Below are 57004 nucleotides of genomic sequence, written 5' to 3'. Positions count from 1 at the left end.
TGCAACGCCACCGGCATCGGGGTGGCCCGGGTCGCCCAGGACGTCTGGGGCCTGGTCTCGCTGCCCACCCCGGCCGACCCGTTCTTCCTCGGGCTCTACCCGGCCTGCGCCGCCGGGATCGCCCTGCTGATCCGCCGCCGCGACGAGTGGCGCAACTGGACCGCGGTGATCGACGCGGCCACCATCACCACCGGGGTCGGCCTGCTCGCCTGGGTCTACGTGATCGAGCCGGTGCACATCGGGTCGCAGATGGACCGGCTGGCGCACGCCACCCAGGCCGCCTACCCGCTCGGTGACCTGCTGCTGATCGCCCTGATGGCGCGGCTGCTGCGCGGCGGGGGCGGCCGCGGCACGGCGCTCTGGACGATGGCCGCCGCGCTGGGCGTGCTGCTGATCGGCGACAGCTCGTGGGTGGTGCTGGACAACCTGGGTGGCGCCGAACCCATCCTGGCCGAACTGCCCTGGCTCGGCCGGGTCCTCGAATCGGTGTTCCTGACGTCGTTCGTGCTGTTCGCGGTCGCCGCGCTCGACCCGGACGCGGCCCGCCTGGGCCGGACCGCGCAGGACCAGCCGGGCGCCCGGCTCGGCCCCGGGCTGCTGGTCCTGCTCACCGGCGCCGCCCTGATCGCGCCGGCCCTGCTCGCGAGCCAGGTCCAGGCCGGTCACGTGGTCAACGGCTGGAGCATCGTGCTCTGCTCCACCTCGGTGTTCCTGCTGGTGGTGGCGCGGATGTCCGGGCTGGTCCGGGAGGTGGAGCGGCAGGCCAGCCAGGTCCGGGCGCTGGCCCGCTCGGACGAGCTGACCGGGCTGCCGAACCGCCGGGCCTGGAACGACGAGCTGCCCCGCGCCCTGGAACGCGCCCGCCGCGACCAGCAGGTGATCGCCGTCGGGATCGTCGACCTGGACCGCTTCAAGCTGTTCAACGACACGTACGGTCACCCGGCCGGGGACCGGCTGCTCAAGGCGGCCAGCGCGGCCTGGCACGGCACGCTGCGCGACGTGGACCTGATCGCCCGGTTCGGCGGCGAGGAGTTCGTGGTGCTGCTGCCCGGCGCGGACGGCGCGGAGGGCCACGCGGTGCTGGGCCGGATGCTGGCGGTGACCCCGCAGGAGCAGACGTTCTCGGCCGGGCTGGCGGTGTGGGACGGCGAGGAGACCTCGGAGGAGCTGCTGCAACGGGCCGACGACGCGCTCTACCGCGCGAAGGCCGGCGGCCGCAACCGGATCGAGTCCGCCGAGGAGCATCACACGGCCGCGTGACGGGCGGCTTGGCCTAGATCAGATCGCGGACCCGGCGGCGCTGCGGGACCCCTAGATCAGGTCGCGGACCCGGCGGCGCTGCGGGACCGAGACGTCCGGGTCCAGGCACAGCCGGTCCCGGCCGTCGTGCTTGGCCTGGTAGAGGGCCGCGTCGGCGCGGGCCAGCAGGGCCACCTGGGTGATCTCGGTGACCGTCGCCGAGACACCCACGCTGACCGTCACCGGCAGCTCCCCGGTGACCGGCCGCCACGGGTGCCCGCCGACCGCCTGCCGCAGCTCGTCCAGCCGGAACGCCGCCTCGGCCACCCCCACCCCGGTCACCACCAGCAGGAACTCCTCGCCACCGAGGCGCGCCGCGAAGCCGGCCGCGTCCCGTACCCCGGGATGGAAGCCCGCCAGCAGACCGGCCACCGCGACCAGCACGCGGTCCCCGGCCTCGTGCGACAGCGTGTCGTTGATCCGTTTGAAGTGGTCCAGGTCGAGCATCGCCACGGTCACCGGGGAGCCCTCCGCGGCGGCCCGGCGCAGCAGCGGCGGCAGGTGCTCGTCCACGTAACGGCGGTTGCGCAGCCCGGTCAGCGGATCCCGGTACGCCTGCTCGCGGAACCACTCGGCCTGCCGCCGGGCCTCGGCCACCTCGAACAGCGCCTGCCGGTTGCGGGCCTGCGCGTCCCGCTGCGCCGACCGCAGCCGCTCCTGCGCGTCCTGGAAGTCGCGCAGCGCGTGGTAGGCCCGCTCGAAGTCCCCGCCGTCGGCGTGCAGCTCGGCCTGCTCGAGCCGCGCCTGCACCCCGACCAGGACCAGGCTCCGCTCCGCGCACAGCTCCCGGACCTTGTCCAGCGATCCCTGCGCGGCCGTCCGGTCACCGGCCCGGCGCTGCACGAACGCCAGCGTGAGCAGCAGGTCGGCCAGGGCGTCCGCCTCGTCCGCGCTGCCGGTGTCGTACGCCCGCAGCGCCTCCCGGGCCGCCGTCTCGGCCGCGCGGTGCTCGCCCAGCAGCGACTCCACCCGGGCCACCGTGTCCAGGGTGGAGAAGTCCAGTGTGCCGCCGGCGCTGCGCAGCCTGGCCAGCACGGCCCGGGACAGTTCCGGCTCGCCGCAGTCGTACTCGGCGTACGCGTAGTTGTTCAGCGCCATCAGCAGCCGGCGGGTCGAGCCGTTCGCCTGCGCCAGCGCGACCGCCTGCTCGTAGCGTTCCCGGGCGGCCGGCATCGAGCCGGTCTCGGCGTACGCGTCGGCCAGCTTGATCACGCAGGCGATCCGGCCGGACACCGGCGTGGTGTCGTCGAGCGCGGTCACGCACTGCAGCATGTGGTCGAGGTTCGCGGCCAGGTCACCCATCGCGCGGTAGAGCCGGGCCAGGATCCGGTGGGTGCGCGCCACCACCCGGCGGCACTCGTGCAGGGTCGCCCAGTCCAGGATCTCGGAGAGCGTCCGGGCGGCCGCGGCCAGCTCCCCGCGCCGTTCGATCACGTCGGCCCGCAGCAGCCGGGCGCGCCAGCCCAGCTCGGTCGCCCCGGCCGCGTCCTCGATCGCGGCGGCCTGCCGTGCGGCCGCGTCGACGTCGAAGGTGAGCGCGTCCTCGTACTCGTCGAGGACGAGGGCCATCGCGTCGAGATCCGCCATACCGGTCCTATCGGCGCCGGCCCGGAATGTCTGTGCGGTTCCGCCCCGGGAGCTACCGGTCGAGCAGGGCCGCGGCGTGCCGGCCGGCGGCCGCGGCGGCCAGGAAGTAGCCGTGGTCCTCGTCCAGCTTGCGGCCCATCGTGGAGAGCGGCACCGGGCTGGCCCGCAGCGCCGCGTCCAGGCCGTCCACCGGGACGCGGACCAGGCGGTGGCGCGCCGCGAGCGGCACCAGCGCCGCGTCGACCTCGGCGGCCAGGGCCGGTTCGAGACCCTCCGGCACCGGCAGGTCCGCCCGGATCAGGGCGACTTTCCCGTACGCGGTGAGGCTGTGGTGCGACACGCCACGGTGCCGCGCCCGCCCGTCGCCGTCGGAGATCCGCAGCGAGCCGACCGGGCGCCCGCCGAGCACCCCGATCGCGTTGACCGCCTCGCCCAGCGCCACCCCGGAGAACCCCCAGGTGGTGCCGGTGCCCAGATTGCCCGGCCCCTGCGCCACGATGGTGACGTCCGCGCCGAGCACGTGCCGCGCGGCGAGCAGCCCGACGTGCACCGTGCTCGCCTCCAGGTCCCCGCCGAACGCCTGCCCGGTGGTGACCGTCCCGGCCAGCCGCCCGGCCAGCCCGTCCAGCGTGCGGGAGAACCAGGCCGGCAGCGCCCCGCCGTCGGTCATCACGTACGCCACCCGGGCCGACGGCCGGTCGGCGTGCACACCGGCCAGGATCGCCGGCAGCGCCGAGTGCAGGTCCGCGGTGATCACCGGCATCCCGTCCAGGGACTCGGCGGTTTCCATGACTTTTCTGAAAACCGAGGCTTCCTCGTCCACACCGAGCAGGATCGGCTGCAGCGGGGTGTACCGGGCCTTGACCAGGTGACCGGAGTCGCGGGTGGCGCCGTCGTCGGCCGGGTCCGGGGGCAGCCGGTCCGGCAGGGCGACCACCAGGGCGTACCCGCCGGTGCCCAGGCCCATCACCAGCGCGCCGACGTTGAGCAGCACCCGGTCGCCGGGCGCCGGGTCACCGACCAGCGCCGGGTAGGCGAGCGCGCGCAGCAGCCCGTCACCGGTCTCGACGTCGAGTTCGATGGCTCCGCGCCAGCTGCGCCGTACCGACAGAACCGTCCCCGACCGCCACCGCACCATGCAGGCGACCCTATCGGTCCAGGCCACCGTCGACGTGGTCGCGTCCCGGCACGCCGCGGGTCGGGTCGAGGAAGACGTACCGGATCTCCGGGAACCGCTCCCGCAGCCGGCGCTCGGCCTCGTCCGACGCGGCCTCGATCTCGCGGCCCTGCGCGTTGTCGTCGAAGTCGACCTTGGCGGCGACCAGGATGTCGCCCGGCCCGATCTGCATGGTCAGCAGCGTCGGCACCGCGGTGACCACCGGGATCGACCGCAGGTCGGCGGCGATCTGGTTGTGGATCTTGCGGGGCACCGCGCGGCCGACCAGCAGCGACACGTTGCTGCGGGCCAGCACGAACGCGACCGCCAGCAGCAGCAGGCCGATCACGATCGAGGCCAGCCCGTCCCAGACCTCCGAGCCGGTCAGCTGGGCCAGGCCCAGCCCGGCGGCCGCGACGAGCAGGCCGATCAGGGCGGCCGCGTCCTCGAAGTACACCGCCTTGACCGTGGTGTCCGGGGTGAGGCGCAGGAAGCGGGCCGAGCTGACCTTCCACCGGCGGGACTCGTCGCGGACCTGGCGGCGGGCCTTCAGGAACGAGGTGCCCTCGGCCAGGAACGAGACCGCCAGCACGGCGTAGGCGACCAGGTAGTGGCCGCTGTGCTCGCCGCTGAGAATGGTGGCCACGCCGTGGTAGACGGAGAAGCCGGCGCCGCCGACGAAGGTGAACAGGGCGGCGATGAACGCCCAGACGTAGCTCTCCTTGCCGTACCCGAACGGGTGTTCCTCGTCTGCCGGTTTTCCTCCCCGGCGCAACGCCACGTAGAGGAACACCTCGGTGACCGTGTCGGCGAACGAGTGGGCGGCCTCGGAGAGCATCGCCGCGGACCCGGAGAGCATGCCCGCCACCAGCTTGGCGACCGCGATCACCAGGTTCGCCGCACCGGCCAGGACCACGGTGCCGACACTCTCGGTCTCGGCGGGCGGCCCGGTGTCGGGCAGGCCGGTGGGTGCGGTCTCGGGTTCGGGTGCGATCGTCACGACGGCATCGTTCCCCGCACCGGTCACGAATAACAGTCGGCGGGTGCGGGCTGCTAGGTTTCCTGTCGTGTCGCGCACTCGTACCGAGCGCCTGGTGAACCTGGTGATCTGCCTCCTGTCCACGCGGCGGTTCCTGACCGCCGCGCAGATCGCCGCGACCGTGCCCGGTTACGAGCACGACCCGTCGGACCCCCGGGACCACGAAGCCTTCCAACGCAAGTTCGAACGGGACAAGGCCGAGCTGCGTGAGCTCGGCGTGCCCCTGGAGACCGGCACCGCGAGCATCTTCGACCAGGAGCCGGGTTACCGGATCGCGCAGCGTGAGTACGCGCTGCCCGACATCCTGCTCGAACCGGACGAGGCCGCCGCGGTCGGCATCGCCGCGCGGCTCTGGCAGCACGCCGGTCTGGCCGCCGCCGCGTCGTCCGGGCTGGCCAAGCTGCGCGCCGCCGGTGTCGAGGTGGATCCGCAGGCCACCCTCGGGGTGGAGCCGGTGGTCACCGTCGACCCGTCGTTCGGCCCGCTCACCACTGCCGCCCGGGACCGCCGCGCGGTCAGCTTCAAGTACCGCGTCCCCGAGGTCGACGAGCCCAGCGCCCGCCGGCTGGAGCCGTGGGGCGTGGTCTGCTGGCGCGGCCGGTGGTATGTGGTCGGCCACGACAAGGACCGCAACGCGGCGCGCTGCTTCCGGCTGTCCCGGATCGTCGGCGACGTCCGCGCGGTCGGCCGCCCGGAGGCGTTCACCCCGCCCGCCGACCTCGACCTGATCAAGCACGTGGCCCGCAGCTCCGGGCCGATCGCCCGCAACGGCCGCGCCACGGTCACCGTCCGGCCGGGCCGGGCCGCCGGCCTGCGCCGGCTGGCCAGCGCCGTGGTCACCGCTCCGGAGGGCGACATCTTGACCATTTCGTACGGCGATCCGGAGTGGCTCGCCGCTCGCATCGCCGGGTACGGCCCGGACGCCCGCGCGGACAGCCCGCCGGAGCTGCGCGACGCCGTGATCCAGCAGCTCAAGGAGCTGGCGTCCCGGCACGACCGCAGCGTCGCGGAGGTGACGCGATGAGCACCCTGCGCACGCCGTCGGCGGACCGGCTCGGCCGGCTGCTCAACCTGGTGCCCTACCTGCTGGCCCGGCCCGGTATCCGGGTCGCCGAGGCGGCCGCCGACCTGGCCGTCACCGAGCGCCAGCTCCGCGAGGACCTGGAGCTGCTCTGGGTGTGCGGGCTGCCCGGGTACGGCCCCGGCGACCTGATCGACATGGCGTTCGACGGCGACACCGTGACGATCAGCCACGACGCCGGCATCGACAAGCCGCTGCGCCTCAACCCGGACGAGGCGCTCGCCCTGGTGGTGGCGCTGCGGATGCTCGCCGAGACCCCCGGGATCGGCTCCCGGGACGCCATCGAGCGGGCCCTCGCCAAGATCGAGAGCGCCGCCGGTGACCTGGCCGGCGCCCCGGTGGCGGTCAAGCTGCCGGCCAACCAGGAGCGGCTGACCGCGGTCCGGGCGGCGGTCGACTCCGGCAACGCGCTGCGGCTGACGTATTACACGGCCGCCCGGGACGAGACCACCGAGCGGGTCGTCGACCCGATGCGGATGCTGACCGTGGGCACGTTCGCGTACCTGGAGGCGTGGTGCCGGCGGGCCGAGGCGACCCGGATGTTCCGGATCGACCGGATCGACGCGTTCACCGTGCTCGACGAGCCGTCCCGGCCGCCGGTCGGTGCGGTGCCGCACGACATGAGCGACGGCGTCTTCCGGCCCGGCCCAGAGCTTCCGCTGGTCACCCTGCGGGTCAGTCGCGGCGGCCGGTGGATCACCGAGTACTACCCGGTCGAGGACGTGGTCGAGGAGCCCGGCGAGTGGCTGGTCACCATGCGGGTCACCGACCTGGGCTGGGCGCAGCGGTTCCTGGTCGGCCTGGGCCGCGACGTGACCGTCACCGGCCCGCCCGAGCTGGTCGAACAGATCCGCGCGGCGGCACACGCGGCCCTCGACCAGTACGCCGCGCCGCATGCCCTCGAAGCGGACCCGGCCACCGGCCGATAGGGTGACGCGGTGCTGATGTGGGTCTGGATCGCCGTCGTGGTCATCGCTGTGCTCGTGCTCGTCCTCGCCGGTCTGCGGCTGCTGGGCCGGTTGTCCGGGCTGAACCGGGCGGCTCGCCGGTTGCAGCTGCGTCAGGAGGAGGCGCTGCGCGTGCAGTCCGGCGCGGAGAAACTGCAGCAGACCGTGCTCGGCCTGCAGCAGCGCGCTGAGCAGGCACAGGACCACCTCGAACAGATCAAGGCCAACCGCGGCAAGTGAAGTGCGTCGTTAGCGCCCCGTTGTCCGGGCCGCAAAGCGGATCCGTAAGAATCTCGCAGGTTCCGGCATGCCGGATCGCCGGAATTGACACGTACGATGGACCCCGCAACCTGATCCGACCGACTTGGAGTCAATCCCATGGGCGCCCTCAAGCCATGGCACATCATCATTCTCGTCGTCGTGCTTGTGCTGCTGTTCGGCGCGAAGCGGCTGCCGGATGCGGCGCGTTCCCTCGGGCGCTCGCTGCGGATCATCAAGGCGGAGACCAAGGGTCTCGTTGATGACGGCAGCACCGACAACCTGGCGGAGAAGGCCGACGCGCAGTATTCGCGCCAGCCGATCCAGGGTGATGTGCAGCAGCCCGGTTACCAGCCGGGGTACCAGCAGCCGGGTTACCAGCAGCAGCCCCCGCCGGCGCCGCAGGGTTACCAGCCGCCGCAGCCGGGCTACCAGCCGCCGCAGCCGCCGCCGGCGCAGCCCTACGTCGACCCGGTGCAGCGCACCAACGACCGCTGACCCCGGGCGATGGCTTCTCTGAGCCTGCGCCGTAACAAGGGGCCGAGCAAGTTCGAGCAGGCTTCCGACGGCTCGATGACGCTCATCGAGCACGTCCGGGAGCTGCGCAACCGGCTCTTCATCGCCTCGATCGCGGTCGTCCTCGGCCTGATCGTCGGCTTCATCATCTCCCAGTGGGTCTTCGGCATCCTGAAGGCTCCGTACTGCGCGCTGCCCAGCTCGATCAACGACACCACCGGCAGCTGCGAGTTCATCACGCTGGCGGTCACCGACCAGCTGATGCTGCGGTTGAAGATCTCGCTGTGGGTCGGCCTGCTGGTCGGCGCGCCGGTCTGGCTCTTCCAGCTCTGGGCGTTCGTGGCACCCGGTCTGCACCGGCACGAGCGCAAGTGGGCCTACGTCTTCGTCGCGATCGCCGTGCCGTTGTTCAGCGCCGGCGTGGTGCTGGCCTACTTCGTGATCGGCCACAGCCTGGCCTTCATCATGGACGCCGGTGTGCTGGGCGCCCCGACCAAGCTCGAGGTCACGTCCTACGTCGGCTTCGTGATGAACATGCTGATGCTGTTCGGCATCGCGTTCGAGTTCCCGCTGTTGCTGCTGATGCTCAACTTCACCGGCGTGGTCTCGGCCAAGCGGCTGCTCAGCTGGTGGCGCGCGGTGGTCTTCCTGTCGTTCGCGTTCGCCGCGATCGCCACTCCCGACCCGGGCCCGTTCGGCATGAGCCTGCTGGCGGCCTGCATCGTCGCGCTCTACTTCGTGGCCGTCGGGATCTCGTTCCTCAACGACCGCCGCAAGGGTGTCGGCAAGGAGATCTACGCGGGCCTCGACGACGACGCGATCTCCACCCTCGAGGAGGAGCGTGTCCCGGTCGGCGCCTCCGACCCGATCGAGACGCCCACGCCGGTCGACGGACCCACCCCGGTGGAACGGCCTGCCTCGCTGGAGCGCCGCTTCGACGACATGACATAGCTGAACGGTGGCGAACGGTTTCATCGCGGTGCTGGCCAACCCCCGGGCGGGGCGCGGACGGCACCGCGGTGTGCTTCCCGGGGTGGTGCAGGCGCTCGGGGCTGCCGGGCATCCGGTGCGGCTCCTCGAGGCGGACAGCGGGACCGCTGCCGAGCAGGCCTGCCACCGGGCCGTGGACGGCGGGGCGGTGGCGCTGGTCGCGGTCGGCGGGGACGGCACCGTGCACCGGGTGCTGCAGGCCGTCGCGGGACGGGCGGTCGGGTTCGGGGTGGTGCCGGGCGGGACCGGGAACGACTTCGCGAGCGCTGTGGGCGTACCACATGATCCGCTGCAATCTGCGGAGGGGATCGCCGCGGCCCTGGTCGCGGACCGGGACCACCGGATCGACGCGGTCCGGACCGCCGACGCCGCCGGACGCGAACGCTGGTTCTGCGCGGTCCTGGCGGCCGGCTTCGACGCCCTGGTCAACGACCGCGCCAACCGGATGGTCTGGCCCCGCGGCCCGCGCCGCTACGACCTGGCGATCCTCCTCGAACTCGCCCGGCTGCGGGCCCGCACCTACACCCTCGAGGTCGACGGCGAGGTGCGGACCGTGCGGGCCGAGATCGTCGCGGTCGGTAACGCGGCCAGCTACGGCGGCGGGATGCGGATCCTGCCGGACGCCGACCCGGCCGACGGGCTGCTCGACGTGATCTGGGCCAGCCCGCTCGGGCGCACCGGGCTGACCCGGCTCAAACCCCGCCTGCGCGGCGGCACCCACGTCACCGATCCACGGGTCCACCTGCTGCGCGGCCGGCACGTGCGGGTCGTGGCCGACGGGATCATCGGGTACGCGGACGGGGAGCGGCTCGGCCCGCTGCCGCTGGACATGAAAGTTGTCCCGGGTGCGATCCGGTTGCTCTGTTGAGCCAAGGGTCAGATTCCCCCGGGGCGACCCGAATCTGAGGGCATGACGACGAACACGATCGCCCGCAGCGGCAACTCCTCGATGTCGGCCATGGCGAACTCGGTGCTCGGCAGCGCCCGCGAGGCGCTCAAGGCGATGGCCACCGCGGCGACCAGCGCGGAGTCCGGCACCGACGCGGCCACCCCGGTGACGGGCGGCAAGGGCCGCCGCGGCACCGTCCTCGACCGCTACCTCTGACGGCTAGACACAACCGGCGAGCGCGAGCGACGCGCCCAGCCCGTTGCTGCGGCCCGGCTCCGCGGCCGGCAGCACGAGAGTGGCGCAGCCGGCCTGGACCGCACCGGCGTCCGCCGCCGAATCTCCCACCATCAGTGTCCGGTCCGGATCAGCGCCGAGCAGACCGCAGGCGCGCAGGAAGATCGCCGGGTCCGGTTTCGTCCGGCCCACCTCATAGCTCAGCACGAACGTGTCGACCAGCGAGTCCAGGCCCCAGTGCGCGAAGTGCGGCCGGATGTCGAACCCGACGTTGCTGACCACCGCCACCTTGATCCCGGCGCCGTGCAGCGTGCGCAGCGTGGGCTCGGTGTCCGCATACGGCAACCAGCCGTCGGCGACCAGCAGCCGGGCGTAGAGCGCCTCGGCGAGGCCCACGACGTCGGTCTGCACGGTCGAGGCCAGCCCGGTGTACGCGGCCCGGTGGCTGTGCTCGTAGAGATCACGATCGGCCCAGTGCTCGGCCAGGTGCGGCGGCACCCGATAGGGCAGCGGCCCACCGGCGCGCCCGGCGGTCACCAGACGGTCGGCCAGGATGGTGGCCTTCGCTCGTTCGAGCTGCGCGCCACAGGCCGCGGCAGCCGCGACGACCCAGGTCACCGCGTCTTCCACCTGGGCGAGAGTGCCGTGGAAGTCGAACAGCACGGCCTCCACGAGCCGCGCGGACTGGGCAGGTTCGGTGGCATGCGGCACTCGTGCACCTTACCGATGCCCGGATCTCCGCCCGACGGCCACCACCGTGCTGCAAATTGTCATACGGGCGAACTAACCTGGTGTTCATGACTAGTCCCGCCGAACGGTATGCGGAATCCAAGCGGCGGGCGGCGCGAGTCGCCGAGTTCCCGGAGCTCACCGACTTCATGCTCGATGTCGGCTTCGACCTCGACGACTTCCAGCGGGCGGCCTGTGAGGTGCTCGAGCGCGGCAACGGCGTGCTGGTCTGCGCGCCGACCGGCGCCGGCAAGACGGTCGTCGGCGAGTTCGCGGTGCACCTGGCGCTCGCCTCGGGGCAGCGCAAGTGCTTCTACACCACGCCGATCAAAGCGCTCTCCAACCAGAAATACCACGACTTGGTCGACCGCTACGGCGCCGACAAGGTCGGCCTGCTCACCGGCGACAACGCGATCAACGGTGACGCCCCGGTGGTGGTGATGACCACCGAGGTGCTGCGCAACATGCTCTACTCCGGGTCGTCCGCGCTGAAGAACCTGGCGTATGTGGTGATGGACGAGGTGCACTACCTCGCCGACCGGTTCCGCGGCGCGGTCTGGGAAGAGGTGATCATCCACCTGCCGTCCTCGGTCACCCTGGTGTCGCTCTCCGCCACGGTGAGCAACTACGAGGAGTTCGCCGACTGGCTGGTCACCGTCCGCGGCGAGACCGAGGTGGTGGTCAGCGAGCACCGGCCGGTCCCGCTCTGGCAGCACATGCTCGTCGGCCGGCGGATGTTCGACCTGTTCCACGACGCCGACGCGGCGAAGAAACACGACGTGCACCCGGAGCTGCTGCGCTACACCCGCGAGATGGAACGCCGGATGGAGCTCGGCGAGCGCGCCAACACCGGGTGGAAGGGCGGCGGCAACCGGGGCCGCCGCTGGCAGCCGCCGCCGCGCCACGAGGTGGTCGACCGGCTGGACAAGGCCGGGTTGCTGCCGGCCATCCTGTTCATCTTCAGCCGGGCCGGCTGTGACGCCGCGGTCCAGCAGTGCCTCAACGCCGGCATGCGCCTGACCAACAACGAGGAGCGCGCCGCGATCCGGCAGATCGCCCAGGTCAAGGTGGCCAGCATCCCGGCCGAGGACCTCTCGGTGCTGGGCTATTGGGAGTGGCTCGACGGCCTCGAGCGGGGTGTCGCCGCGCACCACGCCGGCATGCTGCCCGCCTTCAAGGAAGCGGTCGAGGAGTGCTTCCTCAACGGCCTGGTCAAGGCAGTCTTCGCCACCGAGACGCTGGCGCTGGGCATCAACATGCCGGCCCGCTGCGTGGTGCTGGAGCGCCTGGTCAAGTTCAACGGCGAGGCGCACGTCGACCTGACCCCGGGGGAGTACACCCAGCTCACCGGCCGGGCCGGGCGTCGCGGCATCGACATCGAGGGCCACGCCGTGGTGCTCTGGAGCCCCGAGGTCGACCCGCGGCACGTGGCCGGGCTGGCCTCCACGCGCACCTATCCGCTGCGGTCCTCGTTCCGCCCGTCCTACAACATGGCGGTCAACCTGGTCGGCACGGTCGGCGCGGACAAGTCCCGCGAGCTGCTCGAGTCGTCGTTCGCCCAGTTCCAGGCGGACCGCTCGGTGGTCGGCCTGGCGCGGCAGGTGCAGCGCAACGTCGAGACCATGCAGACGTACGGCGAGGACGCCGCCTGCCACCACGGCGACTTCGACGAGTATTTCGGGCTCCGGGTCGCGATCGCCGACCGGGAGAAGTCGATGGCCCGGCAGGGTGTGGCGCAGCGCCGCTCGGCCGCCGTCGACTCGTTGGAGAAGCTCCGCGCCGGCGACGTGATCCGGGTGCCGAACGGCCGGCGGGCCGGGCTGGCCGTCGTGCTCGAGCCGGCCGCCAGCGGGTTCGGTGAGCCCCGCCCGCTGGTGCTCACCCAGGACCGCTGGGCCGGCCGGGTCAGCCCGGCCGAGTTCGGCGGCGAGGCCGAGGTGCTGGCCCGGCTCCGGGTGCCGAAGAACTTCAACCACCGCTCCCCGGGCGCCCGCCGCGACCTGGCCGCCCAGATCAGTGCGACCGGCCTGGACCGGCACACCGACCGCCGCAGGGGCGGCCGCAACCGTCCGGCCCCGGGTGAGGACGCCGAGATCGCGCTGCTGCGGGTGCAGATGCGCCAGCACCCGTGCCACGGCTGCCCGGAGCGGGAGGACCACGCCCGCTGGGCGGAGCGCCGGCACCGCCTGCTGCGCGACACCGACGCGCTGCGCGACAAGGTGGCCGGGCGGACCGGTTCGCTGGCCCGCACGTTCGACCAGGTCTGCGCGGTGCTCGCGGCCCGGGGCTATCTCTCCGCCGACGGCGAGGTCACCGAGGCCGGCCGGATGCTGGGCCGGATCTGGTCCGAGGCCGACCTGCTGGTCGCCGAGTGCCTGCGCCAGGGCGCCTGGGACGGCCTCGAGCCCGACGAGCTGGCCGCCGCGGTGTCCATGGTGCTCTACGAGTCCCGCCGCGAGGGTGAGGACCGCGCCTCGGTGCCGAAGGGCCCGATCGCCGCGGCCGTCGACGCCTGCGCCAAGCTGTGGGGCGAGATCGCGGCCGACGAGGCCGAGCACGGGCTGACCCTGACCCGTGAGCCCGACCCGGGCTTCGTCTGGCCGATCGTCCGCTGGGCCCGGGGCGAGCCGCTCGCCAAGGTCCTGGCCAGCGGCCACCAGTACGACGCGGACATGCCGGCCGGTGACTTCGTCCGGTGGGCGCGCCAGGTGCTCGACCTGCTCGGTCAGATCCGGGAGGCGTCGGCGGCGTCGCCGAGCGTCAAGGACACCGCCCGTAAGGCGATCACCGCGATCAACCGGGGCGTGCTGGCGTACCACAGCGGCCTCTGAGGAGCGGGGCCCGGAGCGGACCGGGCCCCAGGATCATCCGCGCATGATGAATCTGCGTTGACGGGGTCTTTGGGACAATTCAAGAATAGCGGGCGACAGTGATGGATGTCGTTGGAGCACGTCTGCCGGAAGAAGGTGACATGGCAGCGGACTCGCCACATCTGATCGGGTGGTCCGAGCCCGTGACCGACACCTCGGTGAAGGCCGTCATCGACCCGGACACCGCGATCATCGAGGTGACGCTGACCGGGCGCTGGGACCGGGAACTGTCCTGGAAGGCCCGTACCGTGCTGGACAAGTGCCTGGCCGAACACCCGACCGGCATGATCGTCGACCTGCACCGGCTCGCCGACCCGCGCGCGGTCAGCGTGCCGCTCTGGCTCACCCTGTGCGCGCAGGGCGCCGCCATGCAGCCGCCGATCGCGATCGCGGTGTGCCTGCCGGCGCCGATCCCGCTCGCCCGCCGGCTGCGGCGTCTCGGCGCCCGCGACTTCCTGGTGACGTACGCGTCGGTCCAGCAGGCCCACGCCGCGCTGGCCGACCGGCGCCCGCTGATCGACCGGATGCACCTTGCCCTGCCGCCCGACCCGGCCGCCGCGGCCCTGGCCCGGTCCCTGGTCAGCGACGCCTGCCGGGGCTGGGACCTCGCCCACCTGCGCCAGCGCGGCCTGCTGGTGGCGTCCGAGCTGGTGGTCAACGCCGCCGAACACGCCGGCACCGACATCGAGGTGATCGTGTCGCCGCGGGGCACCGGCGGCTCGGCGGCCCTGCACCTCGCGATCTACGACGGTCACCCGGCGCTGCCAGAGATCCGCGACCCGGTGCCGGGCCCACTCGGGCCGTCGCTCACCGACCGCGGTCTCGGCTTGCGGATCGTGGGAGCGGCGGCCTCGGCGTGGGGTGCGATGCCGGCCCGTGGCGGCAAACTGGTCTGGGCGATCCTCCGCGACCGCTCGGAGGGAGGGCGACATGAGCCCTGATCCGCCCGCTTTCGCGGGCACCCGGATCGCCGGCGCCCGCCAGGGCGACCGGTTGATGATCCAGTTGCAGGGCAGTCTGGACGCCATGTCGGTGACCGCCCTGCAGACCCAGCTCTACGACCTGACCAGGGTTTACGACGTGCTCGGCCTGGCCGCCCCGGTCCGCCAGATCCACATCGACGTGGCCGAGGTGGACTTCTGCGACGCGGCCGGCCTGCGGATGCTGGTGGCGGCCCGCTGCGTGGCCGGCGCCCGCAACGCCACCTGCCACCTGCGCAACCCCCAGCCACACCTGCGGTGGCTGCTCCGCGCCACCCAGGCCACCGACCTCTTCCGCCTCGACTGACCCCATCTCGGCGCGCCGACTTTTCGGTACGCCGACTTCTTGGTACGCCGACTTTTCGGTACGCCGGCGGAGCGCCCGTCCGCGGGTGGCCCGGACCGCCGCGCGTCTCACCGCCGCCGGCTGGCTTCCAGGGGTGTCTCCGAGGGTGCGAAGCACCCCTGAGCGCCAGCCGGGACCCGAACGCGCGCTGCGGTCCGGGGCGGCCGCGGTCTCGCGCGAGACCAGCCCGGGACTCGGCTCGTAGCCTGCGGTCGGGCGCTCCGTGTGCGTACCGAAAAAATGGGGTTGTCGGGCAGCTGACGGAGGTTCCGTGGGCCGGCTTCTAGCGTGAGGGGATGGCGGCTTCGCAGGAGCACATCACCGCCGGCACGCCGCGCGGTGCGACCTTGGTGGACGGTGGCGTGGCGTTCCGGTTCTGGGCGCCGGCCGCGCAGCGGGTGTACGTGGCGCTCGACGGCGTCTTCACCTACCTGCCCGACCCGGACGACGAGCTGGTCAAGGATCCGGCGACCGGGGACTGGACCGGGTTCTTCCCCGGCGTGGAGGCCGGCACGAAATACCGCTTCTACGTGCTCGGCACCGGCGGCGAGGGCTTCAAACGCGACCCGCAGGCCCGTGAGCTGGAGTTGTACGGATACCCCGAGTGTGACGCCCTGGTCGTCGACGACCGCGTCTACCCGTGGCACGACCGGGACTGGCGGCCGCCGGACTTCGCCGACCTGATCGTCTACCAGTTCCACGTCGGCGTGTTCGCGGCGAGTGACCGGTCCGGGCGCGACCGGCGGGCGCACCGCACCGCGAAGCTGCTCGACGCGGTGCAGCGGGTGCCCTACCTCGCCGATCTCGGGGTGACCGCGGTGCAGCCGTTGCCGGTCAACGAGTTCCAGGGGGAGTGGAGCCTCGGCTACAACGGCACCGACCTGTTCTCCCCGGAGATGGACTACTGCGTCGACCCGCAGGCGCTGGCGCCCTACCTGGACGTGGTCAACGAGCTGCTCGCCGCCCGCGGCGCCGGGCCGCTCAAGCACGAGCAGCTCGCCGGGCAGGCCAGCCAGCTCAAGGCGTTCGTCGACGTCTGCCACCTCTACGGCCTCGCGGTGATCTTCGACGTGGTCTACAACCACGCCGGTGGCGGCCTCGATCCGCAGAGCCTGGACTACATCGACCTGCCGGCCGGGCCGGGGCCGGACAACAACGCGTACTTCTCCGGGCAGATGTGGGCCGGTGGGCGCGTGTTCGCCTTCGACCGGGCGCCGGTGCGCGAGTTCCTGACCGCGAACGCGCTGATGTTCCTCGACGAGTACCACGGCGACGGGCTGCGCTTCGACGAGGTCACGGTGATCGACGCGATGGGCGGCAGGGGGTTCTGCCAGGAGCTGACCGGGACGCTGCGGGCGGCCAAACCGCAGGCCGTGCAGATCGCCGAGTACTGGGGGCAGGACCGCCGGCTGGCCGTGCAGCCGCCGCCCGGCGGGATGGGCTTCGACGTGCACTACGCCGACCGGCTGCGGGACGCGGTGCGCGGCGTGGTCGCCGACCGGGGCGCCGGGGTCGGGCGGATCGCGGACGGGCTGCGCGTCGAGGGGGAGACCTGGCGCTCGTACAACTGCCTGGAGAACCACGATCTGGTGCTGGACATGGACGATCACCGGGCGCCGCGGATCGCCCGGCTCGCCGACGGGTCGAACCCGCGGTCCTGGTATGCCCGCAGCCGCTCCCGGGTCGCCACCGGCCTGCTGCTGACCGCGCCCGGCCTCCCGATGATCTTCATGGGCCAGGAGTTCCTCGAGGACAAGCTCTGGTCGGACAGCCCGGGCCGCAGCGACCGGCTGATCTGGTGGGACGGCGCGCTCGGCGCGGACCGGCACATGGCCGACTTCCTGCGCTGCACCCGCGAGCTGATCCGGCTGCGGCGCGCGCTGCCCGCCCTGCGCTCCGAGGGCCTGGAGATCCTGCACGTCGACGAGGCGAACCGGGTCCTCGCGTTCCGCCGTGGCTCTCCCCGGGGCGAGGAGGTGACGGTGGTGCTGACGTTCAGCGAGTCGACGCTGTATGACTACCGGCTCGCCTTCCCGCGCCCGGGCCGCTGGCGGGAGGTCTTCAACAGCGACTACTTCGACCACTTCCCGAACCCGCAGGTCGCCGGCAACGCCGGGATGATCACGGCCGATCCGTGGGCCGCCATGACCATCCCCGCCAACGGTCTGCTGATCTTCAAGGCTGACTGACCGATGTCGCCCGGGAGCCCGTGGTGGTCTCGCGCGTCACCGCCGTCCCGGCTACGGCCAGGTCTTCGCCTCGGTGGCGAACAGATCACCCGAGCTCTGCACCGGCACCACGCAGAGCAGGTGCCCGCCCGGCGCCCGCAGGATCTTGTGGCCGCCGTGGTCGGTGGAGAGCTCGGCGCCCAGGCTCAGCAGCCGGGCGGTCTCCGCGTCGACGTCGTCGGTCTCGATGTCGACGTGGTAGCGGGCCGTGTCGTGCACCGCCTGCACGTCCACCGCCAGGCCCGGGAACACCCCGGCGATCCGGGTGAACTCCGGCTCCTCGGGGATCGGCTCGACGGCTCCACCGAGCGCCGAGGCCCAGAAGGTGCTCGCGGCGGCCGCCTCGCCCTCCGGGGTGTCCATGAACAGTCCGTACAACCGGCTTCGATGCATGCCGTCGACCTTAGTTGTAGAGACTGTCCAATTCGGCCTGGTACTGCTCCTCGACCACCCGGCGGCGCAGCTTCAGCGACGACGTCAACTCGCCGGTCTCGACGGTCAGATTGCGGTCCAGCACGGCGAACTTCTTGATCGTCTCCCAGGAGTTGAGCGTCTCGTTCAACCGGTCGACACATGTTTGAAGATCCGCGCGGAGTGCGGCGGACCCGGCGATCTCGGCGTAGGGCGCGTCGGCGAGGCCGTGCGCATCGGCCCACTTCGCGGCCTCGTCCGGGTCCAGGTCGATCAGCGCGGTGATGAACTTGCGCTTCTCACCGTGCACCACGAACTGGCCGGCCAGGGGGCAGATCGCCTTGAACCGGGCCTCGATCGCCTGCGGTGCGACGTACTTGCCGTTCGACGTCTTGATCAGGTCTTTCTTACGGTCGGTGATGCGCAACGAGCCACGCTCGGTGATCTCGCCGATGTCCCCGGTGTGCAGCCAGCCGTCGCTGAGCACGTCTTCCGTGTCGAGGCCGTGGTAGCCCTGCATGATGCCGGGGCCGTTGAGCAGGATCTCACCGTCCTCGGCGATCTTCACCCGGGTGCCGGGCAGCGGCATGCCGACCGTGCCGTACTCCGGGCGGTCCGGCCGGTTGAAGATGGTCGTCGCACACGACTCGGTGAGGCCGTAACCCTCCGCGATCGGCAGGCCGATCGCGTCGAACCAGCGGGCGATGTCCGGGGAGAGCGCGGCGGCGCCGGAGATGAAGTAGCGCATCCGGCCGCCGAACCGCGCCCGGACCTTCGCCAGGACCAGGCGGTCCGCCACCCGGAACCGGAGGCCGGATTTCTTGCGGTCCGCGACCCCGACGGCCCAGTTCAAGAGCAGTTTTTGTACGCCGGTGGACGCGCTGACCGCGGCGTACACCTTCTCGAAGATCCGCGGGACGGCCGGCATGATGGTCGGCCGGACCTCGCCGAGGCGCTGCACGATCCTGCTGACGTCACCGTCCACCGCGAACGGGAAGCCGACCGACAGCTGGCAGCTCAGCAGCGCCTTGCCGAACGCGTGCGACAGCGGCAGCCAGAGGTAACCCAGGTCGTCCGGGTGCACGATGCCCATCGCCTCGATCGCCAGGCCCTGGTAGATCCACGCGGAGTGGGCGACCCGGACACCCTTGGGCAGGCCGGTCGTGCCGGACGTGTAGATCAGGGTGGCCAGGTCGTCAGGTCGTACCCGAGAGGTTGTCGAGGTGACCCGGTCGGGATCGCCCTCCAGGAGCGTGCGGCCGAGCGCGCGCAGCGCGGCGAGGGTCTGTACCCGCGGATCGTCCGCGTCGCCGTCGATCAGCACCACCCGCTCGACCGGCGTGCCCTCGAAGAGGATCTTCGGGAGGTGCGCGGCGCTCTCCACGATCGCGAACCGGCTGCCGGAATCGGTCAGGATGTGCGCGACCTCTTCGGCCGACGACGACGGGTAGACCGTGGTGGTCGCGCCCCCGGCGCACATCACACCGAAGTCCGCCTCGATCCACTCGACCCGGGTACCGCTGGCAATCGCGACCCGGTCCTCCGGCTGCAGTCCGAGATCGATCAGGCCGGCGGCGATCTCGGTGACCGTCTGCGCGGTCTGTGACCAGCTCTGCGGCTGCCAACCGTCCGGGCCGGGGCGCAGGTAGGCGACGGCTTGCGGCTGCGTGGCGGCCCGCTCCAGGAACATGGCGCCGAACGAGGCGGGCTCGTGCTCACGCAGCCGTTTCAGCAGGTCCTGCTCGGCGGCCGGCGCGGTGCAGGTCTCGGTCATCTGGGCTCCTCCACCATCCGGGTCAGCCAGATCGTCAGTTCCGGTGCCAGGGCTAGTAGGTCGGTGGTGTCTTGGTGGTCGCTTCCGGTCGCGTTGTCGTCGGGCGCGGCGTCGTCTCCGCGCGGGTCGCCGCCGTTTCTGTCGCTTCCGGTCGTGCTGCTTCCGGTCGCGCTGTCGCGTCCGCTCGTGCTGTTTCCGGTCGTGCTGCCTCCGGTCATGCTGCTTCCGGGCGCGCTGCGTCCGCTAGTGCTGCTTCCGCTGTCCAAGGCGTCCGAGGCGATCTGGCGGAGGGCGTAGATCGCGCCAACGAAGGCGCTCAGCGGTGCGGCCGGACCGTCACCGGGAAACTTTTGTTCCCGCAGGTCACGGATGAATCCGGCGAGACGCTCGACGGCTTGGCGGCGGCGCTGCCGCGCCGGCCGCCCGAGGGCGTCCATCTCCACCTGGAACGCCCGGGCCGCGACCCGATCCCATTCCAGCGTCCCGAGGTAGGCCGTGACGAACCCGCCCACCACCCCGGCCCAGTCCCGGGCGGTCCCGGCGTCCGCGGCCAGCCGGGCCAGGAACACCTCGATGAACCGGTCGTAAGCCGCGTAGACGCAGGCGTCCTTGTCGGCGAAGCTCTCGTAGAAAGCGGCCCGTGACACCGCCGCCCGCGCGCAGATCTCCCGGACGCCGAAGCCCCGGTAGCCCTCGCCGGCCAGCAGCTCGGTCGCGGCGATCAGCATCTTCTCGCGCTGCGCGGTGCTGACCTGCTCGCGGGTGAGCTCGTGCCGGCCCCGGGGCAGCGACGGCGGGGTCGTGAAGACGACGCCACTGGCGATCCGGTCCGGCACGCTGGGTCCCATCTGAGTACGCGTTGTTACTCCAACCTTCCCACGCCGTTCTGCCGTCACCCGACAAGTCCTGCTCCGGACCCGGCAGGATGGGCTGGTGGAGACGGACCTGGAACTGGCCCAGCGGGCCGCACTGACCGGCGCGACCGAGGCGCTCCGCCACTTCGCGGTGATCGCCGACCTGCCGCAGGAGCGCAAGAAGGACGGCAGCGTGGTGACCATGGCCGACCGTGCCGTCGAGGACACCATCCGTGCCGTGCTGACCGCCGCCCGCCCGGCGGACGCGATCCTCGGCGAGGAACACGGCGAGACGGCGAGCGGCGGCAACGGCCGCCGCTGGATCATCGACCCGATCGACGGAACGGCACTGTTCGTCCGCGGCGACAACCGGTGGCTGGTGCTGATCGCCCTCGAGGTGGACGGCGAGGTCACCGTGGGGGTCCAGGTGGTCCCGGCGCAGGGCCTGGCCTGGTGGGCGGAGCGCGGCCGAGGCGCCTTCCGCGCCCGAGCCCTGTTCAACGCCGCAGCCCCTGCCTCCCCTGCCGGTCCCGCCGTTCCTGCCTCCGCCGTCCCCGCTGCTGCCGCCGCCCTCCTTGCGCCCTCTGTTCCGTCTTCCGCCTCTGGCGCTGACCCCCTCACTCCCGCCGTGTCCCTTGCCCCTTTCACCCCTTCTTCGGTTTCTGCCGATTCCCACTCCTCCTCGCCGGGCGTTCCTCCCGGGGGTTGGGGCGGGGTTGGTGCTGCCGAGCGGCTGGTCGACGTGGAGCGGATCCACGTGGCGGCCGCGCGCGACGGTGTGGCCGGGAGCCGGCTCGGGGTGGTGCCGCTGGACTGGGGGCGGGAGGTGGCCGAGCCGCTGCTCGGGGTGGCCGCCGAGCAGCCGTGGCCGGTGCACCCGCCGCTGCTGGTGGCGCAGGGTGACCTGGACGTGGCGGTGCAGACCAGTGGGCAGATCTGGGACTTCGCGGCCAGCTCGGTGATCATCCCGGAGGCGGGCGGGGTGTACCGCGGGCTCAACGGCCAGGAACGACCGGGCACGGGAGCCTTCGTGTTCGCCAGCAGTCCGCAACTGCTGGACGAGTCGCTGCGTCTCCTTCGCGGAGAAAACGTGGATATGCCAGTTTGATAGGTTTTTAAGCGGCTTAACGTGACCTCTTCTTCTGTGACTGGAGTGATCACGTGACCCCCTCTCTTGCCCGCCGTCACTGGGCCGGTCTCGCCAGCGCCACGGTGCTGATGCTCGGCGCGGTGACGGCCTGCGGCTGGCCCTGATCCTGCGCGGCTTCAACCTGGGCATCGAAGCCATCCAGCTGCTCCTGGTCACTCTGGCCCCACCGGCCCTGCTGGCCGCCATGCTCCCTGTCCAGCTCTTCCTGCGCCTGTCCAGCCCTTCCTGCGCCTGACCGGCGCCCCGCTGGCCGCCCTGGCCTCCAGAGGTTGGCTGGCCGCCCGCCTGGACCACCCCAACCCGATAGCACCCGCTGCCGACAACCTCGGCTCCCACACCCTCCTCATGCTGATCGGCCTGATCCTGGTAGCGGTCCTCGCCGGGGTAGCGGTCCTCGCCTGCGCCTGGGCCCCGACAAACACCCGCCACCAACCCGCCACCTGACACCCCTCCGGTCCCCGCTTCCCGCGGCCGCAGCTCATTCGCAGGTCTGTCGTCAGCACACCCGTTGCTGGCGGCAGACCTGCTTTTATCCAAAGCTGCCCACGATCTTCGCCACCCACCATTCTCGCGGCGACGCTCAAATGGGGAATCTGCCCCCTTTTGTCTCCAGTGGAACCCGGTGACGAGCGACGCCGTTGAATGTTAAATCCGCGAGATATGAAAAAGGCAGAGTCGGTCACCGAAAGGCGGACTCGTGCCGCCCGCCTGCCTTTCACGTCCTGGCCCGGCAGCCTGAAGAACCTGCTCGACTGGCTGGTCGACGGCGGCGAGCTGGCGGGGAAGGCGGCGGTGAGCTGACGGGGAAGGCGGCGGCCTGGCTGTCCGTTGTCGCGCCGGGCCGCGACGACGGCACCGGGTCGGCCCGCGACATTCCGGCTGGAACCGGGCCTGACAGCTGCTTGCTGGGCCGAGGCGTCCAGGATCGGGGCGTTGCCGGTGGGTCTGAGCTGGTCGGAATGTGTTGAGTGGTGGTCTGGGATAAGCCGGAACCGAGGCCGGGTCGGTGGGCGCAGGCCGGTCAGAGGAGGCGGGCGTTCCTTCGTCGATCGTGTCTGCCGGCATGTCGATCGTGTCGGGCGGCAGCTTTGGGTCAGGCTCGCTTGTGCGCGGGCGCTCGTGGTCGCCCGCGCAGGTGCGGCCGTGGGAGCGGGTCCAGGTGCGGGGTTTCTCGGTGCGGGGGACTGGCTGGCCTTCCGCCGGTCGGGGAGCCCGAGGCTGTGTGGTGCCCGGTGATGGCGGGGACGGCGGTCGGGTTGGAGCCGGCCTTGACGTGGCCGCTGGGCCGGGCGCGGCGCGGGACAGCTCTATGAGGCGCAGGCGCTCGGCGTGGCGGCGCTGCAGACCCCACTCGCGGTGTCGCTCGTGGTCGCGCCGGAACTTCTCGCTGGCAGCTGAGTACCTGCGCGAGGCGGTGCGGTCGCGCATCTCTTTGATTTCGGCCCTGGTGAACAACGATAGCTGTGTCATGCGTTCATTCTTCCGGACCGTCAATGCGTCATGTCAGTATTCGATCATGCCATTCTCTAGGTTTCCGCAATCATGTTCCGCGTCTTAGGGGCGGTAAGAGTGCGCATTATTTGGCAGTGCGATTTAATGGCGATCATGATGCGGTTCTGCAAGTATTTGGTTGTCATTTAAATCGCGGTTCGTCCGGTGGACTGGGGGCGCGGCGACCGCGGAAGGCTGGGCTGGCGATGGATGAGGCCAGCGCGCGCCTGGCCGGTGGGGCAGGTGCCGTGCCGATGGGCGGGTCGGGTGCTGGTGGCAGGGCGGCGGGTCGGGTGCTGATGGCCGGGCGCGCGCCAGGATCAGCGCTGCGCTGGGATCAAAGGTGCGCCGCGTTCAGGGCAGTGCCGGAGCCAGGGCGGCGGGGGCCCGGCGGCGCCGGGGAAAGGCTGCTTCAGAGTCTGGGCTGCGCTGGGGCTGAAGGTGGGCTGGGTTCTGAGCGGCGCCGGGTTCTGAGCGGTCCCGGGGGGCAGGGCTGCGTCGGTTCCGGAGGTGCGTGGGGTTCGGAGGTGCGTGGGGTCCGGAGGTGCGTCGGGATTGGAGCGGCGCGGGGGTTATCGGCGAGCTGGAGGACAGGAGCGCCCCTGGCTTCGGGGGTGCGCTGAAGCCAGGGGCGCGTTGGAGGTCGGAGGTGCATTGGGTTGCGGAGGATGCGCCGGGGTCAGTGGTGGGCTTGATGGTCAGGAACGCGTTGAGATCAGAGTTTGCTGAGGTCAGGGGCGCGTTAGAGGCCGTTGGTGGCTGGACTTGGTGAGGTGGTCAGATTCGAGCGCCGGGATCAAGGGCCGGGATCATGGGCTGGGATCGGTGGTGGGCCGGGGTCGGGGAGGCTGGTTTTGTGCGGGGATCGGGGGGTGGTGGCGGCTAGTGGGTGCCAGGCTGCGATGGCTACCGTGACCATGGCGGACGCTGCGAGCCAGAACGGTGTGGTGATTCCCCAGAACTGGGTCAGCACCGCGCCGAGCAGCCAGCCGAGGGCCGCGCCGCCGGTTTCCAGCAGGGCGTGGACGCTGCCGACTCGGCCTCGCAGACGGTCCGGCACGATGCGCTGCCGGATCGATGAGGCCAGTACGCCCCATACCGTCGTGTGCACTCCGAAGATCACGATGGCGCCGCCTGCTACCAGGGGGTTCGTGGTGATCGCCAGGGTCAGGTGGGTGAGCGCCTCGACGATCAGGCCGGCGCGCAGGACGGTAGCGGTCCCGAAGCGGTGGGACAGCCGGGTCGCGAGGCCGGCGCCGGCCAGGCCGCCGACCGCGAACGTGGTGAGGAGGAAGCCGTAGCCGATGTCGGACAGGCCGAGGCGGTCCCGGGCATAGAGCACGAAGACCGCGAAGGCCGCGCAGAAGGCGACGTTCGCGACGCCCATCGCCAGGGTGAGGACCCGCAGCAGGCGATGCTGCCAGAGCCAGCGCAGGCCCTCGGCGATGTCCGCCCGCAGACCGCGCACCGGTTCCGGCGCGGCGGGGTTGCTGTCCGCGGACGGGGTGGTTTCCGGGCTTGTCGTGGAGGGGGTGCGGTGGGCCGGCGGGTTGTGGACCGGCAGCGGGGCGCGGTCCGTGGTCGGTGCTGAAGGGCGGCTGCCGTTCGGTGCGGCAGGGTCCTGGTCTGCAAGCTGGTCGCGGGGCGCGGCTGGTGTGCGGGGATTGCAGTCCGGTGGGGAGGGATTGCTGGTTGGCGGCAGGGGAGCGCGGTAGTGCGGGGACGGGATCGGAGGTGTGGCTGAGCGACTGCGGGCGGACAGGGTGGTGATCAGGGCTGCCGCAGCCACGAAGCTCGCGGCGTCCAGGCCGAACGGGATTGCTGCGGCCGTGCCGTAGAGCCAGGCGCCGAGAGGTTTGGCGGCGAACTGGTTGGCGACGGTGAAGGTGGCGCTGAGGCGGGCGTTGGCGCGTTCCAGGTTCTCCGGTGGGACGACCGACGGGAGCAGGGCGCCGTAGGCGGTGTCGGCCAGGGTTTCGCCGATGCCCAGGAGGAACCAGGAGGCGTAGACCAGCGGGACCGAGGCGGTGCCGGTGGCCACCGCCAGGGCCACCACCGTGAGGATCGCGCCGCGGAGCAGGTTGACCGTGACGAGCAGGCGGTGACGGTCCAGACGGTCCACGAATGCGCCGCTGAGAAGCGCGAACAGCAACCAGGGGAGTTGCGCGGCGAAGGCGCCGCCGGCGATCAGCGCGGGATTGTCGCTGAGCGTGGCGAGCAGCAGCGGGCCGGCCACCATGGTGACCCCGTCGCCCAGGTTGGAGACCGCCGTGGCGGTCCAGAGACGTGCGAAACCCGCGCCGAGGCGCGGGCGTAGCAGGGCAGGCAAAAGTGCTCCTCGAGCCAAGGATGAACGGTCGGTGAGGACCGCTCGCGGCGAGGAGGCGGCGCCGGACGGCGTCTAGCGGACGGCGCGCTCCCGCGGCGAAGCGGCGACCGTGTCCATGTGGAGGCGCATGCTCACTCCTTCATCTAAGAACGAACCCCGCGACGAGGCGGGAGGACGAACCCCGCGACGAGGCGGGAGGGTGAATCCGCCCGCAAGCGGGCGGAAATGGAAGTGCGGGGAAGCCTAGCCACGGCCAGGCATCTCCGCACCCCGATAAAATCAGGCGCCGTACGTGTTCAGGAACGCCAGCAGGTCCTCGCCGAGCTGCACCTTGTGCGTGTCGGTGATGCCGTGCGGGGCACCCGCGTACACCTTCAGCTCGGCGCCCTTGATCAGCGCGGCGGACGCCTTGCCGCCCACCTCGAACGGCACGACCTGGTCGTCGTCGCCGTGGATGACCAGGGTCGGGACGTCGAACTTGGCCAGGTCACCGCGGAAGTCGGTGGCCGAGAACGCGGCGATGCTCTCGTACGTGTTGTGGTGCCCGCCGGACATGCCCTGCAGCCAGAACGAGTCCTTCGCGGCCTGCGAGATCTCGATGCCGTGGTTGGCGCCGAAGAACGGGCCGGCGGCGAAGTCCTGGTACAGCTGGCCGCGGTCCTTGAGCGAACCCTCGCGGATGCCGTCGAACACCTCGATCGGCAGGCCGCCCGGGTTGTCCTCGGTCTTCAGCATCAGCGGGGGCACCGACGAGACCAGCACGGCCTGCGCGACCCGCGCGGTGCCGTAGTTGCCGATGTAGCGGGAGATCTCGCCACCACCGGTGGAGAAGCCGATCAGGGTGACTTCCTGCAGGTCCAGGTGGTCGATGACGGCGGCCAGGTCGGCGGCGTAGGTGTCCATCTCGTTGCCGGTCCAGGTCTGGTCCGACCGGCCGTGGCCCCGACGGTCGTGCGCGATCACCCGGTAGCCGTTCTGCGCCAGGAACAGCTGCTGCGCCTCCCAGCTGTCCGCGTTGAGCGGCCAGCCGTGGCTGAGCACGACCGGGCGACCGGTGCCCCAGTCCTTGAAGTAGATGTTCGTGCCGTCCGAGGTGGTCACGTAGCTCATGGGGATCCTTTCGTGGCGAGCGCCGGTCGGCGCCGTACTCCCATGTAATCAACCCATGCGCCGTTGAACCACGCAGAACGATATGCAGAACTTCTGCGTGCGGATCGTCAGCCGAGCTCGGCCAGCGAACGCTGGGCCAGTTCGCTCCGCCCCCGGTACCGCTTCTCGATCAGCAGCTCCACGGCCATCCGCAGGGACGGGCGGGCCTCGTCGCGCCGGCCGAGCGCCATCCGGGCGCGCCCGATCGTCAGGTGCAGCTCGCCCAGGTAGCCCGCGTAGCCGTACTCGGCCGCGAACGGCAGGGCCAGCTCGGCCTCGACGAGCGCCTCCGCCCAGCGGCCCGATTCGGCCAGTGCCTCGGTGGCGATGGTGTGCGCGCAGACCCGCGCGCTCAGTGCGGGCCGGGCGGCGACCGGCCGGAGCTCGATCTGCTCCAGCACGGCGAAACACTCGGTGATCGCCTCGTGGTACCGGCCCAGGTTGCTGATCCCGCGGGCGACGCCGAGCTGGGCCTGGACGTACCCGTCGTGGTCGCCGGCGACGTCGAAGAGCCGGAGCGCCTCGCGGCAGGCGGCGAGCCCCCGTTCGTCGTCACCGGCGTGCCGCCACGCGTCGCCGGCGTAGCGCAGCGCCCAGGCCTGTTCCTTGACGTCACCCAGTTCGACCGCGACCCGGTGGGCGTCCAGTGCGATCTCGGCGCCCTCGTCCGGCCGGCCCCGGCAGTGGGTGGCCGCCCAGGAGAAGTAGTTGACGTGGGTGACCTCCTGCCGCCGGTCCGGGAGCTGGGCGGCGGCCGCCCGGGACAGGCCGTACACCTCGTACCAGTAGCCGGAGCGGACGTACTTGTCGGAATACCAGTGCATCGCCTCGGCCACGTCCACGACCAGCTGGTACTGCCCGCCGCGGGAGGCGGACCGGAGCGCGCCGAGCCAGTTGGTGCGTTCGGCCTGCAGCCAGGCGTCCGCCTCCTCCTCGCCGGCCGGCGCGACCAGTCCGGTCCAGCCGTCCGGCAGGCTGCCGTACCCGGGCTCGAACCAGCGGCCCGCGACGATCGCCGTGGTCAGCAGCCAGTCGGACATCCGTTTCGCGGTGGCCGCCCGGGTGCCGGGCGGCTCCTCGTTGCGCAGCCGTTCCCCGGCGAAGAGCCGGATCAGGTCGTGGAACCGGTAGCGGTCCGGCCCGGACGGCTGCAGCAGGCCCAGGTCGACCAGCTCGTCCAGGCCGTCGGCGGCGTCGTCGAGGTGGGCGCCGGTGAGCACCGACGCGAGGGTGGCCGCGAAGTCCACCCCGGGCACGTGCGCGAGCCGCCGGAACAGCTCCCGGGCCGGTTTGCCGAGCTGGGCGTGCGACAGCGCGAACGCGGTGGCCACCCCGATGTCACCGGTGGACAGGTTGGCCAGCCGCCGGTCGGCGTCGGCGAGCCGGGTCACCAGGTGCTCGACGGTCCAGGCCGGGCGGGTGGCCAGCCGGGTGCCGGCGATCCGCAGCGCGAGCGGCAGGTGCCCGCAGTACCGGGCGACCGCCTCCACCTCGGCGGCGGCCCGCGGGTCGGCGGCCTGCACCGCGATCGCCCGCAGCAGCGCGGCGGACTCGTGCGGTGCGAGCGGGGTCAGCGCGATCCGCTCCACCCCTTCCAGCCCGCCGAGCACCCGGCGGCTGGTCACCACGGCCAGGGACTCGCCCTCGCTGGGCAGCAGCGGCCGGACCTGGGCCTCGCTGCCGGCGTTGTCCAGCACCAGCAGGCAGCGCCGGTCGCGCAGGACCGCGCGCAGCTGGCTGGAGCGTTCGTCGTCGGTCTCGGCGATCCGCCGCGAGCCGACCTCGAGGGCGCGCAGCAGCCGGAGCAGCGCGTCACCGGTGGCGACCGGCTCCGCGTCGGTGCCCCGCAGGTCGAGGTAGAGCAGGCCGCCCGGGTAGCGGTCGCGGAGCTGGTCGGCGAGGCGGACCGCGAGGGCGGTCTTGCCGAGGCCGGGCTGCCCGTGCACCACCGCGACCGGTGCCGGGCCGAGGCCGGCGAGCGCGTGCCGGCGCATCCGGTCCAGCTCGTCGGCGCGCCCGACGAAGTCGCTGATCGCCCGGGGGAGTTCGCAGAGCCGGGGTCGCCCGCCGGCCTGCGACCGCTGCTGTCGGGCTTCGCCCTCCAGCTCACCGAGCTGTTCCGGTTCCAGACCGAGGCCGCGAGCGAGGGCAGCGAGGGTACGGGTCTGCGGCGCCCGGCTGTGCCCGCGTTCCATGTCGCTGATCGCGCGGGCGCTCACCCCGGACGCCTCGGCGAGCTGCTCCATGGTCAACCCGGCGGCGTGCCGCAGCTCCCGCAACCTGCTCCCGAACTCCGACACGGGACAAGGGAACACCATCCGCACACGATCGCGCAGCGGCGGACATCACGTGCTACTCAGGTGCGGACTGGTATGGGCGAATGCATCGATATCCATCAGTGTCGATCGTAGGGTCGACACATCCCTCAATCCCCCTGAAGGAGACATCGATGCTGTTGCGAAGAGTCGCCGCCGCCCTGGTCGCCGTGTTCGCGCTGGCCGGCGTGCAGCTGGCCGGGGCCACGCCGGCGCAGGCCGCGGTCAAGGTGCTCTACTACGACGCCAGCCAGGCGCAGGAGTTCATCGCGGTGGTGAACCAGGGCGCGCAGATCTGGAACGCCCGGGTCACCAACGTCCGCCTCGAGCCGGTGACCGCCGGGCGCACCCCGAACATCCGGGTGTACGCCGACAACGGCTGGCCGCGCACCTACACCACGTCGCTCGGCAACGGCTACTGGTACATGGGCCGGGAAGCGGTGAACGACGGGTACTACAAGCCGCGGATCGCCGCGCACGAGTTCGGCCACATCCTCGGCCTGCCGGACCGCCGGACCGGGCTCTGCGCCGACCTGATGTCCGGCAGCAGCGCGCCGGTGAGCTGCACGAACCCGAACCCGAACGCCACCGAGGCGGCGACCGTCAACCGCAGCTTCGCCACCTCGGCGACGGTGGCCCCGTCCGCCTACGCCTGGGTCGGCTGACCAGAAACGGACCCCGGGCCGGCCGAGAAGGCCGGCCCGGACAAAAGGCCCGGACCGCCAAGAACTACGGCGCGTGCATCGTCAGCGTCGTCCAGATCCCGACGTGCACCTGGTCGCCGTCCTTCAGCGCCCGCGACTGCCCCGCCGTCAGCGGCTGCTCGTCGTCGTTGATGTACGTCCCGTTCGTCGAACCCAGGTCGGTCACCAGCCACACCCCGTCGATGTTCAGGGTGAGCAGCGCGTGGTTGTGCGACGCCCCCGGATCCGAGTCGGCCAGGTCGATCTCCGGCGTGGTGCCCTTCGCCGAGCTCGCCCGCCCGATCCGCACCTGCGGCGGCGCGAGCGTGACGAGCCGCTCGCCGGAATCGGCCGGGAACGTGACGCCGTCGGCCACGTTCAGCGCGAAGTACGCCGCGTCGGCGAACATCGTCGCGGTCCACTGCCCGGGCGCCACCGGCTCCGGCAGCACCTCGGTGAGCTGCGGCAGCTTCCCGGTGGTGTGGTCGTATCCGCAGTCCTCACAGAACCGCGCCGCCCCGGCCCGGTGCGTGCCACAATGAGGGCATTCCTCCCCGACCGAACCAGGCGAAACGGGAGAAGCGGGCGAGGCGGGCAAAGCGGAGGCCGGCGAGGAAGGAGCGACGGAACCGCCGATCTTCGCCCCGCACGTGTCGCAGTAGTCCGCCTCCGTCGAGGCGTGCCCGTTCGGGCAGGTGAACGAACTCACTGCGACCGCCCGACGCGGACCGTCTTGGTGCTCTGGGTGTCCAGGGCCATCTCGTCCGCGACGTTGACCTTGCGCCGCAGCCGGACCGTCCCGGTCGCCGCGTCCTCGATCTCGACCACCTTGGCCAGCAGGTCCTCGGTCGCGGTGTTGCCGCTCTCGTGGGCGAGCTGCGCGGCCCGGCCGAACTTGATGGTCGCGGTCCGCTCGTCGCCGGCGTCCCGGGCCACGATGCCCTCCTGGATCACCTCGGCCAGCTCGGCCTGCCCGGTGTAGTGCGCGACCTGCCGGTTGATCCGGGTGGAGAGCGCGGTGTCCTCGGTCCACACCGCCCGGACCAGTGACTGCGCGTGCACGGTGTCGTCCTCGACCACCGAGATCCGGGCGGCCAGCATCTCGTCGCCGGAGCTGCCGGCCGGCACGTCGATGCAGACGTGGTAGTCGCGGCTCTCCTGGCCCCAGGAGCCGAGCGGGTAGCGCCCGGCACGCGGGCCGTCCTGGACCCGCTTGCCGGTCAGGTCCATCACCTGTGGCTCGACCTGCTTGACGAAGCGTACCGTGGCGTTGACCGGGGTCCACACCTTGAGCTGCACGTCCGCGGCGGTCTTGCCCATCGCGCCGGTGATCATCTGCTCGAACGAGGCGGTCAGGCCCTCCGGGCGGGCGACGATGTCGACGGTGCCCAGCATCGCCGTGGCGATCTTGCGGAGCTCGGAGACCTTCCAGTTCGTCCCGACGCCCCGGCAGTCGCAGATGAACTTTCCGGCGATCTGCTCGAGGATGCCCTCGAGGTAGCCGTACCGTTCGCCGTTGTCACCGTCGGTGAGCAGGATGGCGTGCTTGATGTCGCCGGGGCGCTGCTCGAAGAGCTGGGCGGCGAGCAGCAGCCAGGCGCCCATCGCGGTGCCGCCGCTGGCCTGCAGCCGGTCGATCGCGCGGATCGCGTCGGCCCGGGTCTGCGGGCTGGACACGGCCAGCTGCCCGGGGTCCGGGAACAGCTGCTGCGCGGTGCTGACCCCGGCGATGATGGCGAACCGCACGCCGTCGTCGATGCAGTTCACCGCGGCCTTGGCGGCCTGCCGGGCGGCGAGCATCCGGCCCTCGGCCTGCATCGATCCGGACGCGTCGACGATGATGACCTCGGTCGCCCCGACGGCTCGGCGCCCGCCACCGTCGCCGCCGGAGGAGGTGACGGTGACGATCGCGTTCACCTCGCTCGCACCCATCGCGAGGTACTCGTTCTGGAAAGCCTCGGCGCTGTAGGACACGAATTACTCCTTATGCTTCGCTGGGCTCGGTGTCGTTTTCGCCGGCTTCGCCGACGTCGTTCGTCTCGGCGTCGCCTTCGGCTTCCGCCTGGATCTCCGGGGATACCGGCACGAGGGCCACGGTGATGTTGTCCGCGCCTCCGGCGGAGTTTGCGTACGCCACGAGCGCCCGAGCGGCCTCGAGCAGCGGGCGAGGCCCGGTGGCGACCCGCAGCGCGGAGCGCACCGCGTCGCCGAAGTCGGCCGGGTCGGCCAGGTAGTTCCACAGCCCGTCGCTGCAGAGCACCAGGTGACCGTCGACGCGGGCGGTGAACGCGCCGACCCGCGGCGTGATCCGGCCGGCGTCCGCGCCCAGCCAGGCGGTGATCGCGTGCGCCTTCGGGTCGTTCATCGCGACCCGGGGGTCGGCGCCCATCGCGATCACGTGCCGGGCCCACGAGTCGTCCTCGGTGAGCTGCTCGGCCGGACCCTCCGGGCTCACCCAGTAGATCCGGCTGTCGCCGACCCAGCCGAAGCCGACGTGCGGCCCGCGCACCGCGGCGGCCACGATCGTGCAGGCCGGGTTGGACGCCTGGCGGCGCGGGTCACCCGTGCCGACCAGCGCGGCGACCGCCTCGCCGGCACCCTGGATGGCCAGCCCGACCACCTCGGCGATCGGCAGCGCGGGCTCCGCCCCGGGCGGCTGCGTGACGTCCGGGTCACCGGCGTCGGTCGCGGCCTCGTCACCGGGCGCCTCGGCCGTGCCGGGCTGCGCGGGGGACCGGTCCGGGTGCTGGGCGCGGGCGAGCAGCTCGCCGGCGGCCTTCGCGGCCACCTCGGAGGCCACGTCCGGGTCGAACGACGACGAGACGCCGTCGCAGACCACCACGTCGGCCGCGTCCGCGCCGACCGCCAGCCACATGGCGTCCTCGTTGCGGTGGTGCCGCCGTCCACGATCGCTGACCGCGGCCGCCACCGCGTCGCCGTCCGCCTCGGTGTGGTCGCGGGGACGCCCGGCGAGCATGCCGCACTCGTCGCAGTACCCCTCGGGGCCGACCGCGCCGGGCGTTCCGCAGTGCGGGCAGTCCCGGCCGCCCCGGGCCGGTGCCGCACCCGCGGCGGGACTCGCGGCGGCCGCGCTTCCCGCCGTACCGGAAAGGGCATCGGCCTCGCCGGAAGCCGGACCGGCACCGGACAGCGAACCGTCCGCCGTGGGGGAAACGTCGGCGGAGCCGGCGGCGTCGGTCAGCCGGCGCCCGCACGCCTCGCAGAACACGGCGCCGGAGGCACGCCCCTCGGCGCACGAGTCGCACTCGGTCAGAATCAACTTGCCTTCTCTCGCAGGTGGTGCTTTGTCCAGGGGAGCCTTCACTAGGTGCGGGTGCGCGGCCGCGCCGCGTTGGCCAGATCGACCAGCCGGATCTTCTCCGGTCCGTGCGCGGCGCGCGCCATTTCCCGGTACGCATCCTCCAGCGCGAACCGGACGTCCTTCTCCCCGGTGTCCCCGGTCCGTGGCCCGCCGAGCACCGCGGCCGGGATCCGGGAACCGCCGCGGAGCGAGGTCAGCGCCTGTTCCAGCAGCTCAGCCCGCAATTCGGCGAGTTGCGCCCGCTCCACCTCGAGCCGTTCGATGAGCGCCGCCGCGTCGGTCAGCGCCTTGATGTCGACGAGTGCCGACGGGTGCGGGCGGACCAGCGCCCGGACCGCGCCGACCTGCGAGATCGCGTACGCCGACGAGGTGCCCGGCACCCGCTGGTACGCCTCCACCGCCCCGGACCGGTCCCCGCCGAACAGCCGGCAGCGGGCCAGCCCGGCCGCGGCCGTGGTGTACGACGGATCGGTCCGGCTGACCACGTCGTAGTACCCGGCGGCCACCTTCTGCCGCTCGGCCAGCTCCTCGGCGAAGCCCAGCGCCAGCTGCGGCGCGAGCTCACCGGGCAGCGCCGACCAGACCGCGTCGAACCGTTCCCGGGCCTTCGCCCAGTCCTGGCCGGCGAGCGCGAGCAGCCCGTCGTACCAGGCCAGCCGCCAGTCCGCACCGTCGGCACCGACGAACGCGTCGCGGGCCGCGATCGCGTCGCCGAAGGAGCCGCTCCGGGCGCCCAGGTCGATCTGCGCCCGGATCGCCCGCAGCCGCACCTCGACGGTCTCCTGCGGCGCGTGCTTGAGCAGCGCCAGGACCTCGGCCGGGTCGGTCACGGTGATCGAGGCGAGGAAGCCGGCCGCCGGGTCGGTCAGGTCGATCAGCGGGGTGGGCAGGTCCTGCCATCGCGGCGCGTCCGACTTCAGGTCGGTGCGCAGCTCGCCGGTGAACACCTTCGACGGCGCCGGCTTCGGCGTGCCCTGCGCGGCGACCACCTGGCGCAGCACACCGAGCATCTGCTCCTGCATCTCGCCGGCGTCGACGAACCGGTCGTGCGGGTTCGGCCGGGTGGCCCGGTCCAGCAGCCGGTAGAACGCCTCGTGCGTCTTGTACAGCTCGAACGAGTCGCGGTCCGGCAGGCTCTCCTTGAACGTGCTCTGGTAGCCGCGGAAGTCGGTGGTCAGCACGGCCAGGGTGCGGCCGATCGTGTAGAGGTCGGAGGCGATCGACGGGCCGTCGGTGGCCATCTCCGGCGCCTGGTAGCCGACCGTGCCGTAGAGCGCCGCCTCCTGGTCGTCGACGTGCACCACGCCGCCCAGGTCGATCAGCCGCATCTGGTCGCCGGACTGGATAACGTTGTCCGGCTTGAAGTCGCAGAAGATCAGGCCACGCTCGTGCAGGTAGCCGAAGGCCGGCATGATCTCGATGACGAATTCCAGGGCCTGGTCCAGCGGCAGCGGGTCGGCCGCACCGCCGTTGGCCTGCATCCGCGACTTGAGCATGTCCTTGAGCGACTTGCCGCCGACGTACTCCATCACGATGTAGCCGGCGCCGTCGTGCTCGACGAAGTTGTAGATCTTGACGATGTTCGGGTGCTCGACCTCGGCCAGGAACCGCTGCTCGGCCAGCGCGGCCGCCAGGGCGTCCTCGTCACCGGAGTTCAGCAGGCCCTTGAGCACCACCCAGCGCTTCGAGACGCGCAGGTCGACGGCGAGGTAGACCCAGCCCAGGCCGCCGTGCGCCAGGGCGCCGGCCACCTCGTACTGGCCGCCGACCACGTCGCCCTTGACGAGTTTCGGGGTGAAGTTGAAGGCCTCGCCGCAGGACGGGCAGAACCCGGAGGTGCGGCCGGGGCGGTCGCCGTGCGACCGGCCGACCGGGTTGTTGCACTTGGCGCAGTACCGCTTGGACTCCGGCACCTGCGGGTCGGCCATCAGCGTGCTCGAGGGGTCGACCTTGGCGATCGGGGTGATCTCGACGAGACCGCTGCCGAACCGGCGGCTGGATCCGGTGCGGCCGCTGCCGCGACGGCTTCCTCCGGTACGGGTGGAGAGCGAGCCGGTGGTGCGCGAGGAGTGCTGGGTGCCGGAGCGGGTGCTGGCGGCGGTCGCCGTGCGCGGCTGAGGCACCCCGGACTTGCCGGCCGGAGCCAGCCCGCAGGTGTCGCAGTAGCCGTCCTCGATCGTGCCGTCGCAGCCCTGGCGGGCGCACTTGCCGGTGTCGGCGGCGGCGCTGGGCGCCGTGCCGGTGCTCCCCGCGGTGCCGGTGCTCGCCGTCGTGCCGCTGCCCCCTGCCGTGCCGCTGCCCGAAATCTCGGCCTTTGTCGGTGTTGATGGGGCTTTGGCGGGCGCCAGCCCGCACGTGTCGCAGTAGCCGTCCTCGATGGTCCCGGGGCAGTTCCGCTGGCATTTCATGACCGGGCATCCCTCGCGATCGTGGCGGTGAGCGCTTCCTGGTACGCGTTCAGCGCCGCACGAGCCTGATCCAGCTCACACGGCGCGGAGTACAGCTGGGCCCGGGCCCGCTCGGCGAGCGGGGAGAGCCGCGGGTGCTCGCCGAGCCCGTGCCGCAGCGCCTTGGCCTGGTACGCGCTGAGCCGCCCCCGCAGCTCGTTGCGGTCGGCGAGCAGCCGGTCGTTGTGCGCGGCGACGGTCTGCAGCGCGGCCAGCCGCTCCCGGGCCGCCCGGGTCCACTGGGCGAGCCGCGGGCTGATCAGCGCCCACTGCCCGGCGGCCGCCAGGGCCTCGACGGCGGCCAGGTCGGGGCGCAGGTTCACCGGGCGCACCGTGGCGACCTGCGAGCCGGGGAACCGGCCGGCGGCCCGCTCGTACGCCTCGGCGGCGGCCCGGCCGGCCCGGTCCAGCTCGTCGGCCCGGTCGCGGGCCTCGGCCAGCCGCCGGGTGAGCGAGTCACGCAGCTCGGCGGCCGAGGTGCGCTCCGCGTCGGCCCGGCGGGCCAGCTCCCGGACCCGGTCGAGGATCGCCGGATCGGCGCCGAGCGGGTCGGTGGCGAGCGAGCCGGTGAGGTCGCCGAGCAGCCGGTCGGCCTGGTCGAACAGGGCGGTCGGCGCACCGGCCCGGCGGGACAGCTCGCGGCCCCGGTCGATGCCGGCGGCGGCGTCCGCGGCGCCCGGGAGCAGCCGCTGCCACGCCTCGCCGGCCCGGGTGACCACGTCGACCGCGGTGCCGAACGCCTGCTCCATGGCGGCCAGCAGCTCACCCGGCGAGCAGGTGGTGGTCCGCTGGCCGGCGCCGAGCAGCCCGCGCTGGGCGAGCGGCACGACGGTGGTGGACAGCAGGATCGACCGGCCCAGCACCTCGTGCAGGAACGCTGCCCGGTCCCGGTCGGTGAACCGCCGCTGACCGCGCAGCGCCTGGGCCCGCCCGATCGACTCGGTGAGCATCCGGTAGCCGTCCCAGAGGGTGGCGAGGGCGTCGCTCGCGTCGGCCCACTCGGTGGCGGTCCGGCCGGTCAGCGTGGTGGTGTCCAGGTTCTTGCGGTCGGCGTTGTCGTCCAGGTCGACCAGGTTCGTGGAGATGGCGTGCACGGCCGTCTCCAGGCGGGCCAGTTCGGCGTCGGCGGGTGCTACCGAAGGGTCGGTCATCGGTACTGGGCCGCCGGTGGCTTCGGGGCCGGGCCGAGCCGGCCCAGCCACTTCTCGTACGTCCTGGTCCAGGTGCCGTCCTGCCGCGCCTTCTCCAGCACCGCGTTCACGAACTGGGTGAACTCCGGGTCGTCGCGGTTGAGCGCCATCCCGTACGGCTCCTCGGTGTACCGGTCGCCGATCAGCTTCGCGTACGGGTCCTGGGCGGCCATCCCGGCCAGGATGGTGTCGTCGGTGGAGATCGCGTCCACCTCGTTCTGCTGGAACGCGACGAGGCAGTCGCCGAAGCTGGTGCGGGCCACCGGGATCGGCTTGGACTTCACCTTGCCGATGTTGTCGTACGACGTCGACCCGGCCACCGAGCAGACCTTCTTGCCGCCCAGGTCCTCCACGCTCTTCGCCGTCGAGTTCTTGCTGACCAGGACACGCTGGCCGGCCTCGAAGTAGATGGACGAGAAGTTCACGTCCTTCCACCGGGCGCAGTTCGCGGTCATCGTGTCGGCGACCAGGTCCACGTCGTTCTTCAGCACCGAGTTGACGCGCTGGTCGTACCCGATGACTTTGATCTGCAGTTTCTGCGGGTCGCCGAAAATGGCTTGCGCGACGAGGCGCCCCATGTCCACGTCGAATCCCTCGATCTGGCCGGTGATCGGGTTGCGCGAGCTGAACAACAGGGTGTCCTGGCTGGTGCCGAGGATCAGCCGGCCCCGCTTCTGGATCGCGGCCATCCGGCTGCCGGCCGGCATGCTCCCGGCCTTCGGCAGCGCGCCGGACGGGCGCAGGCTGGCCCGGGCGTTGCACGGGGCTTCGGAGGCCGGTGCCGAGGTGGCCGGCGCGGCCTGCGGGTCACCCGGGCCGGCGCCGGTCGCGGAGCTGGGCGCCGGGGTGGCGTCGTAGCGCGGGGACGAGTCGCCGCCGCAGCCCGCCGCGGTGACCAGCACGGTCACGGTGGCGGCGGCGATCAGGGCGAGACGGGTACGCGTCATCGGTACTCCTCCAGGCGGGCGCGGATACCGATCGCGGCGAGCGCACACGCCGCGAGCGCGAGCAGGGGACCGAGCACGGTCAGCAGGTCCAGCCCGCTGCCGGCGTCCTCGATCTGGGTGGTGAAGGCGGCCTTGCGGTCGGTGATCGCCTCGTCCAGCGTCCCGGTCAGGTCGCCGAACGCCTGACCGGCCTCGGTGCCGACGGCCAGCTTGACCGCGCCGTCGTAGTCGCCGCCCTCGTCCAGCGCGCGCACCTTGTCGTGCACCGCCACGTACGCGGTGTGCTGCTCTTCGGCCCGGATCATCAGGCCGGGGACGCCGACCACCCGGTCGTCGCCGAAGTCGAGGGCGCCGGCGGTCCGGTCGAAGTCCGCCTCCTTGTCCGAGCCGCCCCGGGCGGCCAGGGTGAGCGCCTCGTCGGCCCGCTCGCCGAGCACCATGATCCGCATCTCGGCGAGCGCCGCGACCGGGCCGGAACCCTCCCGGTCGGCGCCGCTGAGGTGCGAACGCTGGTTGGTGAACAGCACCGCGGTGGTCAGGATCAGCAGCCCGATCAGGCCGGTCGCGGCGACCAGCGGGACGTTGAACGTCCGGCGGGTGGACCGGCTCAGGTAGATCTGGCTCCAGAACAGCGCGACGCCGAGCGCGACGAACAGCACCACCAGCAGCATCAGCCACCAGGAGCTGCGGGCCGCGTCGTACCCGGCGTCGACCTCGTCGCCGGCGCTGCGGAACAGCGCCTGCGCCTGCGGCTGCAGGGTGTCCCGGTTCAGCTGGGAGGCGGTGGAGAGGTAGGACGCGCCGATCGGCAGGCCCTGCCGGTTGTTGGCCCGGGCCGTGGCGACCAGCGCCGAGTACTTCGCCAGGCCGGTGGCGAGCGCCTCGACCGAGGTCGCCGCGTCGTCGCCGGCCGGGACCAGCCGGGCCGCGTCGGTCAGCGCGGTGGCGGCGCGGGCCAGGTCGTCGTCGTAGCGCCGGGTCAGCTCGACCGGCTCCAGGCCACCGGCCAGGAACGCCTGCGCCGCGGTGGTGTCCGCGTCGGCCAGCGCCGAGTAGATCGTCTCGGCCTCGACCAGCAGCGGCTGGGCCCGGTCGGCCAGGCGGGTGGTGCCGGCCGAGGCGGAGTGCGCGGTCAGCCCGGCGACCAGGCCGGTGAGCAGGCCGAGGGCGAGCAGGGCGGCGAGGATCAGCTGAAGGCGGCCGGGGGAGTGCTGCCGCAGGTTGCCGACCCGGCTCAGGACGCCGCTCGCCGGTGGCGTGTATCGCGCGGCCGGCGGGGTCCGTTGCGCCAGGGCTGTGGTCACGCTTGCCTCCGTACGGCGGGGTGGTCCTGCCCGTCCACTGTGCGTCACCGGCGCAAGGATCACCGGTGTGCGGTGGACGGGCTGAGTCTATGAAGCGCCGGCGCCCGGCGGATATCCCGCCGGGCGCCGGTTTGATTACGCCTGTTGTCAGCCTCGCGCCTGAGCCCCGGTCAGCTCAGTTCGCGCTTGAGCAGCTTGCCGGTGGCGGTCATCGGCAGCGACGGCACGATGCTCACCATCCGGGGGTACTTGTACGAGGCCATCTGCTCCTTGCCCCAGGCGACCAGCTCGTCCTCGGTGACCGTGGCGCCCGGTGTGAGGATCACGAACGCCTTGACCTCCTCGCCGTGGCTCGGGTGCGGCACGCCGATCACCGCGGCCAGCGAGACCGCCTCGTGGGTGATCAGGACCTCCTCGATCTCCCGCGGGTAGACGTTGAAGCCACCCCGGATGATCATGTCCTTGGCCCGGTCGACGATGTAGTAGTAGCCGTCCTTGTCCCGGCGGGCCAGGTCACCGGTGCGGAACCAGCCGTCCCGCATCACCTCGGCGGTCGCCTCGGGCCGGTTGTAGTACCCGTTCATGATGTTGTGGCCGCGGATCGCGACCTCGCCGATCTCGTCGACGCCGCCGACCGTGTTCCACTCCGCGTCGATCAGCTTCACCTCGACGCCCCAGATCGGGATGCCGATCGAGCCGGGCCGGGGCTCACCGCCCGGGTCGCTGAACGTGGCCACCGGCGAGGTCTCGGAGAGCCCGTACCCCTCCAGGATGGTCACGCCGAAGCGCTCCTTGACCGCCTTGATGATCTCGACGGGCAGGCTGGAGCCGCCGGAGACGGCCACCCGCATGTTCGCGGCGATCCGCTCCACGTCGACGCCTGTCTTTTTATCCAGGGTGTTCAGCAGACCCCAGTACATGGTCGGGACGCCGGCGAAGAATGTCACGTTCTCGCTCTGCAACAACGCGACCGCGGCGTCCGCGTCGAAGCGCGGCAGCAGCACCAGGGTGGCGGCCACCGAGAAGCCGGCGTTCATGTTCACCGTCGAGCCGAACGAGTGGAACAGCGGCAGCACCAGCAGGTGGGTGTCGGTGGCCGGCTGCGAGGCGAAGAGCCGGTTGCAGGTCAGCGCGTTCAGCACCAGGTTGGCGTGGGACAGCTCGGCGCCCTTGGCCTGCCCGGTCGTGCCGCTGGTGTAGAGGATCACCGCGGCGTCGGTCTCGGCGCGCTGCACGGTCTCGAAGACCGGTCCCTGACCGGCGAGGGCCTGACCGAGCGTCTCGGCGCCCTCGATCGGCGAGGCGGCCGCCGGGTCCGCGGTGATCAGGAAGAACTGCTCGCAGCCGGCGGCGCCGCCGAAGCCGGCGTGCCCCTCGGCGCCCATCGGGAGTTCCGGGGTGCCCTGGAAGCAGAAATACGCCTTCGCCTCGGAATCCTGGAGGTGATAGGCGATCTCGCGGCCCTTGAGGAGCACGTTCAGCGGGACCACGACGGCACCGGCTTTGAGGATGCCGTAGTAGACGATCGGAAAATAGGGCAGATTGGGACAGGAGAGCGCTACCTTGTCGCCCGGTTGTATGCCCCGAGCCACCAGCATGTTCGCCACCTGGTTCGCCGCCGCGTCCACCTGGGCGTAGGTCAGGCGCTGCGGGCCGAGCACCACGGCGGCGCGGTCCGGGTAGCGGCGGGCGCTGTCCTCCAGAAGGACGGAGAGGTTGAGCATCCGGTGGTTCCCCTTACAGAACGGTGTGCTGTGACGGCGGTCTCATCCCAACATGCGCTCCGTCGCCAGGGAACCCGTCGTTTCGGCATTGTTTCCTGGGCGGGATTCGTCAGGTCGCCCGATTCGGTGCCGATGGCTGCGGCGTGGGAATCCCGGTAATGGATGCGGTGCACGTCGGTCGTCAGCCGATCTTTGACGCCAAGGGTGCCGTCGTGGCGTACGAGCTGCTTTTTCGCGGCCGCATGGACGCCATCGCGTCCGGCCGGCAGGACACCTATGCGACGAGTACGGTCATGATCAATGCCTTCACCGAGTTCGGGATCGCCGAGGTGGCCGGCAACCGGCCGTGCTTCATCAACCTCACCCGCGAGTTCGTGACCGGCCGGCTGCCCTTGCCGTTCGGGCCGGAGCAGGTGGTGCTGGAGGTCCTGGAGACGGTCACGGTGGACGACGAGGTGATCGACGGGATCACCGCGCTGGCCGAGGCGGGTTACAAGATCGCCCTGGACGACTTCGTCTGGGGCTCCGGCCACGAGCAACTGCTCGGGCTGGCCTCCTACGTCAAACTCGACCTGCTGGACGGTGACCTGAGCCGGCTGGACGAGATCGTCGCGGCCTGCCGGCAGTACCCGGGCATCCAGCTGGTCGCCGAACGGCTGGAGACCGAGGCCGAGGTCGCCATCGCCGACCGGTACGGCATGGAGCTGCGCCAGGGGTACATCCTCAGCCGTCCCCAGGTGCTCAGCACGCCCAGCCTCTCCCCGTCCCGGCTGCGCCGCCTCGAACTGGTCGCCGCCCTGATGTCCCCGGACGTGCCGCTCGACAAGATCACCTCGATCATCGTGAGCGACCCGGCGCTGGCCATGCGGGTGCTGCGGGTCAGCAACTCGGTCGCGGCCGGCGTGGTCAGCCGGATCTCCTCGGTCCGCCAGGCGATCATGCTGGTCGGCCTCACCCGGATCCGCCGCTGGGCCACCCTGATGGTGGTCGACGACGTCGGCGAGGCCCCCGAGGAGCAGCTGCTCACCGCGCTGACCCAGGCCCGGCTCTGCGAGAACCTGGCAGCGCGCTTCGGCGCCGACCCGGGTGCCGCGTTCGTGGCCGGGCTGGTCACCGGGATGACCCGGCTGATGGGGATCACCATCGCGGCGATGGCCGAGCAGCTGCCGCTCACCGAGGACGTGGCGGACGCGCTCACCCAGGGCACCGGCCGCCTCGGCCAGGTGCTGAACGCGGTTCTGGCGTACGAGGCCGGCGAGGTGGGCTCGGAGGACCTGGCCGTGCCGGCGCTGGACGCGATGCGCTGGTCGACTCGTACGCTCACCGCCGCCCACCGCTTCAACCCCAAACGCCCACGCTGACCGCGGTCCGTCTTCCGCTGGCCGGCTGGCCGTGCCCCCTTCGGCCCGGTGCTGATCGCGGTCCGGTGCCGGGTGGTTGGCTGGTCGTCAGGGGTGTCTCAGCGCCGCTGAGGCACCCCTGACAACCAGCCGGGACCTGAATCCGGTCCGGTTGCAACCGAACTGTCTGATCCTGGTCCGGCGGCACTGCTCTCCCTGGACCACCGCCGGCCCGCCCCGGGTGGCAGGTGCCCGCAGCGGCCGGTGTGGCGCACCTGGTCGCCTCGCTGCTCGGCGCCCCGCCGATGGGTCGCGCAGACCGTCTACGTGCCGGGCAAGGCCGCGGTGCCGGTGGCCATCCTGGCCGGGATCCGGCACCACCGGCCGGAGACCGTGGCGGCCTGAGCCGTGCTCATCGGGTGGCCGTCGTCCGGCGCAGCACCGGGATCGCGGTGCTGGCGACCGCGAGCACCGCGCACAGCCCGGCCACTCCCAGCGCCGCGCCCCACGGGATGACCAGGGCCACCGGCTGGCCCAGCTCGTCCTCGACCGAGGCGCGGACCCCGGTCAGTGACAGCGCGCCCACCGCCCCGCCCAGCAGCGCGCCGACGAGCGCCGCGAGCAAAGCCTCGGCCGTGGTGATCCGGAGGACCTGGCCCAGCCCGGCCCCGGCCAGCCGCAGCGCGCGGAACTCCGGCCGGCGGGCGGCGGTCGCCATCAGCAGCGTGTTCGACACCGCGATCGCGGTGTACCCGGCGGTCAGCCCGATCAGCACCCACAGGAACAGGTCGATCAGCCGGCCCTCCTCGTCGATGTCCTCCTGCACCCAGTCGCGGGCGGACAGCGCCCGCGCGCCCGCGGCCGGCCGTGGCTCGCCGGTCAGCACCACCATGCCGGTCAGCGCGTCCGGGTCGTGCCGGCGCACCAGGTCGCGGGGCAGCACCACCGGAGCGTCGGCGTCCGGGTCGATCCGGCGTACCGGAAGCTCCGCGACCGTGCCGTCCGCCCACCGCAGGGTGATCGCCTCGCCGCGGGAGACGCCCAGCTCCTTCGCGGTCTGCGGGGTGAGCGTGACCGGCGCGCCGGCCACACCGGCGGCCTGCTCGCCGGTGGTCACCGTGCCGTGCCGGAGCAGCACCCGGGTGTCCAGCCTCGACGTGCCCGGCTGGCCCTGCACCGCCGCCTCGGTCAGCCCGGGCGTGCCGTCCGGCGCCAGCACGGTGGCCGCCGGGATGTCCGCGGTCCCGTCGATCCCGGCGGCCTCCTCGATCGTCGCGATCATGCCAGTGAGCAGCACCGTCATCCCGACCGTCACCAGCACCGGCGCGGCCGTCGAGGCGACCCGGCGGACCCCGGTCAGGGTGCCCTCGCGGACCACCGTCCCGGTCGCCGAGCCCCGCCACGGCGCGGTCGCCAGCCGCACCAGCGGGCCGATCACCACCGGCGCCAGCAGCGCGGCCCCGGTGAGCAGCAGCATCGCGGCGCCCAGACCGGCGGACGTCTTGCTCTGCGTGGAGACGGCCGGCATCACCGCCAGCAGGGCCACCCCGGCCGCCGTGGTGAGCAGGCCGGCCACCCAGCGGGCCGGTGTCATCGCCCGGGTCTCGGCGGCAGCCTCACGCATCGCGGCCAGCGGCGGCACCCGGCTCGCCCGGCGGGCCGCCACCGCCACCCCGGCGAGGGCGACGACCAGACCGAGCAGGATCGCGCCACCGGCCGCGGCCGGCTGCCACGTCGCCGTGTACCCGGGTGGTTCCAGACCGAAATCGGTCATCGGGCCGGCCAGCAGCGGGGCGAGCGTGACACCGAGCGGGGCGCCGGCCAGCCCGGCCAGCACGGCGACCAGCGCGGTCTCCGCGTACATCAGGCGGCGGACCTGGCCCGGCGTGGCGCCGGCGGCCCGCAGCAGGCCCAGCTCGCGGCGGCGCTGCGCGGCGGTCAGCGCACACGTCGAGGCGACCACGAACACCGTCGCGAACGCGCCCAAGGTGACCAGCGCGATCAGCAGCTGCGCGCCGAGCCAGCGGATCCGGGTCACCGCTTCCGGTTCCAGGGCCGCGCGATCCGGCCCGGTCCGGACCGTGCCGGCCGCGCCGATCAGGGCTTGCGCCGCGTCCGCCACTCGCGCTTGATCGCCGGTCCCGGTCAGACCGATCACGCGTACGCCGGACGCCCGGCCCAACGCGTCCCGGTCCGCCACGGAGAACCCGGGCGCGCCGGTCGTGCCGGTGACCGTCCAGGTCTCCGGTCCAGCCGCGGTGAGCACCTCGAGCGTGCTGCCCGGTGTCCGGGCGGTGACCACCTCGCCCCGCGCCACCGGCGCCCGGCCCGCGGTCAGCGCGTACCCGCCGAGCGCGGCCGAGGACCAGGTGTGCCCGGCCAGCTGTGCCGTCCCGTCATCCTCGGTGCCGCGCTCCTGCACGTAGAAGACCGGGTCGGGAATTACCGCGGTCACCCCGGGCACCTCGGCGAGCCGCCGGGTGACCTCGGTGAGCTCGTCCGGGGTCCAGGAACGGACCTCCGGCTGGCCGGAGTCGCTGGTGCCCACCGAGGGGGCCTGCACCATCACCGGGGACGCGCGGTACCGCTCCGGTGGCTGCGGCCGGGAGGAGAGGTAGAGCGTCGCGGAACCGGCCACCACCGCCACCCCGAGCGCGATCGCCACGAACGTCCCGGCGAAGCTCGCGAATCGGTGCCGGACCATCGCCCAGGCGATCATCGGGTCGCCTCCTCGAGGCGCGCGGTGTGCACCGCGATCTTCTCGGCGCCGACCGGTCCGGTCAGGTCGTCCACCACCCGGCCGTCGGCCAGGAACAACACGCGATCGGCGTGCGCGGCGGCCACCGGATCGTGGGTGACCATCACGACGGTCTGCCGGTGCCGGTCCACCGCGGCACGCAGCAGGCGCAGCACCTCGGCGCCGGACCGGGCGTCGAGCGCGCCGGTCGGCTCGTCCGCGAAGAGCACCGCGGGCCGGGTGACCAGCGCCCGGGCGATCGCCACCCGTTGCTGCTGGCCGCCGGACAGCTCGGACGGGCGGTGCCCGGCCCGGTCGGTGAGGCCCACCTCGGCCAGCATCGCGGCCACCGCGCCGGGCTCCGGGCGGCGACCGGCGAACCGCAGCGGCAACACCACGTTCTGCTCGGCGGTCAGGGCCGGGATCAGGTTGAACGCCTGGAAGACGAAACCCACCCGGCTGCGCCGCAACCGGGTCAGGGCGCGCTCGCTCAGGCCCCGCAGCGGCGTGCCGTCGATGGTCACCTCGCCGCCGTCGGCCCGGTCGAGGCCGGCCGCGCAGTGCAGCAGGGTGGACTTGCCGGAGCCGGACGGGCCCATCACGGCGGTGAAGGTGGCCCGGGCGAAGCGGGCGTCGATCGCGTCGAGGGCGGTCACCATGCTGCCGTAGCGCTTGGTGACCGCGCGCAGTTCCACGGCGGCTGTGGCGTCGGTTTCCACGACGGTCGCGTCGTCGTTTTCCACGACGGTCGCGTCGTCGTTTTCTACGGCGGTCGCGTCGTCGTCTCGGGTCGTCATGCCGTTCAGCCAACCGGTTCGGCGGGTCCGGCGCAGTCACGCAGGAGTGAGTCTGCAAGGTAACGCCAGCACTACCGACGGCATCGATTCCCGGCGGTACCGTGCCCTTCATGCCGGCTCGCAACGCGCTCGAGGCGCTCACACTCCGGCCCACCGTGTTCCTGCGGTCGGGCTGGCCGTGGCGCTCGCTCGCCTATCTGAGCGGCGGCGCGCTGCTCGGCTGTGTCACGGTGTCGGTGGTGATCCTGCTGGTGCTGATCGGCGCGCTGCTGTCGATCCTGGTGATCGGCCTGGCCGCCTACGTGGCGACCGCACTCTCCGGCATCGCGGTCGCCCGGATGGAGCGCCGCCGGATGCGCCTGGTCGACGCGGACGTGCTGCCCGATCCGCACCGGCCGGTGCTGCGGCCCGGGCTGCGGGCCTGGCTCGGCGTCCGGCTGCGCGAGCAGGTCACCTGGCGCGAGCTGGGCTATGCGATGGTCTCGGCCGGCCTGCTCTGCTGGATGGACCTGCTGGTGGTCGGCGTGGTGGTCTTCGTGCCGGGCGCGACCCTGGGCGCGCCGTTCTACATGACCGACGAGCAGTGGGGCCACCGCCTGCTGATGTTCGCCGCCGGAATCCCGCTGACCGTGGTGCTGGCCTGGCCGGTGACCGCCTGGGCCGGCGCCCGCGCCGCGATGGCCCGGGCGATCCTGGCCCCGCGCGCACACGACGCCGACGAGAAGCTGATCGAGGTCACCCGGTCGCGGGCCCGGCTGGTCGACGCGTTCGAGCTGGAACGCCGCAGGATCGAGCGGGACCTGCATGACGGCGCCCAGCAGCGGCTGGTGGCGCTCAGCCTGCAGATCGGCATGGCCCGGCTGGAGCTGCCGCCGGGCAGTCCGGCCGCCGAGGCCGTGGCCGCCGCGCACGACCTGGCCAAGCAGGCGCAGATCGAGCTGCGCGAGCTGATCCGCGGGGTGCATCCGAAGATCCTGACCGACCGGGGCCTGCCGGCGGCGGCCGGCGAGGTGGCGTCGATCGCGCCGTTACCCGTCGACCTGGACTTCGACCTGCCCGGCCGGTTCCCGATCAGCCTGGAGCTGACGGCGTATTTCGTGATCGCGGAGGCGCTGACCAACGTGGCCAAGCACAGCGGCGCGACCCGGGCCCGGGTCACCGGCCGGTTCACCGAGGGCCGCCTGATCGTCGAGATCCGCGACGACGGCCGCGGCGGCGCCGACCCGTCGGCGGGCACCGGCCTGATCGGCCTCGCCGACCGGGTCGAGGTGGTGAACGGCTCGGTGGCCCTGGCCAGTCCACCGGGCGGCCCCACGGTGCTGCGCGTGGAGCTCCCGCTCCCCCCGGAGGACCTGCCGTCGTTGCCCGGCCGCGCTGCGGCAAAGCCACCCGTCGGTGAGGCGGGAGATTCGACCAGCGGTGATGTGGGGAGTGGGCATGAGTGAGTCACTGCGGGTGGTGATCGCGGAGGACGGGGTGATCGTCCGGGAGGGTGTGTCCGGGATGCTGCGGCGTTTCGGGCACGATGTGGTGGCCGCGGTCGGTGACGCCGACGCGTTGCGGGCCGCGGTGCGGGAGCACCGGCCGGACGTGGTGGTCACCGACGTGCGGATGCCGCCCGGCTTCAGCGACGAGGGGCTGCAGGCCGCGATCGCCCTGCGGGCCGCGGATCCGGAGTTGCCGGTGCTGGTGCTGAGTCAGTACGTCGAGCAGACCTATGCCGCCGAGCTGCTCGACTCGGGCGGAGGGACCGGGGTCGGGTACCTGCTCAAGGAGCGGATCGGCGATGTGACCGAGTTCGTCGACGCGCTGGTCGCGGTGGCCGGCGGGCGCACCGTGGTGGATCCGGAGGTGGTCCGTCAGTTGCTGTCCCGGCGCCGGGATCCGCTGCACCGGCTCACCGTCCGGGAACGTGAGGTGCTCGGGCTGATGGCCGAGGGCCGGTCGAACGCGGCGATCGCCGGGGAGCTGACGGTCTCCGAGGCCGCGGTGGCGAAACACATCAACGGCCTGCTGACCAAGCTCGACCTGCCACCCGACGCCGACGATCACCGCCGGGTCCGCGCGGTGCTCGCCTACCTGCGGGGCTGATCGTGAGGCGAGCGGGCGTCGCCGGCCGAAAAGGGAACGGGAGGGCGCGGGCCTGCGGGGAGGAGTGGTCGCCGGACCGAGGGCGGAGACGAAGGGCGGATCGCAGAGAACAACGGGCCTGGCCGGGAGATGCGCGATCCGGACCCGAGGCGGGGCAGGGCACCGATCGGAAGGATCGCGGGCCGGGCCGGAGAGGGCGCGGGCTCGATCGAGAGAGGCGCCACCCCTCGAAAAGATTGACCGATGGCTATTGATATCGGAGGTGGAGCAAGCCAAGCTGGGGCCGGTTGTTACCGGCGGGTATCCCCGGCGGCCGGCGTGCGGGGAGTGTTCGTGCAGCGTTGATCCGGGCGCTGCCTGCCGGACCCGTGCCCTCCGGCCGGCCGTGCGGAAATCTTCGGAGCGATCACCCCTGATCGATACGTGAAGGAGTCCGGCTCATGGTTTCCCCGACCATTCCCCCCGAGCCCACCAGCCCCGACCTGGTCAGCCTTGACCTTGCCGGTTCCGGCCGCACCGGTTCCGGTCGCACCGGCCACGCACCCGCCGCTCCGGCGCCACGCGGCCGGAGCGTCCGCCGCGCGATGGTCGTCGCCGGCAGTGCGCTGGCCGTCCTGCTCGCCAGTGCGACCCCGGCCCTGGCCGCGCCACCAGCCAAGCTGCCCGGCAACGCCGAGGCGGTCGAGACGAAGTGGCAGCCGGCGTACGACTACGACACCGACGGCTGCTATCCGAGCCCGGCAATCGGCCCGACCGGCACGGTCAACGGCGGTCTCAAGCCGGCCGGTTCGCTCAGCGGCGACTGCCACGACACGTCCGACCTGGACAACACGAACGGCTACTCGCGCTACAAGTGCAACAACGGCTGGTGCGCGATCGCGTACGGCCTCTACTTCGAGAAGGACCAGGCACTCGCGAACAGCTCGATCGGCGGCCACCGCCACGACTGGGAGCACGTCGTGGTCTGGACCCAGAACGACGTCGCCAAGTACGTCGCCACCTCGAACCACGGCGACTTCACCGTGCACGCCGCGAGCAGCGTGATCTTCACGGGCACCCACCCGAAGATCGTCTATCACAAGGACGGCGCGAGCACGCACTGCTTCCGGCTCGCCAACAGCGGCGACGAACCGGCCGAGAACGCCTACCACGTCTGGCAGTACCCGACGCTCGTCGGCTGGACTGGCTTCCCGTCGGCCGGCGTGCGCACCACGCTCAGCAACTACGACTTCGGCAGCGCGAACTTCGGCCTCAAGGACGCCAACTTCGTCGGCCTGATCACCGACGCGATGCCCGCCGGTATCACCTTCAACCCGGCGGTCTGAGACCGATTTTCACCATCGGGTCGAGGCGGTCCGGACGCTTCCCGGTCCGCCTCGGCTCAGGCCGCTTCCTCTTCGGTACGACCTCAGCGCCAGAGTTCCGCCCGTTCCGCTCAGCCGCAGACCTGACCCGGCCGGCGTGCGCCACGAGTCGTTCCGCGGGGGCCGGCGGCTCGACGTCCGGCGCAGCCCCGTGCACCGGAGACCGCGACCGCCGGCTGCTACCGGTCGGTGACCGCGCTGATCGTGGCGAGCAGGCCGGCGGCCAGGTCGTAGCGGTCCCGCGGCACCACGTGCATGATCCCCGCGGGTTGTTCCGGCGGGGGCAGCGGTGCCGGGTTCCTCCGGTAGGCGGGCAGCGTCGCCACCTGCCCGGTCACCTGGGCCGGGAAGTGGAACCGGCCGGTGTCCCGGGCGCCGGCCAGGTACAGAGTCACGTCGAAGCCGGCCGGGAGGTCCGCGTCCCAGCCCGGGAACACCGTCTTGAACTCGGCGTACCCGTGCGGGTCGGTCATCTGCGCGCCACACAGGTCCGGTGCGGACGGCTCCGGCGCGCGCTGCGAGATCTCCAGGACCGCCCCGGGCAGTGGCCGGTCGAGCGCGTCGAGGACCCGGATCCGGACCATCATCGGCACGCCGGACCCGGCCGGCGCCAGCTCCCGCTGGACCACGAACCGGTCCCCGGCGGCGGCGGGTGCGGGCCGGAGCTGGCAGATCGCCGGCACCGGTCCGGGGAAGTCCAGTGTGATGACGGCGCGCCGGTTCATCACCGGCGCGGCGGCGCGCTCCTCGTGTCCCATTTTTGTCCCTACGTCCCCTGACGACTTACGTCCCGTAAATGATCATCGCAGGGGTAAAAGACTCAAATAGGTCTTTTGCCGTAAATATTCGCGTTGTGGCGGCCGCCGTCCCGAGCCCTGAGACCAACCCCCGGAGCGCCACCCCGCCACGTCGGCCCAAGCCACAGGCAGCGACAGGCCACCCCGAGCCCGAGCCGCCGGACAGCGGCGGCCGCCCCGAGACCGAGCCGCCGGACAGCGGCGGCCGCCCCGAGATCGAGCCGCCGGACAGCGGCGGCCGCCCCCGGCCCGACCCGCAGAGCAGCGGCAGGCCGCCCCGGGCCCGGGCCGCGAGACACCCCTGGAAGCCGGCCGGGCGCGAGCGAGATGCGCTGCGGTCTCGGCTGGTGCTGAGGGGTGCCTCGCGGCCCGGATGGCACCGCTGGAAGCCAGCCGTGCGGTCTTGGCTGGCTCGTGGGGGTGCCTTCTCGCCCTTGAGGCACCCCCGAGAGCCAGCCGGAGGGAGCGGGGTGCGCTGCGGGTCTGGAGTGGCTGCGGTCTTGGCTGGTTTTCAGGGGTGTCTCAGCGCCCTCGAGACACCCCTGAGGGCCAGCCGGGGCGTCCGGCGTCGCGAGGGTGTCGGGGGGCGTGGGGGTGTCAGGCGGCGCGGAGCTGGGTCAGGACGAGGGGGTCGATGGCGGCTGGGACGATGCGCATCTCCAGGTTTTCGATGCCGGCCCAGGAGGCCAGGGCCTCGTCCAGATCCGCGTCGTGTTGGCCGAGATCGGTCAGCCGCCGCCGGACCTCGGCCGCGAGTTCCCCGGTCAGCGGCAGCAGCGTCGCCGGGTCGGGACGGTCGAAGTACATCGTGTGCAGCTCGAGCAGCCGGCCCAGCTCGCCGACCGGATCGGGGTGGTCGTCGACGCGGAGGTCGACCAGCACGTCGCTGGTTCCCCCGTACCCCTGGCCCTTGGCGACCACCAGCAACGCCGCGCTCTGCCGCCCACGCCGGTCACCGCCTGCCTGATCTCCGGCGCGCAGCGCCGCCAGCAGCCGATACGCGATCCGTGAGTCGGACGCGGACCCCAGCCACTGCTTCGCCATGTCCTCGACCACCGCCGGTCCGGCCAGCATGTTGCCCTGGGCCGCATACCCGTCACCGGCCGCGCCGCCGGCCCACGGATGGCAGTCCGGGCCGGTGAACGTCGCCCCGGGCCCGGCCGTGCCGACCACGCCGACCTGCCGGTGCCCGACCGGCCCGGCGTCCCCGGCGATCAGCGCCTTGACCACCTCCGCCGCGGCCACCCCGGTGCCCAGCAGCGCGAGCCCCTGCGGCCGGTAGGCGAGATTGGCGTAGGACTGGGTGGCCACCGCGCCGACGTCGGCCAGCGCGGCCGGCACCGCCGCGCCGACACCGAGGAACTTGCTGGCCACCGCCACACCCAGGGCCGCGCCGTCGGCGGACCGGCCCACGATCGAGAACGTCATGGCCGCACGCTATCCGAACCGCACGCCGCCACAGCCGGCAACCGCGCGCTGCCAAAGCCGATGACCAAGGACAGAGCCGGCGACCGCGCGGCTGACACGGCCGATGAACAAGGACGGAGCTGGTAACAAACGCGGTGCAGACTGCGGAAATGCAGTGGTTACCGATCGCCCGGGACGCCGAGGTCAGCACGCGTCCGCTCGCCGTGACCGCCGACGGCGTACCCCTGATGGTCTATCGCCCGGAACCCGACGCGGACCCGGTGGTGTTCGCGGACCGCTGCCCGCACCGCCTCGTGCCGCTGTCCGCGGCGGTCGTCGAGGACGGCCGGCTGCGCTGCGCCTATCACGGCTGGGAGTTCGACGCGTCCGGCGCGTGCGTCACGGTGCCGTCGCAGGGGTCCATCCCGCCGCGAGCGAGCCTGCCACCAGGACCACCAATCAAGATCTTCGACGGTACGATCCACGTGCTCGCGGCCGGCCTCCCCGCCCCGGACCCGACCGAGCTGCTCACCAACGAGGACCCGGCGCTGCGGCACGGGTGGCACCCGGTCGGCCTGGCCACCGAGCGGCTCGACGAGGTGCAGCTGCTGGGCGAGACGTTCCGGCTCGCCGAGTCCCGCACCCAGGAGCGCTGGGGCATGATCTGGCTGGCCCCGGACGAGCCGAAGGTCGGCCTGTTCACCGACCCGGATGCCGACGACCGCGACTACGTGGGCGCCTGGCTGCCCCCGGCCCGCACGCCCGCCTCGGCCGGCCTGGTCGCCGACAACTTCCTGGACGTGGCGCACTTCCCGTTCGTGCACGCGAAGACCTTCGGCGCCGCCGAGGAGAAAACCGTTCCCCGGTACGAGGTGAGCACCGAGCCGTACGGCTGCCGCAGCGTGCAGGAGCAGTGGTTCGACAACCCGGAGGACCCCGGGGTGCTCGCCGGGATCCGCCCGGTCCGCCAGCGGCGCCGGGCCACCTACGTCTACCGCGCCCCGTTCCAGCTGCTGCTGCGCCTGGAGGAGCTGGACGCCGGCGCGGTCAAGACGATCCTGTTCTTCGCCCAGCCGGAGTCCGCGACGAGCACCCGGATCTACACGAAGATGCTGTTCCACGGCATCGGCGGCGTGCCCGACCCATCGGCCGAGGTGGTCGCCGGCGAGGTCGCGTTCGAGGAGGCGGTGCTCGCCGAGGACCTGGAGCTGCAGCAGCGGCTCCGGATCACCGGTCTGCCCCTGCGCATGCGCGACGAGCTGCACGTCCGCGCGGACCTGCTCGGCGTCCACCTCCGCCGCATCCTGGCCGACTTCCGCTCCTGACGTCCCGCGATCCGCTTGTGGTCTTGTCCGCCGCGGACTAACGTACAACCACATGGTTGTAGGTGAGGACGGCGCGGATCTCGTGTTCCACGCGCTCGCCGACGCCACGCGGCGCGACATCCTGACCCGGGTGAGCCGGGCGGGACAGTCCGTCTCGGCGCTCGCCCGGCTCTACCCGATGAGCTTCGCGGCCGTGCAGAAGCACGTCGCGGTGCTCGAGCGGGCCGAGCTGGTCACGAAGGAGCGGCGCGGGCGGGAGCAGATCGTGCACGGCAACCCGTCCGCCCTGCGGGACGTGGTCGGCGGGCTGATGGACACGTACGAGAGGATCTGGCGGCAGCGGGCCGACCGGATCACCGAACTCCTTCAGGAGGAGACATGACGGTCACCGGGAGCACCACCGACACCGAGGCGTTGACGTTGACGTTCGTCGCCGACTTCGACGCGCCGGCCGAGCAGGTCTGGGGCGTCTGGGCCGATCCTCGCAAGCTGGAGCGCTGGTGGGGCCCGCCGACCTGGCCGGCCACCTTCACCCGGTACGAGTTCACGCCGGGCGGCGCCGCGCGCTACCACATGACCGGCCCGGACGGCACCGAGTCGCACGGCTGGTGGACGATCACCGCGATCGAGGCGCCGCACCGGCTGGAGCTCGACGACGGCTTCGCCGACAAGCACGGCGAGCCGGTCGACGCCGACCGGCCGGGGCACGTGGTGGTCACGTTGGAGAGCACCCCGAGCGGGACGCGGATGACGGTGGTGAACCACTTCGCGGACGCCGAGGCCCTGCAGATGCAGCTGAAGATGGGCATGGAGGAGGGCATGCGGCTGGCCCTCGGCCAGATCGACGCGGTCCTGGCGACCACCTGACAGACGTCCCGGTCCGGCCGGGACGCCGTCACGCGCGGCCCGGGACACCGGGCCGCGAGGGTGGACCCACGTGAATCCTTGACGAGAGGACGTGGGTTCCATGACGACGACCATCGATCGGCTGATCCGGACCGGCGGCGGCGTGCTCTGCGCGGGTGGCGTGCTCAGCGCCGCCGCCGCGATCGGGCAGGACTTCGCCGACGACAAGACGGTCAACCCGGCGTTCACCGCGGTCGGTGTGGTCGGGGTGCTGGGCGGGCTGCTCACCCTGCTCGGGCTGCCGGCTTTTTATGCCGTGCAGGCCCACCGGGCCGGCCGGCTCGGCGCGATCGGGTTCCTGCTCACCTTCCTCGGCTGGGCCGGTCTCGAGGTGGGCACCCGGCCGCTCTACGACTTCGTGGCCCCGGCGCTCTACGCCCGGCCCGGCAACGCCGATCTCGCCGTGGACGGTGCGTTGGACGAGATCACCAACGGCTTTCTCTGGTACGTCGGTGCCGGCCTGATCGCGCTCAACCTGGGCCTGCTGCTCCTCGGCATCGCGACGGCCCGCGCCCGGGTGTTCCCGCGCTGGCTCGGCTGGGCGGTGGCGGCCGGCCCGATCGCGATCGTCCTGCTCGGACCGGTCGAGCAGGAGGTCGTCGGCGTGCTGCTCGGACTGCTCGCGTACGCGGGGTACCGGACCGCCACCGGCCGGACGGCCGAGACCGTACCGGTGCTCGCGGACGCACACTGAAGACGTGCGCCGGATCCCCGGTCCCGCTCTCACGATCCTGGCCGCGCTGGCAGCGGCCGGGTTCGTGGCGTCGCTGCCGTCGGCGTACCGGCGGCTCGTGGCGTTCGACCCGTACCTGGTGCCGCACCCGGACGCGGTCCGCGCCGGGCTCGCCGGGTGGGGTGTCCCGCCGGGCGCGTACGCGGTCGCCTGGCTCACCGGTCTCTGCCTGATCGCAGTGATCTTCATCGGGGTCGGCCTGCTGATCCTGATCCGCCGCCCGGACGACCGGGCCGCGCTGCTCTGCGCCGGGGTCCTGATCGCGTTCGGCGGGATCTGGCCGAACACGGTGCCGGTCCCCGGCTGGCCCGCGCCGCTCGCGGTGGCCACCGAGGTCGTCGCGGACGCCGCCTTCATCGGGTTCTTCGGGCTGGTCTTCGTCTTCCCGGACGGCCGGTTCACCCCGCGCTGGACCCGCTGGGCCTGCCTCGGCCTGGCGATCCACGTGGTGGTCGCGGAGACCGGGACGATCCCGGAGCCGCTCGACATCGGCCTGGCCCTGGTCTGGATCGGCTGCGGCGTCACCGCGCAGGTGCACCGCTACCGGCGCGTCTCCACCCCGGCCCAGCGCCAGCAGACCAAGTGGGTGGCCGCCGCACTGATCGCCGCGATGACCGGTTTCGGGCTGGTGGCCGGCCTCCAGCCGCTGCCGGTGTTCAGCCGGTCCGGGCCGGGTGCGCTGGTCTACAACGGCCTGACGATGCTGGCCTTCGGCGGACTGTTCTGCCTGGTCCCGATCGCCATCGCGCGGGCCGTGCTGCGCCGCCGGCTGTGGGACATCGACCCGATCCTGAACCGGGCGCTGCTGTACGGCACGCTCACCGCCGCGCTCACCGCGGTCTACGCCGTGATCGTCACGTGGGCGGCGCGGGGTGTCGAGCTGCGTGGCTATCCGGTGGCGTCGTTCCTGGCCGCGGCGGTGGTGACGGTGCTCGTCGAGCCGCTCCGGCGCCGCCTGCGCGGCTGGGCGAACCGGGTCACCTACGGGCAGCGGGAGGATCCGTACGCGGTGGTGACCGCACTGGCCCGGCGGCTGGAGGACCCGGACGCCTCGCTGCCCGCGCTGGCCGCCTCGGTGCGGCGGGCGATGCGCTCGCCCTACGCGGCGATCGTGGCACCGGACGGGAGTGTGCTGGCCGGCAGCGGCACCGCGGTATCGGCATCGGTCCGGACGCCGCTGGTGCAGCAGGGTGAGGTGGTCGGCGAGTTGCGGGTCGCGCCACGGGCCCCGGGGGAGACCTACGACCGGCGGGACCGGCGGCTGCTCGCCGACCTGGCCCGGCACAGCGCCCCGGCAGTGCGCGCCGCCCGGCTGCACGACCAGGTGCTCCGCTCCCGGGAACGCCTGGTCACCGCCCGTGAGGAGGAGCGCCGGCGGCTGCGCCGGGACCTGCACGACGGCCTCGGGCCGGCGCTGGCCGCGCAGACCCTGCAGGTCGAGGCCGCGGTCGCGGTGCTGCGCGACCGTCCGGAGCAGGCCGAGGCGCTGCTGGCTGAGGTGCTGGCCCGGGGCGCGGAGGCGGTCGGCGAGGTGCGCCGGATCGCACACGGCCTGCGGCCGCCGGCCCTGGACGAGCTCGGGCTGGCCGGTGCGGTCCAGGTCGCTGCCGGGGAATTCGCCGCCACATTTCCGGTACGCGTGGATGCGGCCGGCCTCCCGCCGCTGCCCGCCGCCGTGGAGGTGGCCGGCTACGCGATCGTCCGGGAGGCGCTCACCAACGTGGCCCGGCACGCGGCGGCCGGCTCGGCGCGGGTGGTGCTGCGGGCCGGCGACGGTGCGCTGCTGATCGACGTGATCGACGACGGGCGGGGGCCGGGCACCGGCCCGGCCGGGGTGGGCACGGTGTCCATGCGCGAGCGGGCCCGGGAACTCGGCGGCTCCTGCGAGATCAGCGGCCGGCCGGGCGGCGGGACGACGGTCTCCGCGCGCCTCCCGTTGCCCGTCGTCGCGTCCCCGGCCGCGCTGGCGCCGGCTTCGGTGGCGGTGGCTGATCAGGAGGGGGTGTGGTCGTGAGTCCGCTCCGGGTGCTGATCGCCGACGACCATGAGCCGTTCCTGGCCGGGCTGCGCGCCGTGCTCTCCCTGGCCGATGACATCGAGGTGGCTGCCGAGGCGGCCGACGGTGCCACCGCGGTCGCCGAGGCGCTGCGCTGCCAGCCCGACGTGGTGCTGATGGATCTCCGGATGCCCGGCCTGGACGGGATCGAGGCGACCCGCCGGATCGTCGCCGCGTCCCCGCACATCGGGATCGTGGTGCTGACCATGCTGGAGGACGACGAGTCGGTGTTCGCCGCGTTGCGCGCCGGCGCCCGCGGCTACCTGCTCAAGGGCGCGCTGCGGGCCCAGTTGGTCCGCGCGGTGCGGGCGGCGGCCGACGGCGAGGCGCTGCTCGGGGCCGGTGTGGCCCGCCGGATAGCCGACTTCCTCCGGCCGCGGCCGCCGGAGACCGCCTTTCCGCAGCTCACCGACCGGGAGCGGGAGGTGCTGGCACTGGTCGCCGGGCATCGCACCAACCCGGAGATCGCCCGGCAGCTCGGCTTGTCCGCCAAGACCGTCCGCAACCACGTGTCGAACATCCTCACCAAGCTCCGGGTGGCCGGCCGCGCCGAGGCCATCGTGCAGGCCCGCGAGGCCGGTCTGGGCCGCTGATCCCCGGCCGTGCCCGTGCAGTCCTGGTGGGTTGATGAAGACAGGCCTTCGCCGGCGGATGTCCGGCCATCGCGGACGGCGACTGCCGCTCCCGCAACCGAGGCGGTCCGGCTGGCGCGGGTGGTGCTCGGTCAGCTTCCGGGGGCGGCGGCGGGAGTCCGCGTCCGGTGCCGGCGGGGCGGTGAGAGCGCGCCGCGGTGCCGGCGGGGCGGTCGGGGCACGCGTCCGGTCCCGGTAGGGCGGTAGAGGTACGCGATCGATGCCGGTAGGGCGGTCGGGGCACGCGATCGATGACGGTCGGGCGGTAGGCGCACGCGTTCGGCGGGGTTCGAGGGCGGTAGCGGCACGCGATCGGGTTGTGCGTGCGTCTGCCGCCCACGCGAGGGGCGGTAGGGGGCCGCGATCCCGTACCGCGGACATCTACCGCCCACCCGGGGGCGGCAGGCGCACGCACCGGTCAACCGCGTACCCGCACCGCCCTCCGCCGGGCGTGACGACCAGCCTCGACGCGCGGAAGCGCCCCGGCGGCATCCACCCCGCGCAAACGTCCCGCGCCGCACAGAGCCCGCCCTCCCTGGGGGCTCCCCCTTGGACAGTGTGGCGGGGGAGGGGGTGGGGT

General features: G+C 72.5%; 47 protein-coding genes and 1 pseudogene (1 of these 48 cut by a window edge). 26 read left to right on the top strand and 22 right to left on the bottom strand.

What is annotated here, in order from left to right:
- A protein-coding gene (locus tag ADL15_RS33380; RefSeq protein WP_232344716.1) for a GGDEF domain-containing protein crosses the window boundary here: on the top strand, nucleotides 1-1260 show its 3' portion. Its footprint begins 201 nt before the window's first position; 1260 of the gene's 1461 nt are visible here — the last part of the coding sequence; its start codon lies beyond the left edge, outside the window; its stop codon occupies nucleotides 1258-1260.
- Between the two features lie 51 nt (nucleotides 1261-1311).
- On the opposite strand, the gene ADL15_RS33375 is transcribed toward ADL15_RS33380, so the two are convergent.
- The 3 genes from ADL15_RS33375 to ADL15_RS33365 are packed head-to-tail and all read right to left on the bottom strand — an operon-like array spanning nucleotide 1312 to nucleotide 5042.
- Nucleotides 1312-2886: a GGDEF domain-containing protein gene (locus ADL15_RS33375; protein ID WP_067699471.1), complete on the bottom strand. Its 1575-nt coding sequence runs from the start codon at nucleotides 2884-2886 to the stop codon at nucleotides 1312-1314.
- Nucleotides 2887-2938: 52 nt separating this feature from the next.
- On the bottom strand, nucleotides 2939-4024 hold the full coding sequence (locus tag ADL15_RS33370) for a DUF3866 family protein (RefSeq protein ID WP_067699469.1): 1086 nt from the start codon (nucleotides 4022-4024) through the stop codon (nucleotides 2939-2941).
- 10 nt (nucleotides 4025-4034) lie between these two features.
- Nucleotides 4035-5042: a cation diffusion facilitator family transporter gene (locus ADL15_RS33365; protein WP_083972075.1), complete on the bottom strand. Its 1008-nt coding sequence runs from the start codon at nucleotides 5040-5042 to the stop codon at nucleotides 4035-4037.
- 67 nt (nucleotides 5043-5109) lie between these two features.
- Between ADL15_RS33365 and ADL15_RS33360 the strand changes: the two genes are divergently transcribed.
- The 7 genes from ADL15_RS33360 to ADL15_RS33330 all read left to right on the top strand — a co-directional run bounded on the left by ADL15_RS33360 (nucleotide 5110) and on the right by ADL15_RS33330 (nucleotide 9978).
- Entirely contained in the window at nucleotides 5110-6105 is a 996-nt protein-coding gene (locus ADL15_RS33360; protein ID WP_067699467.1) for a helix-turn-helix transcriptional regulator, read from the top strand.
- The gene (locus tag ADL15_RS33355) at nucleotides 6102-7091 is read left to right on the top strand and encodes a helix-turn-helix transcriptional regulator (RefSeq protein ID WP_067699465.1); all 990 of its coding nucleotides are present in this window, start codon (nucleotides 6102-6104) and stop codon (nucleotides 7089-7091) included. Before ADL15_RS33360 ends, ADL15_RS33355 begins: the two co-directional genes overlap by 4 nt.
- 15 nt (nucleotides 7092-7106) lie before the next feature.
- The gene (locus tag ADL15_RS33350; RefSeq protein WP_067699510.1) at nucleotides 7107-7349 is read left to right on the top strand and encodes a hypothetical protein; all 243 of its coding nucleotides are present in this window, start codon (nucleotides 7107-7109) and stop codon (nucleotides 7347-7349) included.
- A 138-nt stretch (nucleotides 7350-7487) separates the two neighbouring features.
- Nucleotides 7488-7865: a Sec-independent protein translocase subunit TatA gene (tatA, locus tag ADL15_RS33345; protein ID WP_067699463.1), complete on the top strand. Its 378-nt coding sequence runs from the start codon at nucleotides 7488-7490 to the stop codon at nucleotides 7863-7865.
- Between the two features lie 9 nt (nucleotides 7866-7874).
- On the top strand, nucleotides 7875-8834 hold the full coding sequence (tatC, locus tag ADL15_RS33340) for a twin-arginine translocase subunit TatC (RefSeq protein WP_067699461.1): 960 nt from the start codon (nucleotides 7875-7877) through the stop codon (nucleotides 8832-8834).
- Between the two features lie 7 nt (nucleotides 8835-8841).
- A complete protein-coding gene (locus ADL15_RS33335) occupies nucleotides 8842-9741 on the top strand; it encodes a diacylglycerol/lipid kinase family protein (RefSeq protein WP_067699459.1) in 900 nt (299 codons plus the stop codon).
- Nucleotides 9742-9783: 42 nt separating this feature from the next.
- Complete coding sequence (locus ADL15_RS33330) at nucleotides 9784-9978, top strand: hypothetical protein (RefSeq protein WP_067699457.1); 195 nt, start codon at nucleotides 9784-9786, stop codon at nucleotides 9976-9978.
- A gap of 3 nt (nucleotides 9979-9981) precedes the next feature.
- Here the strand turns inward: ADL15_RS33330 and ADL15_RS33325 are convergent, their stop codons facing one another.
- Entirely contained in the window at nucleotides 9982-10707 is a 726-nt protein-coding gene (locus ADL15_RS33325) for an HAD family hydrolase (RefSeq protein ID WP_067699456.1), read from the bottom strand.
- An 86-nt stretch (nucleotides 10708-10793) separates the two neighbouring features.
- Between ADL15_RS33325 and ADL15_RS33320 the strand changes: the two genes are divergently transcribed.
- The 4 genes from ADL15_RS33320 to ADL15_RS33305 all read left to right on the top strand — a co-directional run bounded on the left by ADL15_RS33320 (nucleotide 10794) and on the right by ADL15_RS33305 (nucleotide 17110).
- Nucleotides 10794-13556, top strand: coding sequence for a DEAD/DEAH box helicase (locus ADL15_RS33320; RefSeq protein ID WP_067699508.1), 2763 nt, complete (start codon nucleotides 10794-10796; stop codon nucleotides 13554-13556).
- Between the two features lie 140 nt (nucleotides 13557-13696).
- Nucleotides 13697-14536, top strand: coding sequence for an ATP-binding protein (locus ADL15_RS33315; RefSeq protein ID WP_067699454.1), 840 nt, complete (start codon nucleotides 13697-13699; stop codon nucleotides 14534-14536).
- Nucleotides 14526-14882 carry an STAS domain-containing protein gene (locus tag ADL15_RS33310; protein ID WP_067699452.1) on the top strand — a complete coding sequence of 119 codons (357 nt, stop codon included), beginning with the start codon at nucleotides 14526-14528 and terminating at the stop codon, nucleotides 14880-14882. Before ADL15_RS33315 ends, ADL15_RS33310 begins: the two co-directional genes overlap by 11 nt.
- 335 nt (nucleotides 14883-15217) lie before the next feature.
- Entirely contained in the window at nucleotides 15218-17110 is a 1893-nt protein-coding gene (locus ADL15_RS33305; protein WP_067699450.1) for an alpha amylase C-terminal domain-containing protein, read from the top strand.
- Between the two features lie 51 nt (nucleotides 17111-17161).
- Here the strand turns inward: ADL15_RS33305 and ADL15_RS33300 are convergent, their stop codons facing one another.
- From ADL15_RS33300 to ADL15_RS56615, 3 genes are read right to left on the bottom strand one after another with little or no spacing between them, the layout of a single operon-like run.
- On the bottom strand, nucleotides 17162-17542 hold the full coding sequence (locus tag ADL15_RS33300) for a VOC family protein (protein WP_067699448.1): 381 nt from the start codon (nucleotides 17540-17542) through the stop codon (nucleotides 17162-17164).
- Nucleotides 17543-17552: 10 nt separating this feature from the next.
- Nucleotides 17553-19334 carry an AMP-dependent synthetase/ligase gene (locus tag ADL15_RS33295; protein ID WP_083972073.1) on the bottom strand — a complete coding sequence of 594 codons (1782 nt, stop codon included), beginning with the start codon at nucleotides 19332-19334 and terminating at the stop codon, nucleotides 17553-17555.
- Nucleotides 19331-20182 (bottom strand): TetR/AcrR family transcriptional regulator, encoded by an 852-nt coding sequence (locus ADL15_RS56615; protein WP_083972072.1) that lies wholly within the window; start codon nucleotides 20180-20182, stop codon nucleotides 19331-19333. The genes ADL15_RS33295 and ADL15_RS56615 overlap by 4 nt, the downstream gene beginning before the upstream one ends.
- A gap of 85 nt (nucleotides 20183-20267) precedes the next feature.
- Between ADL15_RS56615 and ADL15_RS55830 the strand changes: the two genes are divergently transcribed.
- Both ADL15_RS55830 and ADL15_RS54570 read left to right on the top strand, forming a co-directional pair.
- Nucleotides 20268-21296, top strand: coding sequence for an inositol monophosphatase family protein (locus ADL15_RS55830; protein WP_232344714.1), 1029 nt, complete (start codon nucleotides 20268-20270; stop codon nucleotides 21294-21296).
- Between the two features lie 702 nt (nucleotides 21297-21998).
- Entirely contained in the window at nucleotides 21999-22139 is a 141-nt protein-coding gene (locus ADL15_RS54570) for a hypothetical protein (protein WP_198171116.1), read from the top strand.
- A gap of 1486 nt (nucleotides 22140-23625) precedes the next feature.
- Here the strand turns inward: ADL15_RS54570 and ADL15_RS33275 are convergent.
- The 3 genes and pseudogenes from ADL15_RS33275 to ADL15_RS33265 form a co-directional block, all read right to left on the bottom strand.
- A complete protein-coding gene (locus ADL15_RS33275; protein WP_449369310.1) occupies nucleotides 23626-25068 on the bottom strand; it encodes an MFS transporter in 1443 nt (480 codons plus the stop codon).
- Between the two features lie 369 nt (nucleotides 25069-25437).
- Nucleotides 25438-26301 (bottom strand): annotated as a pseudogene (locus ADL15_RS33270) (alpha/beta fold hydrolase); the annotation flags it as partial.
- Between the two features lie 74 nt (nucleotides 26302-26375).
- Entirely contained in the window at nucleotides 26376-28607 is a 2232-nt protein-coding gene (locus ADL15_RS33265; protein ID WP_067699443.1) for an ATP-binding protein, read from the bottom strand.
- Between the two features lie 149 nt (nucleotides 28608-28756).
- Here ADL15_RS33265 and ADL15_RS33260 point away from each other — a divergent pair, with 149 nt between their 5' ends.
- The gene (locus tag ADL15_RS33260) at nucleotides 28757-29287 is read left to right on the top strand and encodes a snapalysin family zinc-dependent metalloprotease (protein WP_067699441.1); all 531 of its coding nucleotides are present in this window, start codon (nucleotides 28757-28759) and stop codon (nucleotides 29285-29287) included.
- A 64-nt stretch (nucleotides 29288-29351) separates the two neighbouring features.
- Here the strand turns inward: ADL15_RS33260 and ADL15_RS33255 are convergent, their stop codons facing one another.
- From ADL15_RS33255 to ADL15_RS33220, 8 genes are all read right to left on the bottom strand, one after another.
- Nucleotides 29352-30014 carry an FHA domain-containing protein gene (locus ADL15_RS33255; protein ID WP_067699439.1) on the bottom strand — a complete coding sequence of 221 codons (663 nt, stop codon included), beginning with the start codon at nucleotides 30012-30014 and terminating at the stop codon, nucleotides 29352-29354.
- The gene (locus ADL15_RS33250; RefSeq protein WP_067699437.1) at nucleotides 30011-31279 is read right to left on the bottom strand and encodes a vWA domain-containing protein; all 1269 of its coding nucleotides are present in this window, start codon (nucleotides 31277-31279) and stop codon (nucleotides 30011-30013) included. The genes ADL15_RS33255 and ADL15_RS33250 overlap by 4 nt, the downstream gene beginning before the upstream one ends.
- Nucleotides 31280-31289: 10 nt before the next feature.
- Nucleotides 31290-32585, bottom strand: a complete 1296-nt coding sequence (locus ADL15_RS33245; RefSeq protein WP_067699435.1) for a PP2C family protein-serine/threonine phosphatase — start codon at nucleotides 32583-32585, stop codon at nucleotides 31290-31292.
- Nucleotides 32586-32629: 44 nt separating this feature from the next.
- Nucleotides 32630-35035, bottom strand: a complete 2406-nt coding sequence (locus ADL15_RS33240; protein ID WP_067699433.1) for a serine/threonine-protein kinase — start codon at nucleotides 35033-35035, stop codon at nucleotides 32630-32632.
- Complete coding sequence (locus ADL15_RS33235; RefSeq protein WP_067699431.1) at nucleotides 35032-36225, bottom strand: hypothetical protein; 1194 nt, start codon at nucleotides 36223-36225, stop codon at nucleotides 35032-35034. Before ADL15_RS33235 ends, ADL15_RS33240 begins: the two co-directional genes overlap by 4 nt.
- A complete protein-coding gene (locus ADL15_RS33230) occupies nucleotides 36222-37211 on the bottom strand; it encodes a glutamate ABC transporter substrate-binding protein (protein ID WP_067699429.1) in 990 nt (329 codons plus the stop codon). The genes ADL15_RS33235 and ADL15_RS33230 overlap by 4 nt, the downstream gene beginning before the upstream one ends.
- Nucleotides 37208-38515: a hypothetical protein gene (locus ADL15_RS33225; RefSeq protein WP_067699427.1), complete on the bottom strand. Its 1308-nt coding sequence runs from the start codon at nucleotides 38513-38515 to the stop codon at nucleotides 37208-37210. Before ADL15_RS33225 ends, ADL15_RS33230 begins: the two co-directional genes overlap by 4 nt.
- Before the next feature lie 170 nt (nucleotides 38516-38685).
- Nucleotides 38686-40239 (bottom strand): long-chain-fatty-acid--CoA ligase, encoded by a 1554-nt coding sequence (locus ADL15_RS33220; protein ID WP_067699425.1) that lies wholly within the window; start codon nucleotides 40237-40239, stop codon nucleotides 38686-38688.
- A gap of 212 nt (nucleotides 40240-40451) precedes the next feature.
- Between ADL15_RS33220 and ADL15_RS33215 the strand changes: the two genes are divergently transcribed.
- Together ADL15_RS33215 and ADL15_RS53385 are read left to right on the top strand one after the other, a co-directional pair.
- A complete protein-coding gene (locus ADL15_RS33215; protein ID WP_232344712.1) occupies nucleotides 40452-41600 on the top strand; it encodes an EAL and HDOD domain-containing protein in 1149 nt (382 codons plus the stop codon).
- A gap of 243 nt (nucleotides 41601-41843) precedes the next feature.
- Entirely contained in the window at nucleotides 41844-41984 is a 141-nt protein-coding gene (locus tag ADL15_RS53385; RefSeq protein WP_157441754.1) for a hypothetical protein, read from the top strand.
- 7 nt (nucleotides 41985-41991) lie between these two features.
- Here ADL15_RS53385 and ADL15_RS33210 read toward each other — a convergent pair whose 3' ends face one another.
- On the bottom strand, nucleotides 41992-44298 hold the full coding sequence (locus tag ADL15_RS33210) for an ABC transporter permease (protein WP_083972070.1): 2307 nt from the start codon (nucleotides 44296-44298) through the stop codon (nucleotides 41992-41994).
- Nucleotides 44295-44975: an ABC transporter ATP-binding protein gene (locus ADL15_RS33205; protein ID WP_232344717.1), complete on the bottom strand. Its 681-nt coding sequence runs from the start codon at nucleotides 44973-44975 to the stop codon at nucleotides 44295-44297. The genes ADL15_RS33210 and ADL15_RS33205 overlap by 4 nt, the downstream gene beginning before the upstream one ends.
- Before the next feature lie 248 nt (nucleotides 44976-45223).
- Between ADL15_RS33205 and ADL15_RS33200 the strand changes: the two genes are divergently transcribed.
- From ADL15_RS33200 to ADL15_RS33190, 3 genes are all read left to right on the top strand, one after another.
- Nucleotides 45224-46558 (top strand): sensor histidine kinase, encoded by a 1335-nt coding sequence (locus tag ADL15_RS33200; protein WP_083972067.1) that lies wholly within the window; start codon nucleotides 45224-45226, stop codon nucleotides 46556-46558.
- Nucleotides 46551-47204, top strand: a complete 654-nt coding sequence (locus ADL15_RS33195) for a response regulator transcription factor (protein ID WP_067699499.1) — start codon at nucleotides 46551-46553, stop codon at nucleotides 47202-47204. Before ADL15_RS33200 ends, ADL15_RS33195 begins: the two co-directional genes overlap by 8 nt.
- A gap of 440 nt (nucleotides 47205-47644) precedes the next feature.
- Nucleotides 47645-48529 carry an NPP1 family protein gene (locus tag ADL15_RS33190; protein ID WP_083972064.1) on the top strand — a complete coding sequence of 295 codons (885 nt, stop codon included), beginning with the start codon at nucleotides 47645-47647 and terminating at the stop codon, nucleotides 48527-48529.
- A 218-nt stretch (nucleotides 48530-48747) separates the two neighbouring features.
- On the opposite strand, the gene ADL15_RS33185 is transcribed toward ADL15_RS33190, so the two are convergent.
- A complete protein-coding gene (locus tag ADL15_RS33185; RefSeq protein WP_067699421.1) occupies nucleotides 48748-49326 on the bottom strand; it encodes a peptidase associated/transthyretin-like domain-containing protein in 579 nt (192 codons plus the stop codon).
- Between the two features lie 636 nt (nucleotides 49327-49962).
- Nucleotides 49963-50793, bottom strand: a complete 831-nt coding sequence (locus ADL15_RS33180) for a DUF1028 domain-containing protein (protein WP_067699419.1) — start codon at nucleotides 50791-50793, stop codon at nucleotides 49963-49965.
- Between the two features lie 149 nt (nucleotides 50794-50942).
- Between ADL15_RS33180 and ADL15_RS33175 the strand changes: the two genes are divergently transcribed.
- The 6 genes from ADL15_RS33175 to ADL15_RS33150 all read left to right on the top strand — a co-directional run bounded on the left by ADL15_RS33175 (nucleotide 50943) and on the right by ADL15_RS33150 (nucleotide 56385).
- Nucleotides 50943-52097 carry a Rieske 2Fe-2S domain-containing protein gene (locus ADL15_RS33175; RefSeq protein ID WP_067699417.1) on the top strand — a complete coding sequence of 385 codons (1155 nt, stop codon included), beginning with the start codon at nucleotides 50943-50945 and terminating at the stop codon, nucleotides 52095-52097.
- Nucleotides 52098-52149: 52 nt separating this feature from the next.
- Entirely contained in the window at nucleotides 52150-52479 is a 330-nt protein-coding gene (locus ADL15_RS33170; RefSeq protein WP_067699415.1) for an ArsR/SmtB family transcription factor, read from the top strand.
- The gene (locus ADL15_RS33165) at nucleotides 52476-52964 is read left to right on the top strand and encodes an SRPBCC family protein (RefSeq protein ID WP_067699413.1); all 489 of its coding nucleotides are present in this window, start codon (nucleotides 52476-52478) and stop codon (nucleotides 52962-52964) included. The genes ADL15_RS33170 and ADL15_RS33165 overlap by 4 nt, the downstream gene beginning before the upstream one ends.
- Before the next feature lie 100 nt (nucleotides 52965-53064).
- On the top strand, nucleotides 53065-53697 hold the full coding sequence (locus tag ADL15_RS33160) for a hypothetical protein (RefSeq protein WP_067699411.1): 633 nt from the start codon (nucleotides 53065-53067) through the stop codon (nucleotides 53695-53697).
- A gap of 4 nt (nucleotides 53698-53701) precedes the next feature.
- On the top strand, nucleotides 53702-55750 hold the full coding sequence (locus tag ADL15_RS33155) for a sensor histidine kinase (RefSeq protein ID WP_067699409.1): 2049 nt from the start codon (nucleotides 53702-53704) through the stop codon (nucleotides 55748-55750).
- Nucleotides 55747-56385, top strand: a complete 639-nt coding sequence (locus tag ADL15_RS33150) for a response regulator (RefSeq protein WP_067699496.1) — start codon at nucleotides 55747-55749, stop codon at nucleotides 56383-56385. Before ADL15_RS33155 ends, ADL15_RS33150 begins: the two co-directional genes overlap by 4 nt.
- Nucleotides 56386-57004: the final 619 nt, after the last annotated feature.

This window comes from Actinoplanes awajinensis subsp. mycoplanecinus (assembly GCF_001509495.1).
GTDB classification, from domain to species: domain Bacteria; phylum Actinomycetota; class Actinomycetes; order Mycobacteriales; family Micromonosporaceae; genus Actinoplanes; species Actinoplanes palleronii.
This window is presented reverse-complemented; position numbering and strand designations above follow the sequence as displayed.

Bases quoted from the DNA above. Each gene is read 5' to 3' on its own strand.
- ADL15_RS33175 (WP_067699417.1), top strand. From the start codon at position 50,943: ATGCAGTGGTTACCGATCGCCCGGGACGCCGAGGTCAGCACGCGTCCG.
- ADL15_RS33330 (WP_067699457.1), top strand. From the start codon at position 9,784: ATGACGACGAACACGATCGCCCGCAGCGGCAACTCCTCGATGTCGGCC.
- ADL15_RS33210 (WP_083972070.1), bottom strand. From the start codon at position 44,298: ATGATCGCCTGGGCGATGGTCCGGCACCGATTCGCGAGCTTCGCCGGG.
- ADL15_RS33295 (WP_083972073.1), bottom strand. From the start codon at position 19,334: ATGACCGAGACCTGCACCGCGCCGGCCGCCGAGCAGGACCTGCTGAAA.
- ADL15_RS33260 (WP_067699441.1), top strand. From the start codon at position 28,757: ATGCTGTTGCGAAGAGTCGCCGCCGCCCTGGTCGCCGTGTTCGCGCTG.
- ADL15_RS33165 (WP_067699413.1), top strand. From the start codon at position 52,476: ATGACGGTCACCGGGAGCACCACCGACACCGAGGCGTTGACGTTGACG.
- ADL15_RS33355 (WP_067699465.1), top strand. From the start codon at position 6,102: ATGAGCACCCTGCGCACGCCGTCGGCGGACCGGCTCGGCCGGCTGCTC.
- tatA (WP_067699463.1), top strand. From the start codon at position 7,488: ATGGGCGCCCTCAAGCCATGGCACATCATCATTCTCGTCGTCGTGCTT.
- ADL15_RS33310 (WP_067699452.1), top strand. From the start codon at position 14,526: ATGAGCCCTGATCCGCCCGCTTTCGCGGGCACCCGGATCGCCGGCGCC.
- ADL15_RS33170 (WP_067699415.1), top strand. From the start codon at position 52,150: ATGGTTGTAGGTGAGGACGGCGCGGATCTCGTGTTCCACGCGCTCGCC.
- ADL15_RS33350 (WP_067699510.1), top strand. From the start codon at position 7,107: ATGTGGGTCTGGATCGCCGTCGTGGTCATCGCTGTGCTCGTGCTCGTC.
- ADL15_RS33370 (WP_067699469.1), bottom strand. From the start codon at position 4,024: ATGGTGCGGTGGCGGTCGGGGACGGTTCTGTCGGTACGGCGCAGCTGG.
- ADL15_RS33200 (WP_083972067.1), top strand. From the start codon at position 45,224: ATGCCGGCTCGCAACGCGCTCGAGGCGCTCACACTCCGGCCCACCGTG.
- ADL15_RS33190 (WP_083972064.1), top strand. From the start codon at position 47,645: ATGGTTTCCCCGACCATTCCCCCCGAGCCCACCAGCCCCGACCTGGTC.
- ADL15_RS33235 (WP_067699431.1), bottom strand. From the start codon at position 36,225: ATGACCGACCCTTCGGTAGCACCCGCCGACGCCGAACTGGCCCGCCTG.
- ADL15_RS33180 (WP_067699419.1), bottom strand. From the start codon at position 50,793: ATGACGTTCTCGATCGTGGGCCGGTCCGCCGACGGCGCGGCCCTGGGT.
- ADL15_RS33195 (WP_067699499.1), top strand. From the start codon at position 46,551: ATGAGTGAGTCACTGCGGGTGGTGATCGCGGAGGACGGGGTGATCGTC.
- ADL15_RS54570 (WP_198171116.1), top strand. From the start codon at position 21,999: ATGAAAAAGGCAGAGTCGGTCACCGAAAGGCGGACTCGTGCCGCCCGC.
- ADL15_RS33315 (WP_067699454.1), top strand. From the start codon at position 13,697: ATGGCAGCGGACTCGCCACATCTGATCGGGTGGTCCGAGCCCGTGACC.
- ADL15_RS33305 (WP_067699450.1), top strand. From the start codon at position 15,218: ATGGCGGCTTCGCAGGAGCACATCACCGCCGGCACGCCGCGCGGTGCG.
- ADL15_RS33205 (WP_232344717.1), bottom strand. From the start codon at position 44,975: ATGGTGACCGCCCTCGACGCGATCGACGCCCGCTTCGCCCGGGCCACC.
- ADL15_RS56615 (WP_083972072.1), bottom strand. From the start codon at position 20,182: ATGGGACCCAGCGTGCCGGACCGGATCGCCAGTGGCGTCGTCTTCACG.
- tatC (WP_067699461.1), top strand. From the start codon at position 7,875: ATGGCTTCTCTGAGCCTGCGCCGTAACAAGGGGCCGAGCAAGTTCGAG.
- ADL15_RS33185 (WP_067699421.1), bottom strand. From the start codon at position 49,326: ATGGGACACGAGGAGCGCGCCGCCGCGCCGGTGATGAACCGGCGCGCC.
- ADL15_RS33240 (WP_067699433.1), bottom strand. From the start codon at position 35,035: ATGAAATGCCAGCGGAACTGCCCCGGGACCATCGAGGACGGCTACTGC.
- ADL15_RS33275 (WP_449369310.1), bottom strand. From the start codon at position 25,068: ATGGTGGCCGGCCCGCTGCTGCTCGCCACGCTCAGCGACAATCCCGCG.
- ADL15_RS33230 (WP_067699429.1), bottom strand. From the start codon at position 37,211: ATGACGCGTACCCGTCTCGCCCTGATCGCCGCCGCCACCGTGACCGTG.
- ADL15_RS33300 (WP_067699448.1), bottom strand. From the start codon at position 17,542: ATGCATCGAAGCCGGTTGTACGGACTGTTCATGGACACCCCGGAGGGC.
- ADL15_RS33160 (WP_067699411.1), top strand. From the start codon at position 53,065: ATGACGACGACCATCGATCGGCTGATCCGGACCGGCGGCGGCGTGCTC.
- ADL15_RS33375 (WP_067699471.1), bottom strand. From the start codon at position 2,886: ATGGCGGATCTCGACGCGATGGCCCTCGTCCTCGACGAGTACGAGGAC.
- ADL15_RS33320 (WP_067699508.1), top strand. From the start codon at position 10,794: ATGACTAGTCCCGCCGAACGGTATGCGGAATCCAAGCGGCGGGCGGCG.
- ADL15_RS33220 (WP_067699425.1), bottom strand. From the start codon at position 40,239: ATGCTCAACCTCTCCGTCCTTCTGGAGGACAGCGCCCGCCGCTACCCG.